Source organism: Stutzerimonas stutzeri, from assembly GCF_002890915.1.
In the GTDB taxonomy this organism is placed as follows: domain Bacteria; phylum Pseudomonadota; class Gammaproteobacteria; order Pseudomonadales; family Pseudomonadaceae; genus Stutzerimonas; species Stutzerimonas stutzeri_AF.
This window is the reverse complement of sequence record NZ_POUT01000015.1, coordinates 1-57,671: the sequence shown is the minus strand read 5'-3', so window position 1 is coordinate 57,671 and position 57,671 is coordinate 1. Positions and strand designations below refer to the sequence as shown.

The 57,671-nt window shown below is 63.6% G+C and carries 47 protein-coding genes, 1 pseudogene and 1 riboswitch (1 of these 49 running past the window's edge); of the genes and pseudogenes, 12 read left to right on the top strand and 36 right to left on the bottom strand.

Annotated features, from left to right (window positions below):
• The 8 genes from parC to CXK94_RS19865 form a co-directional block, all read right to left on the bottom strand.
• Positions 1–511: the beginning of a DNA topoisomerase IV subunit A gene (parC, locus tag CXK94_RS19900; RefSeq protein ID WP_102895599.1), read on the bottom strand. Its footprint begins 1,745 nt before the window's first position; 511 of the gene's 2,256 nt are visible here — the first part of the coding sequence; it begins with the start codon at positions 509–511; the stop codon falls past the left edge of the window.
• Positions 508–1,035, bottom strand: coding sequence for a retropepsin-like aspartic protease family protein (locus CXK94_RS19895; protein ID WP_102895598.1), 528 nt, complete (start codon positions 1,033–1,035; stop codon positions 508–510). Before CXK94_RS19895 ends, parC begins: the two co-directional genes overlap by 4 nt.
• Complete coding sequence (locus CXK94_RS19890) at positions 1,032–2,015, bottom strand: esterase-like activity of phytase family protein (RefSeq protein ID WP_102895597.1); 984 nt, start codon at positions 2,013–2,015, stop codon at positions 1,032–1,034. The genes CXK94_RS19895 and CXK94_RS19890 overlap by 4 nt, the downstream gene beginning before the upstream one ends.
• On the bottom strand, positions 2,012–3,898 hold the full coding sequence (parE, locus tag CXK94_RS19885) for a DNA topoisomerase IV subunit B (protein WP_102895596.1): 1,887 nt from the start codon (positions 3,896–3,898) through the stop codon (positions 2,012–2,014). The genes CXK94_RS19890 and parE overlap by 4 nt, the downstream gene beginning before the upstream one ends.
• A gap of 144 nt (positions 3,899–4,042) precedes the next feature.
• Positions 4,043–4,648 (bottom strand): YqiA/YcfP family alpha/beta fold hydrolase, encoded by a 606-nt coding sequence (locus CXK94_RS19880; RefSeq protein WP_102895595.1) that lies wholly within the window; start codon positions 4,646–4,648, stop codon positions 4,043–4,045.
• 223 nt (positions 4,649–4,871) lie between these two features.
• The gene (gene cpdA, locus CXK94_RS19875; RefSeq protein ID WP_102895594.1) at positions 4,872–5,687 is read right to left on the bottom strand and encodes a 3',5'-cyclic-AMP phosphodiesterase; all 816 of its coding nucleotides are present in this window, start codon (positions 5,685–5,687) and stop codon (positions 4,872–4,874) included.
• 152 nt (positions 5,688–5,839) lie between these two features.
• Entirely contained in the window at positions 5,840–6,286 is a 447-nt protein-coding gene (locus tag CXK94_RS19870) for a DUF1249 domain-containing protein (RefSeq protein ID WP_102895593.1), read from the bottom strand.
• Complete coding sequence (locus tag CXK94_RS19865) at positions 6,283–6,900, bottom strand: NUDIX domain-containing protein (RefSeq protein WP_102895592.1); 618 nt, start codon at positions 6,898–6,900, stop codon at positions 6,283–6,285. The genes CXK94_RS19870 and CXK94_RS19865 overlap by 4 nt, the downstream gene beginning before the upstream one ends.
• A 331-nt stretch (positions 6,901–7,231) precedes the next feature.
• Between CXK94_RS19865 and CXK94_RS19860 the strand changes: the two genes are divergently transcribed.
• Positions 7,232–7,966, top strand: a complete 735-nt coding sequence (locus CXK94_RS19860; protein ID WP_102895591.1) for an RsiV family protein — start codon at positions 7,232–7,234, stop codon at positions 7,964–7,966.
• A 51-nt stretch (positions 7,967–8,017) separates the two neighbouring features.
• Here CXK94_RS19860 and thiC read toward each other — a convergent pair whose 3' ends face one another.
• Entirely contained in the window at positions 8,018–9,901 is a 1,884-nt protein-coding gene (thiC, locus tag CXK94_RS19855) for a phosphomethylpyrimidine synthase ThiC (protein WP_102895590.1), read from the bottom strand.
• Between the two features lie 98 nt (positions 9,902–9,999).
• A riboswitch (TPP riboswitch) is annotated at positions 10,000–10,106 on the bottom strand.
• A gap of 185 nt (positions 10,107–10,291) precedes the next feature.
• Here thiC and CXK94_RS19850 point away from each other — a divergent pair.
• Positions 10,292–11,746 carry a TolC family outer membrane protein gene (locus CXK94_RS19850; RefSeq protein ID WP_102895589.1) on the top strand — a complete coding sequence of 485 codons (1,455 nt, stop codon included), beginning with the start codon at positions 10,292–10,294 and terminating at the stop codon, positions 11,744–11,746.
• A 499-nt stretch (positions 11,747–12,245) separates the two neighbouring features.
• On the opposite strand, the gene waaA is transcribed toward CXK94_RS19850, so the two are convergent.
• Entirely contained in the window at positions 12,246–13,514 is a 1,269-nt protein-coding gene (waaA, locus tag CXK94_RS19840) for a lipid IV(A) 3-deoxy-D-manno-octulosonic acid transferase (RefSeq protein WP_102895587.1), read from the bottom strand.
• A 376-nt stretch (positions 13,515–13,890) separates the two neighbouring features.
• Between waaA and CXK94_RS19835 the strand changes: the two genes are divergently transcribed.
• From CXK94_RS19835 to CXK94_RS19815, 5 genes and pseudogenes are all read left to right on the top strand, one after another.
• A complete protein-coding gene (locus CXK94_RS19835; RefSeq protein ID WP_102895586.1) occupies positions 13,891–15,066 on the top strand; it encodes an NAD(P)/FAD-dependent oxidoreductase in 1,176 nt (391 codons plus the stop codon).
• Positions 15,063–15,872: an aldo/keto reductase gene (locus tag CXK94_RS19830; protein WP_102895585.1), complete on the top strand. Its 810-nt coding sequence runs from the start codon at positions 15,063–15,065 to the stop codon at positions 15,870–15,872. Before CXK94_RS19835 ends, CXK94_RS19830 begins: the two co-directional genes overlap by 4 nt.
• An 89-nt stretch (positions 15,873–15,961) precedes the next feature.
• Positions 15,962–16,849, top strand: a complete 888-nt coding sequence (locus CXK94_RS19825) for a metal ABC transporter ATPase (protein ID WP_102895584.1) — start codon at positions 15,962–15,964, stop codon at positions 16,847–16,849.
• A 321-nt stretch (positions 16,850–17,170) separates the two neighbouring features.
• Positions 17,171–17,716, top strand: a pseudogene (locus CXK94_RS19820) (HipA domain-containing protein); the annotation flags it as partial.
• Positions 17,717–17,983: a helix-turn-helix domain-containing protein gene (locus CXK94_RS19815; RefSeq protein ID WP_020305806.1), complete on the top strand. Its 267-nt coding sequence runs from the start codon at positions 17,717–17,719 to the stop codon at positions 17,981–17,983. It abuts the pseudogene before it with no gap.
• Between the two features lie 387 nt (positions 17,984–18,370).
• On the opposite strand, the gene hldE is transcribed toward CXK94_RS19815, so the two are convergent.
• The 5 genes from hldE to msbA form a co-directional block, all read right to left on the bottom strand.
• The gene (gene hldE, locus CXK94_RS19810) at positions 18,371–19,792 is read right to left on the bottom strand and encodes a bifunctional D-glycero-beta-D-manno-heptose-7-phosphate kinase/D-glycero-beta-D-manno-heptose 1-phosphate adenylyltransferase HldE (protein ID WP_102895583.1); all 1,422 of its coding nucleotides are present in this window, start codon (positions 19,790–19,792) and stop codon (positions 18,371–18,373) included.
• A gap of 87 nt (positions 19,793–19,879) precedes the next feature.
• Complete coding sequence (locus CXK94_RS19805) at positions 19,880–21,310, bottom strand: PIG-L deacetylase family protein (RefSeq protein WP_180984455.1); 1,431 nt, start codon at positions 21,308–21,310, stop codon at positions 19,880–19,882.
• A 10-nt stretch (positions 21,311–21,320) separates the two neighbouring features.
• Positions 21,321–22,220, bottom strand: a complete 900-nt coding sequence (locus CXK94_RS19800) for a GNAT family N-acetyltransferase (RefSeq protein WP_102895581.1) — start codon at positions 22,218–22,220, stop codon at positions 21,321–21,323.
• Positions 22,217–22,897 (bottom strand): lipopolysaccharide kinase InaA family protein, encoded by a 681-nt coding sequence (locus tag CXK94_RS19795; protein WP_102895621.1) that lies wholly within the window; start codon positions 22,895–22,897, stop codon positions 22,217–22,219. The genes CXK94_RS19800 and CXK94_RS19795 overlap by 4 nt, the downstream gene beginning before the upstream one ends.
• 24 nt (positions 22,898–22,921) lie before the next feature.
• Entirely contained in the window at positions 22,922–24,721 is a 1,800-nt protein-coding gene (gene msbA, locus CXK94_RS19790; RefSeq protein ID WP_102895580.1) for a lipid A export permease/ATP-binding protein MsbA, read from the bottom strand.
• Between the two features lie 33 nt (positions 24,722–24,754).
• Between msbA and CXK94_RS19785 the strand changes: the two genes are divergently transcribed.
• Positions 24,755–25,378, top strand: coding sequence for a lipopolysaccharide kinase InaA family protein (locus tag CXK94_RS19785; RefSeq protein WP_020305800.1), 624 nt, complete (start codon positions 24,755–24,757; stop codon positions 25,376–25,378).
• On the opposite strand, the gene CXK94_RS19780 is transcribed toward CXK94_RS19785, so the two are convergent.
• The 20 genes from CXK94_RS19780 to glnE form a co-directional block, all read right to left on the bottom strand.
• Positions 25,342–26,514 (bottom strand): hypothetical protein, encoded by a 1,173-nt coding sequence (locus tag CXK94_RS19780; protein WP_020305799.1) that lies wholly within the window; start codon positions 26,512–26,514, stop codon positions 25,342–25,344. The two genes, CXK94_RS19785 and CXK94_RS19780, sit on opposite strands and share 37 nt — an antisense overlap.
• A 9-nt stretch (positions 26,515–26,523) precedes the next feature.
• Positions 26,524–27,324 carry a polysaccharide pyruvyl transferase family protein gene (locus CXK94_RS19775; RefSeq protein ID WP_102895579.1) on the bottom strand — a complete coding sequence of 267 codons (801 nt, stop codon included), beginning with the start codon at positions 27,322–27,324 and terminating at the stop codon, positions 26,524–26,526.
• 1 nt (position 27,325) lies between these two features.
• Entirely contained in the window at positions 27,326–28,297 is a 972-nt protein-coding gene (locus CXK94_RS19770; protein WP_180984454.1) for a glycosyltransferase, read from the bottom strand.
• A gap of 150 nt (positions 28,298–28,447) precedes the next feature.
• Positions 28,448–29,497 carry a pseudaminic acid synthase gene (pseI, locus tag CXK94_RS19765; RefSeq protein WP_102895577.1) on the bottom strand — a complete coding sequence of 350 codons (1,050 nt, stop codon included), beginning with the start codon at positions 29,495–29,497 and terminating at the stop codon, positions 28,448–28,450.
• Between the two features lie 10 nt (positions 29,498–29,507).
• Complete coding sequence (pseH, locus tag CXK94_RS19760; RefSeq protein WP_102895576.1) at positions 29,508–30,071, bottom strand: UDP-4-amino-4,6-dideoxy-N-acetyl-beta-L-altrosamine N-acetyltransferase; 564 nt, start codon at positions 30,069–30,071, stop codon at positions 29,508–29,510.
• Complete coding sequence (gene pseG / locus CXK94_RS19755; RefSeq protein ID WP_256046207.1) at positions 30,071–31,240, bottom strand: UDP-2,4-diacetamido-2,4,6-trideoxy-beta-L-altropyranose hydrolase; 1,170 nt, start codon at positions 31,238–31,240, stop codon at positions 30,071–30,073. The genes pseH and pseG overlap by 1 nt, the downstream gene beginning before the upstream one ends.
• A complete protein-coding gene (gene pseF, locus CXK94_RS19750) occupies positions 31,201–31,899 on the bottom strand; it encodes a pseudaminic acid cytidylyltransferase (RefSeq protein ID WP_102895574.1) in 699 nt (232 codons plus the stop codon). Before pseF ends, pseG begins: the two co-directional genes overlap by 40 nt.
• Positions 31,896–33,056 carry a UDP-4-amino-4,6-dideoxy-N-acetyl-beta-L-altrosamine transaminase gene (gene pseC, locus CXK94_RS19745; protein WP_102895573.1) on the bottom strand — a complete coding sequence of 387 codons (1,161 nt, stop codon included), beginning with the start codon at positions 33,054–33,056 and terminating at the stop codon, positions 31,896–31,898. The genes pseF and pseC overlap by 4 nt, the downstream gene beginning before the upstream one ends.
• A gap of 4 nt (positions 33,057–33,060) precedes the next feature.
• A complete protein-coding gene (gene pseB / locus CXK94_RS19740) occupies positions 33,061–34,059 on the bottom strand; it encodes a UDP-N-acetylglucosamine 4,6-dehydratase (inverting) (RefSeq protein WP_102895572.1) in 999 nt (332 codons plus the stop codon).
• Positions 34,060–34,064: 5 nt separating this feature from the next.
• On the bottom strand, positions 34,065–35,165 hold the full coding sequence (locus CXK94_RS19735) for a hypothetical protein (protein ID WP_102895571.1): 1,101 nt from the start codon (positions 35,163–35,165) through the stop codon (positions 34,065–34,067).
• 79 nt (positions 35,166–35,244) lie between these two features.
• The gene (locus tag CXK94_RS19730) at positions 35,245–36,984 is read right to left on the bottom strand and encodes a carbamoyltransferase family protein (protein ID WP_037004329.1); all 1,740 of its coding nucleotides are present in this window, start codon (positions 36,982–36,984) and stop codon (positions 35,245–35,247) included.
• Positions 36,985–37,066: 82 nt separating this feature from the next.
• Positions 37,067–38,518, bottom strand: a complete 1,452-nt coding sequence (locus CXK94_RS19725) for a lipopolysaccharide kinase InaA family protein (protein WP_102895570.1) — start codon at positions 38,516–38,518, stop codon at positions 37,067–37,069.
• Complete coding sequence (locus tag CXK94_RS19720) at positions 38,515–39,270, bottom strand: lipopolysaccharide kinase InaA family protein (protein ID WP_020305786.1); 756 nt, start codon at positions 39,268–39,270, stop codon at positions 38,515–38,517. The genes CXK94_RS19725 and CXK94_RS19720 overlap by 4 nt, the downstream gene beginning before the upstream one ends.
• A complete protein-coding gene (locus CXK94_RS19715; protein WP_102895569.1) occupies positions 39,267–40,004 on the bottom strand; it encodes a lipopolysaccharide kinase InaA family protein in 738 nt (245 codons plus the stop codon). The genes CXK94_RS19720 and CXK94_RS19715 overlap by 4 nt, the downstream gene beginning before the upstream one ends.
• The gene (gene rfaP / locus CXK94_RS19710) at positions 40,001–40,816 is read right to left on the bottom strand and encodes a lipopolysaccharide core heptose(I) kinase RfaP (RefSeq protein ID WP_102895568.1); all 816 of its coding nucleotides are present in this window, start codon (positions 40,814–40,816) and stop codon (positions 40,001–40,003) included. The genes CXK94_RS19715 and rfaP overlap by 4 nt, the downstream gene beginning before the upstream one ends.
• A 256-nt stretch (positions 40,817–41,072) precedes the next feature.
• Positions 41,073–42,194 carry a glycosyltransferase family 4 protein gene (locus CXK94_RS19705; RefSeq protein ID WP_102895567.1) on the bottom strand — a complete coding sequence of 374 codons (1,122 nt, stop codon included), beginning with the start codon at positions 42,192–42,194 and terminating at the stop codon, positions 41,073–41,075.
• Positions 42,194–43,195, bottom strand: a complete 1,002-nt coding sequence (gene waaC, locus CXK94_RS19700; RefSeq protein WP_102895566.1) for a lipopolysaccharide heptosyltransferase I — start codon at positions 43,193–43,195, stop codon at positions 42,194–42,196. The genes CXK94_RS19705 and waaC overlap by 1 nt, the downstream gene beginning before the upstream one ends.
• Entirely contained in the window at positions 43,196–44,230 is a 1,035-nt protein-coding gene (gene waaF / locus CXK94_RS19695) for a lipopolysaccharide heptosyltransferase II (RefSeq protein WP_102895565.1), read from the bottom strand.
• 81 nt (positions 44,231–44,311) lie between these two features.
• A complete protein-coding gene (gene ilvE, locus CXK94_RS19690; RefSeq protein ID WP_102895564.1) occupies positions 44,312–45,235 on the bottom strand; it encodes a branched-chain-amino-acid transaminase in 924 nt (307 codons plus the stop codon).
• Positions 45,236–45,285: 50 nt separating this feature from the next.
• Positions 45,286–48,231, bottom strand: coding sequence for a bifunctional [glutamate--ammonia ligase]-adenylyl-L-tyrosine phosphorylase/[glutamate--ammonia-ligase] adenylyltransferase (gene glnE / locus CXK94_RS19685; protein WP_102895563.1), 2,946 nt, complete (start codon positions 48,229–48,231; stop codon positions 45,286–45,288).
• 272 nt (positions 48,232–48,503) lie between these two features.
• Between glnE and aceE the strand changes: the two genes are divergently transcribed.
• Positions 48,504–51,149 carry a pyruvate dehydrogenase (acetyl-transferring), homodimeric type gene (gene aceE, locus CXK94_RS19680; RefSeq protein WP_102895562.1) on the top strand — a complete coding sequence of 882 codons (2,646 nt, stop codon included), beginning with the start codon at positions 48,504–48,506 and terminating at the stop codon, positions 51,147–51,149.
• 27 nt (positions 51,150–51,176) lie between these two features.
• The gene (gene aceF, locus CXK94_RS19675) at positions 51,177–53,186 is read left to right on the top strand and encodes a dihydrolipoyllysine-residue acetyltransferase (protein WP_102895561.1); all 2,010 of its coding nucleotides are present in this window, start codon (positions 51,177–51,179) and stop codon (positions 53,184–53,186) included.
• Positions 53,187–53,404: 218 nt separating this feature from the next.
• Here aceF and CXK94_RS19670 read toward each other — a convergent pair whose 3' ends face one another.
• A complete protein-coding gene (locus tag CXK94_RS19670; protein ID WP_102895560.1) occupies positions 53,405–53,893 on the bottom strand; it encodes a hypothetical protein in 489 nt (162 codons plus the stop codon).
• Positions 53,894–54,041: 148 nt separating this feature from the next.
• Here CXK94_RS19670 and CXK94_RS19665 point away from each other — a divergent pair, with 148 nt between their 5' ends.
• Positions 54,042–56,714, top strand: a complete 2,673-nt coding sequence (locus CXK94_RS19665; protein ID WP_102895559.1) for a putative bifunctional diguanylate cyclase/phosphodiesterase — start codon at positions 54,042–54,044, stop codon at positions 56,712–56,714.
• 100 nt (positions 56,715–56,814) lie between these two features.
• Positions 56,815–57,462, top strand: a complete 648-nt coding sequence (msrA, locus tag CXK94_RS19660) for a peptide-methionine (S)-S-oxide reductase MsrA (protein WP_102895558.1) — start codon at positions 56,815–56,817, stop codon at positions 57,460–57,462.
• Positions 57,463–57,671 lie beyond the last annotated feature (209 nt).

Here is a 57,671-nt window from a genome sequence, read left to right as displayed (position 1 = left end):
GGTTGGGCAGGCGCGCCGGCAGGGTCGCCGGCTCGTCCAGGGTGCCGTCGAAGTTCGGCACCCAGTCCACCGTGCCCTGGCCGAGCTCGGAGAGCAGCACCTCGGAATAGCGCGACAGCCGCGCCTCGGTGTAGCGCATCGCGGCGAAGGACTTGGGATCGTCCGGCGCACCCCAGTTGCCCTGGCCGTCGACCAGCGGGTAGCGGTAGCTGAACGGCTGCGCCATCAGCACCATGGCTTCGTAGCAGGCGCTGTCGCCGTGCGGGTGGAACTTGCCGAGCACGTCGCCGACGGTGCGCGCCGACTTCTTGTGCTTGGCGTCGGCGTTCAGGCCGAGTTCGCTCATGGCATAGACGATGCGCCGCTGCACGGGCTTCAAGCCGTCGCCGATGTGCGGCAGCGCGCGATCCATGATCACGTACATGGAATAGTTGAGGTAGGCCTGCTCGGTGAAGTCGGCGAGGGAGCGCCGCTCCACGCCGTCCAGGCTCAGGTCGAGGGGTTCGCTCATGGTCGATCCGTTACATGCTGGCGCAGCACCAGGGTGCCGGCGCGCTGGGTGAATTCAAGTTGTTTCAGGGCGCTCATGCCGAGCAGCACCTGTTCGCTGCGAAAACCGGGGGCGACGATGGCGCGCACGTCACGCAGGACGATGTCGCCGAGCGTGAGGCGGTTCAGCACCGTGCGGTAGCCGGTGGTCTGGCCGTTGGCGGTGTGCAGCATCACCGGCGCGCCACGCTGCAGGCCCAGCCGCTCGGCCAGCTCAGCCGGTACCGCGACGTCGGTAGCGCCGGTGTCGAGCAGGAAGGTGACCGGCTCGCCGTTGATCTTGCCGCTGGCGACGAAGTGCCCCTGGACGTTGCCGGCCAGCTGCACCTCGATCTGCCCGCCCTGCATCTGCGAGACCGGCTCGCGATTGGGATTCAGGCGCCCCTCCTCCCATTCGGCGAAGAAGCGCGTGGCCAGGAACAGGCCGGCGCCCCAGGCCAGCACCAGCATCACGCGCCCGGCGCGGCGGCCCGCCGGCTGGTTCACCGCTGGGCGCTCCAGCCGCCCGCGGGCGCGGCGAAGCGCCAGACGACCGGGCGCTTCTCGCCGTCGCCACGCCGCATGCCATTGTTGTCGACGCCGATCCAGGCGCCCTCGGCATCGACCCAGAGGGCTTCGACGTTGCCGTAGGGCGCCGAGTAGCGGCGTTCCTCGGTCAGCGCCTCGGCGGCGAACGACCAGCAGCGCTCGACCGCTCCACTGGCAGGGTCGCGCCGGCAGAGCCGGTAGGCAGACGGTTCCAGGACGAACAGCTTGCCGTCGAAGAACGACAGCGCCGAGAAACTGCGCGACACCGGCGTGTCCCCCAGTGCCGCCGGCGGCAGTTCGCTGCCACCTTCGGACATCAGCACGCAGCTGCCGGTGCATTGCCAGCTGCTCTGCTGACGATGCAGCACCAGTAACCCGCGGCGCTCGCGCTCGGCGGCCAGCCACAGGCGTTCGGCATTCGGGTCGACGGCAATACCTTCGAGCATCGCGTTGAAGTGCAGCAGCATGCCGCTGGCGCGCGCCTGGCGCACCAGCGAATCGGGCAACGGCAGCCATTGCGCGGTACCGGCCGGACTTACCTGAAGCACCGCGGCATGGGCCTCGCTGACCAGATAGCGGTTGCCCAGGGCGTCGCAGCTGAGCCCTTCGAAGTCCATCTGCCCGCCGCGCACCTGGCCGCTGGCCCAGGCGCGCATGCGCATGCCCCAGGGCAAGCCGCTGTTCGCTGGCGGCGGCAACTCGAAGCGCTCCGCCTCGGCCTGCCAGGGCGTGGTGCTGGTATCCAGACGGAACAGCTGGTCGTCCTGGCGATCGGACACGGCCCACAGCGCATCGCCGCACCAGGCCAGGCCAGAGAGGTTGCCGGCGGGCATGCCTTCCAACGGATGCTCGCTGAGCAGCTTCAGTTCCACCGGTGCGTCGCTGGCGTACAGCGGCGCCGCAGCGAGGCACAAAAGCGCAAGCCAGCGGCGGATCAAACCAGCACCTCGGCCAGGTTGCCCTTGGATTCGAGCCAGCTCTTGCGGTCGCCGGCGCGCTTCTTGGCCAGCAGCATGTCCATGATCTCGCGGGTATTGTCGACGTCGTCCAGGGTCAACTGCACCAGCCGGCGGGTGTTGGGGTCCATGGTGGTCTCGCGCAGCTGCGGCGGGTTCATCTCGCCGAGGCCCTTGAAGCGCGTCACCTGCGGCTTGCCGCGACGCTTCTCGGCCACCAGGCGCTCGAGGATGCCGTCGCGCTCGGCTTCGTCGAGCGCATAGAAGATGTCCTTGCCCAGGTCGATGCGATACAGCGGCGGCATGGCGACGTAGACGTGCCCGGCCTCCACCAGCGGGCGGAAGTGCTGGACGAACAGCGCGCAGAGCAGCGTGGCGATGTGCAGGCCATCGGAGTCGGCGTCGGCGAGGATGCAGATCTTGCCGTAGCGCAGTTGCGCGAGGTCGGCGGCACCGGGGTCGACGCCGATGGCCACGGCGATGTCGTGGACCTCCTGGCTGGCGAGCACCTCGCCGCCGTCCACTTCCCAGGTGTTGAGGATCTTCCCGCGCAGCGGCATGATCGCCTGGAATTCCTTGTCCCGCGCCTGCTTGGCCGAGCCGCCGGCCGAATCGCCCTCGACCAGGAACAGCTCGGCACGCATCGGGTCCTGCCCGGCGCAGTCGGCCAGCTTGCCCGGCAGCGCCGGGCCCTGGGTGATCTTCTTGCGCTCGACCTTCTTGCCCGCCTTGAGGCGGCGCCCGGCGTTGCTGATCGCCAGTTCGGCCAACTGCAGGCCGAGCTCCGGATGGGCGTTGAGCCAGAGGCTGAAGGCGTCCTTGACCACGCCGGATACGAACGCCGCGGCCTCGCGTGAGGACAGCCGCTCCTTGGTCTGCCCGGAGAACTGCGGTTCCTGCATCTTCATCGAGAGGACGAAGGCGATACGCTCCCAGATGTCCTCGGGCGCCAGCTTCACGCCGCGCGGCAGCAGGTTGCGGAACTCGCAGAATTCGCGCATGGCATCCAGCAGCCCCTGGCGCAGGCCGTTGACATGGGTACCGCCCTGGGCGGTGGGGATCAGGTTGACATAGCTTTCCTGGACGCTGTCGCCACCCTCGGGTAGCCACAGCAGCGCCCAGTCCACGGCCTCGGTGTTGCCGGCCAGCGCGCCGACGAAGGGCTCGTCGGGCAGGCGGACGAAGTCGCTGACCGAATCGACCAGGTACGAGCGCAGGCCATCCTCGTAATGCCACTCGACCTTCTCGCCGGTGCTCTTGTCCTCGAAGCTGACGCTCAGCCCCGGGCACAGCACGGCCTTGGCCTTGAGCACGTGCTTGAGGCGGCTGATGGAGAACTTCGGCGAGTCGAAATATTTCGGGTCGGCCCAGAACTGCACGCTGGTGCCGGTGTTGCGCTTGCCAACGCTGCCGACGATTTCCAGATCGCTGGCCTTGAAGCCGTCGGCGAAGCTCATGCGGTACTCGTTGCCGTCGCGCTTGACGGTTACCACCACCCGCGTCGACAGCGCGTTGACCACCGAGATACCGACCCCGTGCAGGCCGCCGGAGAACTGGTAGTTCTTGTTGGAGAACTTGCCGCCGGCATGCAGCTTGGTGAGGATCAGCTCGACGCCCGGCACGCCCTCTTCCGGGTGGATGTCCACCGGCATGCCGCGGCCATCGTCGATCACTTCCAGCGAATTGTCCTGGTGCAGGATCACCTGGACCGAACGGGCATGCCCGGCGAGGGCCTCGTCGACACTGTTGTCGATGACTTCCTGGGCCAGGTGGTTGGGCCGCGTGGTGTCGGTGTACATGCCCGGGCGCTTGCGCACCGGATCGAGGCCGGAGAGGACCTCGATGGCTTCTGCGGTATACGACATCTGTCTGGCACTGTCCTTATGTTCTGAACGATCGGCCCGTGCGGGCCGCGAAAAAATCGGCGCACCGGCCAGGAGTGGCGCCTGCCGGGCAGGCTCGCCGAGCCGCGGACGTCTGCATACGCCCAGTGGTCGAGGCCATTGCGCTCAGAGCCGCCCCAGCCACGTCTGCGGGTCGAAGCCGGCAAAGGCCAGCAGCGCCGGCAGGCGCTCGTCGAAGCCCTGGAAGCCATGGTCGCCACCGGCCTGGATGCGCAGCGCACAGCCACGATAGAAACGCTCCGCATCGCGGTAGTCGAGCGTTTCGTCACCGGTCTGCAGCCACACCTGGTAGCGCCCGGCATCCTGCGGCGGTGCGGTTTCCAGCTCGGCCAGCGCCGCCACGTGATCCTTGGTGAGTTCCCAGACTTCGCCACTGTAGAGATTGGTCTGCGGCCCGAGATAGCCGTCGAATCGCCGGTGCGGCGTCACCGCCGGATTGATCAACAGGGCCTTCAGGCCATGACGCTCGGCGAGGTGCGTCGCATAGTAGCCGCCAAGCGAGCTGCCGACCAGCACGGGGCGCCCGAGCTCGGCGATGCAGGCCTCGAGCTGTGCGATGGCCTGCCGGGGATGGTGATGCAAGGCCGGAACCCGCAGGTGATCGGCCAGGCCGAGACCCTCCAGCGCGACGCTCAGCCGGCTGGCCTTCTGCGAGAGTGGCGAGCTGTTGAGGCCGTGGATATAGAGGATCGAGGGCGGGCAACTGGACATGGATACAGTTCGATGGGAAAAGGGCAAGGCTACAAGGCAGCCGATACCTCCTGCAACCCGTGAAGCCCATGGGAGACAACGCATTCACATTCGCAACCCTACGCCGACTACCCCTGTAGGAGCAGGCCTTCAGCACATCCGCGGGAGCGAGCCATGCCTGCGAGGCATACCCATCCGCGGGCGTAACACCCCTTCGTGAATCTGCCCCGCCCCCCTACGGCCTTCAATACCCCTTGACGCTGTAATCCACCTCGAAATCGATACCGCTGACGCGCGAGACCCCGGTCTCCAGGCGGCCATCGGCATGCAGGCGCAGCCAACGATAGCCTGGTGCCTGGCTGTCGATCTGGAAAGCCTCGCTGCGCGGCGCGAACTGCACGCCGGTGGAGGGCGACGCCAGCAGGCGCACGCCGTTGCGCCACTGGTCGAATTCCTGGTGGATATGCCCCCAGAGCAGGGCGCGGGCATTGCAATGGCGATCCAGTACCTCGAACAGCGCCTCGGGGTTGCGCAGCCCGATGGTGTCCATCCAGCGGCTGCCGATGGACACCGGATGATGGTGCAGACAGACCAGGTGATGCTGATCGGGGGCCTCGCGCAGCGCCTGCTCGAGCAGTTCGAGCTGATCGCCGCGCAGCATGCCGTACACCGAACCGGCCACCAGGGTATCGAGCATGACCACCCGCCAGCCGCCGAGCTCGAGCACCGGCTCCATCAGCGCGGTGCCGCGGGTCGCCTCGCGCATCGCACACAATTCGTCGTGATTGCCGGGGCACCAGCGGGCCGGCGCCTCGATGCGTTCGGCCATGCGGCGAAAACGCTGATAGGACGCCACCGAACCATCCTGCGACAAGTCGCCGGTGGCGAGCACCAGGTCGATACGCGGTTGCTCGTCGATGGCCAGCTCGATCACCTGTCGCAGACTGTCGCAGGTATCCATGCCCAGCAGCTTGCCGTCCGCTTCGGCGAACAGGTGGCTGTCGGTAAGCTGCACCAGCAGTACCGAATCTTCAACAGCAGTCAGGGACGCACCAGGCAAGGCCCTTCTCCTCGAGCGAAATCGCAACGGAATTATGGTAGGAGCCAATCGGAGGGGTAAACCTCGGGATGTGGGCCTGGATCACAGAACCGCGCGACCACTCCCTGGGCCTAGACATTCGCACCCTCCTGGTGCTCCGTGCTTCTAACGGATCAGACCACCGGCTCCAGTTCGTGCCCGCAGGCCAGGCAATGCCCCAGCCATTCGCCGAGAAACAGGTTGAGCTGGTTCTTCTCGTCCGGCTGATGCATCTGCGCGTTGGGGTAGTGGTAGATGCCGCGGAAGCGCCGCGTGTTCTCCGCGCGAACGACCTCGGCCATGCGCGCATCGTGGTACACCCGCACCTCCATCTGCGGCACCGGCAGCCAGCTCAGGCAGTGCTCCTGGCTGACCCGCAGGGTGGTGGTGTAGGGGCAGCTTTCCAGCACCTCGAGCACCAGCACGCCGAGCAGCAGGTCGCCCTGGCTGATGGCGATGCGGCGTGCCTCGCACGGTTGGCGCATCTGCGGCAGCAAGCGCATCAGCCGCAGGTAGTTGGCCTCGCAGGCTGCCTGCAGTTCGAGCAGGTCGACTCGGTAACGTTCACGCACCGTTCTCATGTCCACTCCCCCCGCACCCGCTCGCGATTCAAGGCCAGCCATTGCAGGGCGATGATGCTCGCAGCATTGTCGATACGCCCATCAGCCACGGCCTGCAGCGCCTGCTGCAGGGGCCAGACGTGCACGCGGATGTCCTCCCCCTCCTCGGCCAGGCCGAAGATGCCGTCGACGCCTTCGCTGTCGCAGCGGCCGACGTACAGGTATACACGCTCGTCGCTGCCGCCAGGCGAAGGAAAATACTGGCTGACCGGCCACAGCGCCCCCAACTCGAGCCCGGCCTCCTCGACCGCCTCGCGCCGTGCGACTTCCTCGGGCTGCTCGTCCTTGTCGATCAACCCGGCCACCAGTTCGATCAGCCACGGATTGTCGACCTTGCCCAGCGCCCCGACACGGAACTGCTCGATCAGCACGACCCGGTCCAGACGCGGGTCATAGGGCAGTACGCAGACGGCATCGTGGCGCACGAACAGCTCGCGGCTCAGCTCCGCGCCCATCAGCCCGCTGAACTGGCGATGACGCAGGTGCAGGCGTTCCAGCCGGTAGAAACCGCTGAAGCATTGCTCTCGACGAAGGATCTCGACATCATCCGGGCCGGGCTTGAAGGTCTCGCTCATGGGGCACTACTCACATATCGGTTGATCCGCCGCCGGCCTCTTCGAGGCAGCATCGGACTGACTACAGCCGTCACTTCGTGAGCGGTCTCCGTGGTCATCGTAGGGTCTGTTCCCGCTTCGTCGCAAGCCGCGTCGCTGCGCCACATGTCGCCCTGTCCGGACGGCAGGACGCGGACGATGATCCCTTGCCAAGCCCCGCAACGTCGCATGCCGACATTTGCCGCGCAGTCCTTTGCAGACCACCGCGCGCAGAGAAAACTCCGCCGACCGCGTGTCGCGAACTTCGCGCCCCCTCGGCAATCGAAAGCGCACCGTCACGTATGGACGAACCATGACCCCATCTACCACCCGCAACGCCATCACCCTGGTCATCCTCACCCTGCTGCTGAGCGCCTGCCAGCACCTTGTCCCGGAGCGCTCCGTCGAGGTCCGGCGGAACCTCAGCGAGCAGCGCCCGGCCGGTTGCCACGAGGAAAGCTGCCCGCTGGTGAACATCGACAGCCTGCAGTTCGCCGACGAACCAGCACTGGACCGGCTCATCGACGAGCGCCTGCGGCGGATGACCGTCAACGCTCCGGACGACCGGCTGCCCGAGTCGCTGCAGGGCTACCAGGAGCGCTTCCTCAGCACTGCCGAGCCGAACTGGAGCAGCTACCTGCAGGCCAAGTTGCGCGAACAGCATGGCGATCTCCTGGTCGTCGAGCTGTCCAGCTACCTCTATACCGGCGGCGCCCACGGCATGCCGGGGCGCGGCTTCATCAACTACGACCGGAAGCGGGACCGCGAACTGCGCCTGGAGGACGTCCTGATCCCGGGGCAGGAAGGCAACTTCTGGCGCGTCGCACGCCAGGCCCACCAGCGCTGGCTGGCGGAGAACGGGCATGCCCAGGATGCCGAATTCATCGACTTCTGGCCGTTCCAGCAGACCGCGCATATCGCGCTGCTGAAGGATCGGGTGCTGCTCAAGTACGACGTCTACAGCATCGCGCCCTACTCCAGCGGCCACCCCGAGCTGTTCATTCCCCATGACCAGCTCAAGGGCATCCTGAAAGCGGAATACCTCTGAGGACAGGAAGCGGACCGGACTCCACCGGCCCGCTTCGCCACGCCTCGCCGGTCACACCTGCTTGTAGATCACCGAGCCTTCGTCCTTGAAGCGCGAGGACTGCTCGGCGAAGCCGGCCTCGATGGCCTTCTGCTCGTCGGTCAGGCCGTGTTCGGCGGCGTACTCGCGCACTTCCTGGGTGATCTTCATCGAGCAGAACTTCGGCCCGCACATGGAGCAGAAGTGCGCCACCTTGGCCGATTCCTTCGGCAGTGTCTCGTCGTGGAAGGCGCGGGCGGTGTCCGGATCGAGGCCGAGGTTGAACTGGTCTTCCCAGCGGAACTCGAAGCGCGCCTTGGACAGGGCGTTGTCGCGAATCTGCGCGCCCGGGTGACCTTTTGCGAGGTCGGCGGCGTGGGCGGCGATTTTGTAGGTGATGATGCCGGTCTTGACGTCATCCTTGTTCGGCAGGCCGAGGTGCTCCTTGGGCGTGACGTAGCAGAGCATGGCGCAGCCGAACCAGCCGATCATCGCCGCGCCGATGCCGCTGGTGATGTGGTCGTAGCCCGGCGCGATATCGGTGGTCAGCGGGCCGAGGGTGTAGAACGGCGCCTCGTCGCAGCATTCGAGCTGCTTGTCCATGTTCTCCTTGATCATCTGCATCGGCACGTGGCCGGGGCCCTCGATCATGCACTGCACGTCGTGCTTCCAGGCGATCTTGGTCAATTCGCCGAGGGTTTCCAGCTCGCCGAATTGCGCGGCGTCGTTGGCATCGGCGATGGAGCCCGGGCGCAGGCCGTCGCCCAGCGAGAAGCTGACGTCGTAGGCCTTCATGATCTCGCAGATTTCCTCGAAGTTCGTGTAGAGGAAATTCTCCTTATGGTGCGCCAGGCACCACTTGGCCATGATCGAACCGCCGCGCGAGACGATGCCGGTGACGCGCTTGGCGGTCAGCGGCACGTAGCGCAGCAGCACGCCGGCATGGATGGTGAAGTAGTCCACGCCCTGCTCGGCCTGCTCGATCAGGGTGTCGCGGAACAGCTCCCAGGTCAGGTCCTCGGCGATGCCATTGACCTTCTCCAGCGCCTGGTAGATCGGCACCGTGCCGATCGGCACCGGCGAGTTGCGGATGATCCACTCGCGGGTCTCGTGGATGTGCTTGCCGGTGGACAGGTCCATCACGGTGTCCGAGCCCCAGCGGATGCCCCAGGTCAGCTTGGCCACTTCTTCTTCGATGGAAGAACCGAGGGCCGAGTTACCGATATTGCCGTTGATCTTCACCAGGAAGTTGCGGCCGATGATCATCGGCTCCAGCTCGGTGTGGTTGATGTTGGCCGGGATGATGGCGCGGCCGCGGGCGACTTCCTGGCGGACGAACTCGGGGGTGATTTCCTGCGGAATCGACGCGCCGAAGCTGTGGCCGGCGTGCTGTTCCTCGAGCAACCCGGCCTCGCGGGCCTCGGCCAGCTTCATGTTCTCGCGAATGGCGACGAATTCCATCTCGGGGGTGATGATGCCTTTCTTGGCATAGTGCATCTGGCTGACGTTGTGCCCGGCCTTGGCCCGGCGCGGGTTGCGCACGTGGGCGAAGCGCATGGCGGTCAGTTCGGCGTCGTTCAGGCGGCGCTGGCCGAATTCGGAGGACAGCCCCGGCAGCTTCTCGGTGTCGCCGCGGTCCTCGATCCAGGCGCTGCGCACGTCGGCCAGGCCCTTGCGCACGTCGATCTGCACATTCGGGTCGGTATAGGGGCCGGAGGTGTCGTAGACGGTGACCGGCGCGTTGACCTCGCCACCGAAGTCGGTGGGGGTGACGTCCAGGCTGATCTCGCGCATCGGCACGCGGATGTCCGGGCGCGAGCCCTGCACATAGACCTTCTGCGAACGCGGGAAGGGCTGGATGGACTGCTGGTCGACCTGGGCGGACTCGCTCAGATTCTTATTGGTTTGCACGCTCATCGGCTTCTCCTGGGGAAATGTCGGAGCGAACCTGAGCAACACGGCGGATCAAGGGCATCGGGGGCGCCGCAGCGGCGGCTAGAGACTCGCCAAGAGGCGGGCGAGGACATCTTGTTCCCTACGCAGGCCTTAACCTGATCAGGTTCAACGGGATCCGGAACTGTCCGATCTCAGCCTTCGCTTCAAGGCACCCCGACAAGAACGGGAGTGAGTCTAATCAAGAGCCGCAGGGAAAACCATCGCGCCGGAGCAAATCGCCGACCGTTCGGTCATTTTCGCGCCCCGATGCCACGCGCGTCGAAACCCGGCGGACGGCGCATACGCCCGCCTTGACCCTCCGCCACGTGCCGCTTAGCCTTGCCCATCAGCTTTGTTCAGGATGAATCCAAAATGCTGCGCAGACTTCCCCTGGCTCTTGCCGTGGCCGCCCTCTCCAGTGGAGCGGCCTGGGCGGAAAGCCCCGCTCCGCTCGCCAGCAAGACCGACCTGGTCAGCGTCTATCAGCAAGCCGTCAACAACAACGCCGACCTGGCCGCGGCCCGCGCGCAGTTCCGCGCCCGCCAGGAAGTCGTGCCCCAGGCGCGAGCGGGCTTGCTGCCCAACCTCAGCGCCGGTGCCGAACTGAGCGATACCGAGACCGACGTGGACACCAGCATGGGCTCGAGCTCGCTGTCACGCAGCGGCACCGCCTACCAGGCTACCCTGAGCCAGCCGATCTTCCGCGCCGACCGCTGGTTCCAGCTCAAGGCCGCCGAAGCCGTCGGCGAGCAGGCGGCACTGGAATATTCGGTCGCCGAACAGGACCTGATCCTGCAGAGCGCCCAGGCCTACTTCGCGGTGCTGCGCGCGCAGGACAACCTGGCCGCGCTGAAGGCCGAGGAAGCCGCATTCAAGCGCCAGCTGGACCAGGCCAACGAGCGCTTCGAGGTCGGCCTGTCCGACCGTACCGATGTGCTCGAGGCCCAGGCCGGCTTCGATACCGCACGTGCCAACCGCCTCATCGCCCAACGCCAGGTGGATGATGCCTTCCAGGCGCTGTTCACCCTGACCAACCGCGAATACATCGCCCTGGAAGGCATCCGCCACACCCTGCCGGTGCTGGCGCCGACGCCGAACGACGCCAAGGCCTGGGTCGATACCGCCACGCAGCAGAACCTCAACCTGCTGGCGGTGAACTACGCGGTGACCGCCGCCGAGGAGACCCTGCGCCAGCGCCGCGCCGGCCATGCGCCGACGCTCGATGCGGTGGCGTCCTACCGCAAGGGCGACAATGACTTGCTGGGGTTCAGCAATACCCAAAGCATTCCGGGTTTCGACCTGCCGCGCTACACCGGCGATGCCGAGCAGCGCAGCATCGGCCTGCAACTGAACATCCCTATCTACAGCGGCGGCCTGACCAGCTCGCAGAGCCGCGAGGCCTATCACCTGCTCAGCCAGAGCGAACAGCAGCGCGAAAGCCTGCGCCGGCAGGTGGTCGAAACCACGCGCAACCTGCACCGGGCGGTGAACACCGATATCGAACAGGTACAGGCGCGCCGGCAGTCGATCATCTCCAACCAGAGCGCCCTGGAAGCCACCGAGATCGGCTACCAGGTGGGTACCCGCAATATCGTCGACGTGCTCGACACCCAGCGCCGGCTGTACGCGGCCGTGCGCGACTACAACGACGCACGCTACGACTACATCCTCGACAACCTGCGCCTGAAACAGGCCGCCGGCACGCTCAACCCGGACGACCTGCAGGAGCTAGCCGCCTACCTCAAGCCCGACTACGACCCGGATAGCGACTTCCTGCCGCCGGACCTGCCACAGACCATCGGCCAGCCGGTGCGGATGGATTATTAGGGGGCACCCTCGCAGGCCTGCCATCTTGAAAGCATCGCCCCGGGGCGGGCCTCCCACCCAAAGCAGCCGGTGCACATCGAACCCTGTGGGAGGCGCGACCTCGCGGCGATGCAGGCCGAAGGGCTGCCCAGCTTGAAGCTTGAAAGCATCGCCCCGAGGCGGGCCCCCACCCAAAGCAGCCGGTGCACACCGAACCCTGTGGGAGGCGCGACCTCGCGGCGATGCAGGCCGAAGGACTGCCCAGCTTGAAGCTTGAAAGCATCGCCCCGGGGCAGCCCCCACCCAAAGCAGCCGGTGCACACCGAACCCTGTGGGAGGCGCGACCTCGCGGCGATGCAGGCCGAAGGGCTGCCCAGCTTGAAGCTTGAAAGCATCTTCCCGGGGGCGGGCCTTACACCCAAAGCAGCCGGTGCACATCGAACCCTGTGGGAGGCGCGACCTCGCGGCGATGCAGGCCGAAGGACTGCCAAAAGAAATGTGAAGGCTGGGTCGGCGCGCGCTATCGAACCAGCCGCTCCAGCCCCGCCAGTAACCGCTGCAGCGCGCCCTGATTGTTCCGCAACACCATCAGTCCCGCCGTACGCATCCGCTCGGCATGGGTCGGATCGTTCCAGAGCGCATCGACCGCACTCGCCAGTTCGGCCGCACTGGCCACTTCCCGCAACGCACCGGCGTCACGCAGCTGCGTGGCGATCTCGAAGAAATTGAACAGGTGCGGGCCACTGAGCACCGGTTTGCCCAGTGCCGCCGGCTCCAGCAGGTTATGCCCGCCATTGGGCACCAGGCTGCCGCCGACGAAGGCGACATCCGCCAGCGCATAGAGAAACAGCAGCTCGCCCATGGTGTCGCCGACCAGCACTTCGATCTCGGCGCCGACCGCCTCGCCCTGGGAGCGCCGCACGCTGGCAAAACCCTCCTTGCGGCACAGCTCGGCCACCGCGGCGAAGCGCTCCGGGTGCCGTGGCACCAGCACCAGCAGGGCCTGCGGATGCTGCGCCAGCAACTGCCGGTGCGCCGCCAGGACGATCTCGTCCTCGCCGACATGGGTGCTGGCGGCGATCCACAGCGGCCGCTGCCGGGCATCCCACTGCGTGCGCAACGCCGCCGCCCGCTCCAGCAGTGCCGGATCGATGCTCAGGTCGAACTTGATCGAACCGGTCACCTCGACGCTTGCCGGGCGCGCACCCAGCTGGCGAAAGCGCTCGGCCTCGGCCGCAGTCTGCACCGCTATCAGGCTCAGCTCGGCCAGCATCGGCGCGGTCAGCCGGGCGAAGCGCGCATAGCCGCGGGCCGAGCGCTCGGACAACCGCGCATTGGCCAGCGCCACCGGAATGCCGCGGCGTGCGCACTGGTGGATATGGTTGGGCCAGAGCTCGGTTTCCATCACCACCGCCAGCTTCGGCCGCACGCGATCGAGAAAACGCGCCGCGGCCCACGGCAGGTCGTAGGGCAGGTAGCAGTGCTGTACCCGATCGCCGAACAGCGCCTGGATGCGCTCCGAGCCGGTCGGCGTCATGCAGGTGACGGTGATCGGCAGCCCGGGGTGACGCGCCATCAGTTCGCGGATCAGCGGCGCTGCGGCGATGCTCTCGCCCACCGATACCGCATGTACCCAGATACCGCCCGGCGCGAGCGGCGGCAAGCCGATGGCAAAGCGCTCGCCGATGCGCCGCGCGTAAGCCGGCGCGCGCCAGGCACGCCAGAGCAGACGCAGGAAGATCAGGGGCAGGCCGAGATGGAACAGCAGGGTATAGAGGGTACGGTTCATGGAGGCGGAGTTTACTCGAAAGCTGGAAGCTGGAAGCTGGAAGCTGGAAGCTGGAAGCTGGTCAGTGTATGCGCGCCAAATGGGGAACGGCGGCCTTAGGGCCTTCATACCTGCCCGCGAGCCTGGCGAGTCTCAAAGCATCGCCCCGGGGCGACCCTCCCACAAAAAGCAGCCAGCACAACCGTCCCCTGTGGGAGGCGCGACCTCGCGGCGATGCAGGCCGCAGGCCTGCCCGAGAATCAAAAGCATCGCCCCGGGGCGGGCCTCCCACAACAGCAACAAAGCAGCCAGTGCACACCGGCCCCATGACGGCGCTGGCCGGGCTCCGGGTTATACTGCCGCCCCGTATTTACAGCTTTACAGGCGAGGTCTGCCCATGCCCGAATCCCTCAGCACCGACGTCCTCATCGTTGGCGGCGGTGTCGCCGGCCTCTGGCTCAATGCACGCCTGCGCCAGCAGGGTTTCGCCACGCTGCTGGTGGAGAAAGGTGCACTGGGCGGCGGGCAGAGCGTGAAATCCCAGGGCATCATCCACGGCGGCACCAAGTACGCACTGCACGGCGCGCTGACCGGCGCCTCCGAAGCCATCGCCGACATGCCGCGGCGCTGGCGCGAGGCGCTCGAGGGCAGCGGCGAGCTGGACCTCAGCGGTGTCCGCCTGCTGTCCGATGCGCATTACCTGTGGTCGCCGGGCACCCTGGCCGGCAACCTCACCAGCTTTTTCGCCAGCAAGGCCGTGCGCTCGCGGGTCGGCCAGGTCAAGGGCGACGAGCTGCCACCGGCGCTGCAGCACCCACGGTTCAAGGGCAAGGTCTACCGCCTCAGCGAGCTGGTGCTGGACGTGCCGACCCTGATTGCCCGGCTGGCGGAACTGGCCGGCGACAGCCTGCTGGCCGGCGAGCGGATCGAGCCGCTGCGTGAAGGCGACGAATTGGTCGGCCTGCGCGTCGATGACCGGGACATCCGCGCGCAACGGATCGTGCTCAGCGCCGGCGGCGGCACCGCCGAACTGCTCGCTGCGCTGGGCCTGCAGCAACCGGCCATGCAACGCCGGCCACTGCACATGGTGATGCTCAAGGCGCCGACGCTCAAACCGCTCTATGCCCATTGCCTGGGTGGCGGAACCAAGCCGCGGGTCACGGTTACCAGCCACCCGGCAGCGGACGGCCAGTGGGTCTGGTATCTCGGCGGCGACCTGGCCGAAGCCGAGGGCGTGGCGCGCGACGAGGCCCGCCAGATCGCCGCGGCGAAGCAGGAACTGGCCGAACTGGTGCCCTGGATCGACCTTTCCGCCGCGCACTGGGCCACCCTGCGCGTCGACCGCGCCGAGCCGGCGCAATCCAGCCTGGCCCGCCCGGACAATGCCTTCCTGGCCGAGCAGGGTCGCCTGCTGGTCGGCTGGCCGACCAAGCTGGCGCTGTCGCCGGACTTTTCCGACCGCGTCGAAGCCGCCCTCGCCCGCGACGGCATTCGTCCCGGCGAGCATCCCGCACTACCGCAACTGCCGCGCCCAGCGCTGAGCAAACCATTCTGGGAGGGCCTGCTGCCATGAACAAGACCCTGCATGGCCTGCATCGTCCGCTCGGCAGCACCGGCCTGACGATCTCCCCACTGGGCCTGGGCACGGTCAAGCTGGGCCGCGACCAGGGCGTGAAGTACCCCAACGGCTTCGCCATTCCCGACGATGTGCAGGCACGCCAGTTGCTGGCGCTCGCCCGCGAGCTGGGAATCAACCTGATCGACACCGCACCGGCCTACGGTGTCAGCGAGGAGCGCCTTGGGCCGCTACTGGCCGGCCAGCGCGATGAATGGGTGATCGTCAGCAAAGTGGGCGAGGAGTTCGAGAACGGCCAGTCACGCTTCGACTTCTCCGCTGCACACACGCGCTTCTCCGTCGAACGCAGCCTCAAGCGCCTGCGCACCGACCGGATCGAACTGGTACTGGTGCATTCGAACGGCAACGATGTGGAAATCCTGCAACATAGCGAGGTCTACCCGACCCTCGCCGAGCTCAAGCGCGAAGGCAAGATCCTGGCCTTCGGCCTCTCCGGCAAGACCGTCGAAGGCGGGCTGCTGGCACTTGAGCAAGGCGATTGCGCGATGGTCACCTACAACCTCAACGAACAGGCCGAACGCCCGGTGATCGACTATGCCGCGACCCACGGCAAGGGCATTCTGATCAAGAAAGCCCTGGCCAGCGGCCACGCCTGCCTCGGGTCGGGCGAAGATCCGGTACGACGCAGCTTCGAGCTGCTGTTCCGGCAACCCGGCGTGAGCGGCGCCATCATCGGCACCATCAACCCGCGCCACCTCACCGACAACGTGCATGCTGCGGCCACCGTCCTGATGGGCAATTGAGCGGCAACTGGGCTAGGCTTTCCCTCCCGCCCCAGGGGGCGATACCACCCGATGCCGCCCAGCGGCCGAGCGACGCAAGGAGGAGCCGGATGCCGAGAGTTCTGCTGCGCAAGAGCCCTGCCGCATTCAAGACCCTGCCACTATACGTCGAAGCCAGCCCGGACAGCCTGAGCTACCAGAGCCTGGGCCGGCCCCTGAACTTCAGCGAGGTGATCGAGCGGCGCCGCCCGGTGGACGTGCCCGCCCCCGGCCATTTCGCCATTGAGCTGGCCAACCTCGGCGTCTCGGTACGCCTGACCCTCAGCTGGCAGGGCCGCGAATTCTGGGTCCTGGTCCGCCAGCAGCGCCTGGACCGGGGCGACGTGGTGCTCAAGCTGATTTCCGGCTACGTCCCGGCACACGAGCTGAACCTGCCGCTGCTCACCGCCATCCAGGAAATCGCCGAGGAGTGCCTGCTGGAAACCCCGGAAGGCTGGCTCGCCGGGCGCTTCGGCGATACCTGGCTGCCCACGCCATACGAAAGCAGCCTCCAGTATCGCGAAGCGGTGCACTTCAAGCTCGCCTCGCAGTCGGGTGCCACGCGCCCGGTGCAATGCGGCAACATGGTGCTGATGGAGCGCCCGCGCGCCTATGTACACCTGCCGACCGCCTCGCTGCAGCTGGTCTACGACATGCGCCTGGAACTGCCGAAGGAAGCGCGCCGACTGAGCCTGTTCCACGTCGACGAACGCCTCGAGGACGGCCGGCTGGTGGCCCGCCTGGACCGCAGCCGGCCGGACCTCTACCTGATCCCGCTGCATCAGGGGCAGCCCCAGGATCAGTTGCTGCAACTGCGCAACGGCCAGTTCAGCCCGGTGGGCACGCGGGGGCTGTGGCTCTCGGAAAGCTTCGCCCGGCAGGACGGCTGGGTGGTACGTGACGAACGCGTTCGCTGGAGGGACTGGTGGGCCGCCAAGCCGGTCGCCGTGGCGCGCTGAACCGCTTGGCCCCCCGCCAGCGGACGGACGGGGCCATGCTCGCGAAACCCGGACCTGCAGAGCTATCGCGGGCATGGCGCCTCCTACAAACAGACTCCATACGCTGGAAATAAGCACTAAAATGCCTATTTAATCACTCAGCAGCGCAAAAAAGGTAATTTATTGCCTTTTAGCGAGATGAAGGCTACTTTTAAGGCAGTAAAATGCCGGTAGCAGACATGTACCCGCTCACCCTACAGATTCATACAGGCCACGCATGGCACGACGCCATGCAACTGACCTTCGAGCAACCCACGTTGGGGCTGGAGGGCACCTGTCGATGGGGTCGTCCGGACTGCTGTCGAGTCCATGTATTCACTGGCGGGCGTGACCGAGCCCGGTAGCTATATGTCGCACACCAATGTACTGCGACACCTCGTCGAGCTATGGCAAAGCGTGGGTCAAGATCAGCAGGTCGGCGATCTGGTGTTCGAATACCTGCGGCGCGACCTGCTGAACCTGATCTTGGGCAACTCGGACAACCATGGTCGCAATACATCGATTCTACGCATGGACAAAGGCGTGAAGCTGGCCCCTATATATGACCTAGCCCCCATGGTCATGGACGATGAAGGCGTAACACGCACAACCAAGTGGCCGCAGCCCATTGAGCTGGCTGGCGAGGTAGACTGGCGGAAGGCCTGCGAAGAGGTAGGCATATGGGCCGATGCCGAAGAATTGTTCGAGCGGCTCAGAACAGCCGCACGTGACTTCATGGCCTTGCCCGACCTGTTGACCGACGAAGGCCTGCCTCTGGCGACCATGAATCATCCACGTATCGCGCTACGCAGCCTTCCTCAACGACTCGCCAGATGGAGGCTTACCTGAATGGATATCACAGAGCGCGACCGCATCCTGACGGAGATACGGACTCAACTGGCATCCGGCGATATCACCATCGGACAAGCCGTCCGCAGGCTCCGCAAGGAAATCACCGGCCTGCAGCAGGCCAGGTTCGCCCAGATGTGCAAACTCTCCCTGCGCGCTCTGCGTCAGTTGGAGCACGATGAAGCCAATCCGACCGTGCACACCCTGAACAGCGTATTCGGCCCCTTCGGCATGCAGGTCGGCATCGTGCCGAAGCCTCAGCGCTGATACCTATGCTGGGACTGCTGCAATACGAGGCACGCGGCGAGTGCAGGCCACGGGACTGCCAGACGCTTGAAGCTTGAAGCTTGAAGCTTGAAGCTTGAAGCTCAAAAGCATCGCCCCGAGGCCGGGCAATCCACGGGGATGTGATGAATGCCGCAGACCCGCCGGGAGCGGGCGCGGCCTCCCACAAAAGCAGCGAGCACCACCGAACCCAGTGGGCGCGCCCTCTCGGCGATACAGGTCGCAGGACTGCCAAAGGCCTGAAGCCTGAAGCCTGAAGCCTGAAGTCTGAAGTCTGAAGTCTGAAGTCTGAAGTCTGAAGTCTGAAGAGCATCGCCCCGGGGCGGGCCCTTTCACAAAGCAGTAGCCGTAGTACGGGTTTCACCCGCCCTACGCCTTGCGAATCTTCTCGACGATGGCCGTGGTCGAGCTGTTCTCCACCAGCCCCAGCACCTTCACCACGCCGCCATAGGCCTTGACCAGCTCGGCCCCGACCACCTGGTCGACGCCGTAGTCGCCACCCTTGACCAACACATCGGGGCGGACCTGGGCCAACAGGTTTTCCGGCGTGTCCTCGGCGAAGCACACCACCCAGTCCACCGCTTCCAGACCGGCCAGCACCGCCATGCGGCGATCCACCGAATTGATCGGTCGCCCCGGGCCCTTCAGGCGGCTGACCGAGCCATCGTCGTTGACCGCGACGATCAGCCGGTCGCCCTGGGCGTGCGCCTGTTCGAGATAGGTCACGTGCCCCGCATGCAGGATGTCGAAGCAGCCGTTGGTGAAGACGATCTTCTCGCCCTGCGCGCGGGCGTCCCCGACGACGGTCAGCAACTGCTCGACGGTCATCACGCCGCGCTCGGAGCCCTCCTCGCGCTGTACCGCACGGCGCAACTCCGGTGCGCTGATAGCGGCAGTGCCGAGCTTGCCGACCACGATGCCGGCGGCCAGATTGGCCAGCGCCACCGCCTGCGGCAGTTCCTCGCCGGCGGCCAGGGAGGCGGCGAGCGTGGAAATCACCGTGTCGCCGGCACCGGTCACGTCGAAGACCTCGCGCGCCCGCGCCGGCAGGTGCAGCGGTGCATGCCCGGGGCGCAGCAGGGTCATGCCATGCTCACCGCGGGTCACCAGCAATGCGCCCAGCTCCAGCTGGCGCATCAGCTCGGCGCCCTTGGTCACCAGCTCGGCCTCGTCGGTACAATGCCCGACGATCGCCTCGAATTCGCCAAGGTTGGGTGTGATCAGCGAGGCACCACGGTAAATCTCGAAATCCTTGCCCTTGGGATCGGCCAGCACCGGAATGCCACGGCGGCGAGCCGCCTGGATCAGTGCCTGGTGATTCTTCAGCGCACCCTTGCCATAGTCGGACAGCACCAGCACCTTGACCCCGGCCAGCAGGCTTTCCACCTCAGCGAGCAAGGCATCCGGATCGGTATCGAATGGCTCTTCGAAATCCATGCGCAGCAGTTGCTGGTGACGGCTCATCACCCGTAGCTTGACGATGGTCGGCTGGTGCTCGAGGCACTGGAAATGTGCCCGCACACCCGCCGCAGCGAGGCTGTCGGCCAGGCTCTGGCGCGCCTCATCCTCACCAGCCACCCCCACCAGCGAAGCGGGAGCGCCCAGCGCAGCGATGTTCAACGCCACGTTGGCCGCGCCACCGGGACGATCCTCGATCTGCTCGACCTTGACCACCGGCACCGGCGCCTCCGGCGAAATCCGCGACGTACCGCCATGCCAGTAGCGATCGAGCATGACATCGCCCACCACCAGAACGGGGGCTTGGTCGAAACGGGGCATGGTCAGCTTCATGGGGGCTCCGGAGAGGAAGAGAAACGGCAGCGATCATAACATGCGAGAGCCGAGCGCCAGGCAGCAGGGACACGCGGCCAACTACGGCTACAGCTTGCGCACCCAGAACAGCTCGTGCCGACGCACGGCCTTGCGGAAGAACTCATCGTTGCCCGTGGTAGGCCAGCGGCGGCCAATCAGAATGCGCTGGATATGCCGGCGGATGCGCTTCTTCAAAGGCAAGGGAACCTGCAGATCATGCTGCATGGCCAGCGCCATGGCTTTGTCCAGGCAGGTTTCCGGCGAAAGCTGCGGGCTCCAGAGAGCATGCGACGGCAACGTACCGAACACAGGCGGGAGTGCCACGCCATGATCGGCCGGCCCCATGGGCCAGCGATCGTTGTCATACAGATGGTTAGCGTAGAGGAGCTGGACGGCCGGCTTCCAATTGGAGCACCCGATGGCTTCATCGACGGCGATCGTCGCATGCACATGGTCCGCGTGGGGATCGAGCTCGGGATGGGGGACCAGTAATACCTCCGGGCGGTAGTGTTCCAGCAGGCAGACCAGATCGGCAATCAGGTTCTTCCAGCTGGAAGCACCGTCGCGATCGCCCGGCAAGGGGCGCTCATTGAGCCGGCGTACATTGCGGATATCCCGCTCCCCCGACTCCAGCGAGCCGAAAGCCTGATCCGGGCTGGCCCGCATTTCCGCCAGGCGCAGGCAGTAGTAACCGAGCTGCAGGCAGTCGTGTCCATGCACGCCACCCCACAAGGGTACGGCCAGGCTGTTCCAGGCGCGCAGGCGACCTTTCAAACGGGCGGCACCCTCCTTATCGAGCCCCAATCTGCGGTAGTACCTGGCCTCGATCTCTCCTTGGGTGAGCGTCACGATGGAAACTTCACGGCAGCGACTGTAGAAACCGAACGCCGCGAGCTCCGCATCGTCGGCATGGGGGGCGATGATCATCGCTCGACGCTGTGCATAGTCCGGATTGCTGAAGCAATAGAGTTCTGCCTCTGGCGCCATACGCAGGAAACGTCCCCGCAGCCGGATCGTCCCGGCGTTCAGTGCAGCTTCGCAGCCAGAAAGGTTCAGGTAACGCCAGCCACTGCAGCGCCGTTCGAAATCCTGCCGGTCAGCCAGACCCGGCCCGTCTATGTGGATGCGCGGATCGAACAAACAACCAAGCCAGGTGCTGCGCACCCTCACCTTCAGGATCAGGGTTTCACTGCCGGCAGGCAGAGCAGTCCCGGTCGCTGACCTCGGCACGCCCGCCACGATTTCGATCGGCAGGCTGGGAGTCCCCGGCGGGAAGGCGTACTCATAGGATTCCGTGGGTGAATAGAACAAGTGATCGGCGAACCAGGCCTCGTGGATCAGCCAGAATGCCAGCGCCAGCAAGGGCGCCACCCACCAGGGGCCGATATTGACGACGCTGTTGTCCAAGAACGCCGCCATGACAAGGACAGCAAGAGAAAGCACTAGACGCTTGTTACGACGGTGACGCTTCAACAACTCTTGCTTGCGATTGGACATAGGAGCCTGATCATGACTGGTATACCGGCACACGATGGCACCAGCGGTCCTTGTATTCGCAATCGGCTCGGCCGAAGGAATAACGCAGGGGTTTGCCCAGGCTCCGCGCATCCGCCCAGGCGGCCTGGGTATTGATGAAGCTGAGAACGCTGCCGGGGCTGAAATGATGGGTGCGGGGGTCGACACCACCATTGATGTACTCATAGCTGATCCAGCCTAACGACTCGACCCTGTACAGCACCTGAACGGCCACGGGAAAACCGTCCAGCATCAGCAACGAGCCACGCAGGAAATCCTGCAACAGGCCGAATACCTCGATCAGGTGGGACTTGCCTGGCACCTCGAAGCCCCAGCGGCGCTCGAACAGGTCGGTATAGATGGCGGCCAGCTCGACGGGGGTGAACTCCGCCAGCGGACGCACCTCGCCGCCCGCCTCTTCGAACAGACGCTGCTCGCGACGCAGGTTGTAGCGGAATTTCTTCGAATAATCCTCAGGCTGGCGCGCCAGCGCCAGGCCCTCGGGCTGCTTGCGCAGAATGGCGATGCGCCCGGCATTGAGCTCGGAAACATAGCGCAGACGCTGGCGTACCGGCACGCGGGCCTCCTCGGCCAGCGGCAGGATGATCTCGGCATTGCCCAGGTCGAACAATCCGCGCTTGCCACGCTTCTTCAGCACTTCCTTGGACAGGGCCAGATGCCGCCCCCAGCACGGCACCGCTGCAACCAGCCCGCCATTTTGCTCCCACCCCAGGTATCGCACCGGAATTTGCGCCAGCCCGGCCAGCCGCTCGATCACATCAGGATGGGTCGCCACGCTGCCGCCGAAACGTTGCCACACCTGCCGATAGGTGGTCGCATCGATAACCTGCCAACCGCGTTCGCGCCAGGCACGCCATGGATGCAATGTCATTCGCGCCCCCTGAAGCGAGGTAAGGGTCGTGCGAAACTTTGACGATATCCCTCGATAAAGGCCGCCCAGCGTTCACTCTTCCAGCCGGAGCGGCGAGCGATCTGACTCAGATCATGACGTGCAGCCTGGAACCGGCTCAGGCGGATACGGCTCTTTTCCAGATCTATCAGCGCAACCTGGAAGGCTCCCTCACTGACGTTGACGAAAACGTGCTTCAGATAAAGGCAGCCATGCTGGCGGCATGCTGCGTTCAAGAGCCCGATCACCCGGCCAACTTCGCGAATAATCTGCAGATGCAGCACCTCCCCCCAACACTGTTCGGCCTTTCGCCGATAGCAATCCTCCAGACTCTCAAAGCCTTCAAGCCCCTCCGTGAGCAAGACCGCCTGCCAGACGCCCTCCCGCTTACGGCAGCCGGCAAAGACCAGAGCAGGCACCGGCACCCCCAGCCGTCGACAGTGCATCAGCGCATCCTGCTCACGCATCACGGTGGGATAGCCCAAGGGTCTACTCAGACTACGGTAGACATGGCCGGTCTGCTGTTTGCGATAGAGTAGCTGGCCATCGTGGCCGTATATGCGTTGAACACCGCTGAGCCCACCCCGCCGCTCATTCGGCGGCTCGACCCATTCGCCCGGAACGGCAAGCCAGCGTTCGAGTTCTTTCTCCCGGCTCATGACGGTACTCTCCATTTCGTGAGCTCAGGGCTCATCCTTGAACTGCGTTTCGTGCAATTTGGCGTAGGCACCATTGGCTGCGAGCAATTCGGCGTGCGTACCGCGTTCGACGATACGCCCCTGCTCCATGACCAGGATGAGATCAGCCTTCTCGATGGTGCTCAGACGATGAGCGATGACCAGCGTGGTGCGCCCCGTCATCACATGATCCAGCGCGCCCTGGATATGCCGTTCGGACTCGGTATCCAGCGCCGAAGTCGCCTCATCCAGAATCAGCACCGGCGCATCCTTCAACAGCGCGCGGGCGATCGCCAGACGCTGACGCTGGCCGCCGGAAAGCAGCACACCATTCTCACCGACCTGGGTCTGGTAACCCTGTGGCATTTGCTCGATGAACTCATCGGCATAGGCTGCCTGGGCTGCCCGGCGGATATCCTCGATCGGCGCGCCTGCGAGATCGCCATAGGCGATATTGTTGGCGACCGTATCGTTGAACAACGTGACCTGCTGAGTAACCAGCGCAATATGCCGGCGCAGATTACGCAGCCTGTAGTCTTCGATCTCCGCGCCATCCAGCAATATCTGCCCCCGATCATGGTGGTAGAAACGCGGAATGAGGTTGGCCAGGGTCGACTTGCCCGAGCCCGAGCGCCCGACCAACGCTACCATCTGGCCTGGCTCGGCGGTGAAGCTGATATCGTGCAGCACCTGCTTGTCGGTACCGGGGTAAACGAAACTCAAGCCATTGATTTCCAGGCGCCCGGCAACGCGCTCACGCTCAAGCGTCCCGCTGTCGATCTCGGGCGTCTCATCCAGTTGCTCGAAGATGCTCTCGGCCCCAGAAACGCCTTTCTGGATCGTGGAACTCACCTCCGAAAGCTGCCTGATCGGCTTGGGTAGCAGCCCCGCCAATGTGATGTACGCCACCAGATCGCCGGCTGACGCATCACCACGCATGAACAGCACCAGGAACATCAGCACGGCCATGGCGCTGTAGATCACCAGTTGCAGCGTCGGCGTATAGACCGCGTTGGTCTTGACCATACGCAGCTGCTTACCGGTATTGTCCAGGCTGGCGTCGAGAAAGCGAGCCTGCTCGTAAGCCTCGCCGCCGAAGCTGCGCACCACCCGATAACCCTGAATGGTCTCGGAGGCGACATGAGTGACATCGCCCATCGCGACCTGGATCTTCTTGCTCTGCTTGCGGAACTTCTTGCTGGCGCTGGTCACCATCACCCCGATGACCGGCAGGATTGCCACCATCACCATGGTCAGCTTCCAATTCATCCAAAGCAACGTGGCGAACAGGAAGATCACTGTCATCCCTTCGCGCACCACCACCTTGATCGCATCGGTGGCCGCCCCCGTCACCATCGTCACGTTGTAGGTGATGCGCGAAATCAGGTGGCCGGAGTTGTGGCTGTCGAAGTAGCGATTGGGCAGTGTCAGCATGTTGTTGAACAGCGCGACACGCAGGTCATGCACCAAACCTAGTGAGACCCTGGCCAGAAAATAGTTGCCGAGAAACGAGCCGATGCCCTGCATCAGAGCGATGAGCACGATCAGCAGCGGCACCGCCTGCAGCAGCTTCAGCTCCGCCAACCAGGCCTGGTCTTGAAGATAAGGGACCTGCGCGAAAAAACTGGCGTCCGGGTTGTTCAGGCCATCGACGAAAAACTTGAGGATGTAACCGAGCATCGGTTGAGTAGAGGCGAAGATCAGGAAGCCAAGCAGGCTGATGGCGAACAGGCCCCAGTAGGGAATGACGTAACGCAGCAACCGTAAATACACTTTCACACTGGATTGCTGGGTAGAATTGGCCATGCGGCGGCCCCATGAAATGGCTAGAGGAACAAGATGCGGATTGTAACAGCGCGGGAATTGGAAAGCTGGCTGGCCAGCGGCAAGGTGCTGGAGAAAGATGCCCGGGGGCCAAAGGTAGTCGCACTGGAGAATGGGCTGTTTTTGAAGATTTTTCATACCCGGCGGCAACCTTGGTTAGCACGTTTGCGTCCCGCAGCTACACGTTTCGCCTGCAATGCCGAGCGTCTACGCTTAGCCGGCGTACCAGTCCCCGAGGTACTGGAGCAGCTCTGGTTGAATCGCCAAACAGGACTCAGTGCCTGCCTCTATCGGCCGCTTCCCGGGCAATCCATCGAACAGCTGTATCTTCAAGCCCCACAACATGCAGAACAGCTACTGCCCTCGCTTGCCAGTTTTATTTATCAACTTCATCGTAGCGGCATCTATTTTCGCTCCCTCCACTTGGGCAATATCTTGCTGTTACCCGATGGCGGCCACGGCTTGATCGATATCCTGGATTTGCAATGTAAACGCCGGCCACTCAGCCCCTGGCTGGTGCAGCGCAACTTCCGGCATCTGAAACATTATCTGAGCCGGCGCAAGTTGACGGATTTCCCCATCGACAGCCTGATCGCGCACTATCAACTCTGCGCCGGGCGCCGAGTACGGCGTGACTGAAGATATTCCTGTACCGCGCTGCGCTGACCATCCAGCACAGCCATAAACACAGGCAGCCAGAAATAAATCCATAACGGTTGCGGCGAAGTCAACACGCCATTACTGGTTGTCAGCAAACTGCCCCAGCCAAGCAGTGCCAGCAATAGCCAACGCGAGCGGGCACGCCATGCGTAATTTAGCCACAGCAATGCAAACAGGCTGAACAACACGCCACCTAATAGCCCATTGCGGTAGAGCATGGCGAAGTAGCCACTATGTGGATGTTCGAACCGACCCAAGAATCGATACTCATCGGCACCACAGCCGAGCCAGATGCCACATTGATTGACCAGGCGCGACCCAGCATCCTGCCAGATGTCCAAGCGATAACTGAAGCCACGACGCAGCAGCAGCTCATCACCGCCCAAACCATACAACAGCCCCCCCAGCAACAGCAGCACCGCCAGCCCTAGTAGAAACATGCGCCGATACAGCAAATAACCCAAAAAGAACAAGACGAAGCCTGCCACTGTCGAGCGGGATTGAAATATCGTGGCGCACAACAGAATGGCACCACCCAGCAACAACAACCCTGCCGCCAGGGTCAGCGGTGAGCGCCGTTCAAGCCCATCCGCCACCCGAAAAAGCCAGAGAAAAATCAGTGCATTGCTGATCAGCAATGAGAAATGCACCGGGTTAATAGGCTCGCCAAGAAAGCGGCCATAGCGCACCAATTTTCCGGTCTGTAACCAGATCCATAGCCAGTCGAGGGCAATGAACACGAGAATGCCCAAACTGATCCAGGCGCATAGATCGTACACCGCCTTCACATCCCAACGACGGTCCTGCAACAGCAGGCAGCTGGCGCAAAAAAGCAGCAGGTACAGCGCTTTCTTCAGCCCGGCCGCATCCCCCGCATCCAACGCAACTAATGCCACCAGCAGAATCACCAGCCAGCCAAAAGGGCGAACCAGCACGGTCAAGGCGGCCGGCCGCAATAGCAACCACCCAAGGCAAGGTAAGGCCAAGCCTGCATAGAAGATATTATTGATTGTCTTGGAAGACAGCGGCAGATAGAACGCCAGGCAGAACAATCCAAACAGTACGGCGAACAACCAAGGACCGTAGCGCAGCCACTCCTTGCCAAACCACGTCATTGGAAAACCTCAAAAACAAGGAAAAGAACGCAACAGGCCAGCCTGCAAGTCAGATAATCCCGGACGCTCATACTCGCCAATCAACTCAGCCACATCCTCTCGTACAAGACGCTCAAGTGCAGAGGAGCACAAAGGCTCGGGCTCGCTCAGCGAGAAGGCCGAGTAGTAGTCAACGAATTTGAAATCAGAAATCAGCCCGCTCGACAGACGCAGACGCCGATTGGGCACCTCAAATGCATCCGCCACGATCAGTCCGTGCATGCTTGAAGAGAGCACGAAATCACAAGCCTGTATCGAACGTAGCACTTCCTCCACCGGCCAGAAAACATCAATTAGCAACACTCCAGGCTGCTTCGATGCAGCAATTATGGCGGGATGCTGGCGATCGACATAATGCGGAATGATGCCTACCTTGTGCGTCTTGGCCGGCTTGGCCTTGCCGCCCCACCAGTGACTGGCCAGCAACCCCGGATCGCCCAGGGCTGGGCTGCCACGCAAACCAACTACCTGCTCGCAGCTTTTGACACCCCGTAGCGCATGATAATGGTGTCGCGCGGAGAAACTTAGCCCTGGCGCATCCGTGCCCGCCCCCCAGATATGCAAGCGATGCGGTAAGAAAAAGCGCTTGGCCTTACGTTCTCTCGGCAAGATTGAGCCGATAGCCATCATTTCAGCCCGATTTATCGGAGCATAAACCACCGGCTTGCCCGCCAGCATTTCAACCAGCAGCGGAGACAGATAATCACCAAAATTTTGCTGGTTGGGATCGCTACGTCCCTTGCCACGACACCAATAAAGTTTAATTGTCATTCTAGACTCTCAATCCATATCGAATGCGCACCCAGGCTCGCTGCCAGAAGGTCAACCCTGGCCAAGGCCGCATGGGCTCGACAATTTCTCGTGCCAGATCTCGTCCGACCCGAGCAAAGGTATAGTGCTGACGGGCAAACGCCTGTCCCGCTCTGGCGATGCGTTCTACAAGAGCGGGGTCCTCCTTGAGGCGTTCAAGCTTCGCTATTCCTTCCTCGACAGAGCGATAGAGCATGACATTTTCGCCATCCTTAAAGCCCATAGCGGCATCCTCTTCCTCACCCTGACTCCAGGCAAGCAGCGCACAACCGCAAGCCATGGCCTCGAAATTCTTAACCATATACTCGCCCATACCGACATCGGCACTGACAAAGATACGGATACGATTGAGCAATTCCACATACCGCTGGCCTGAGTCGGTACGCGTTATCAACAGCTCGCTCCTTGCGGCGATAGACTCCAGCATCTTCCTGCGCCCCTCATAAGAGTGACCATTCACGCTACCGAGGAAAGCCGCCGCAATATCGCGCTCAGCGCCTTTATTCAGCACTAATTGCTCGTCGTAGCCTTTAGAAACGAAACGTGCATCCACACCTTCGCTTCGCAGGCGTCTAGCAACCCCCGCACCAGAGCTAAGGACCCTTGCCCAAGGCAACTTTCGATAAAAGAGAGAATAAAGGCGATAGTATTTGCTTCCTGGCATGTAATTCTGGCAGGCGTCATGCTCCAGAAATACTAGGCCAGGAACGCACCGCAGCACATCAACCTGACGTCGCAGGCGCTTCAAGCGGGAGAAAACCACTACACGGTCATAGGTCGAACTGTTGTGCTGGCGAAGCACCCATCCTATTTTCTTTTGCTGCGACTTACTCAAGCGTATGAGGTCGCAATCACCAAGAGCCAGGCAAATTGAGTCATACAGGTAATCGAGATTGATGCGCTGTTCATCCATCACAAGCATCAAAACTTTCACAAACTTTCCATCTCCAGAAAACCTAATGCGCAAAACGCCCTTGCGCCAAGTTACACAATAATGCACGAGCCTCGAGAAACATCGCTCAACCTCTATACTTCAGATATCACTGACACTTCATATTGCTCATACATCTAGATACATAAACCATCATTTCAATAAATCCAGCCTGACCGGCGTATTGGCCTTGACATCCTGCTGTAAAATTTTTCCCAACAACTGGTCAAGCAGCTTGGGAGGTACGCCATAGCCGGGACGAACACTCCTTACAGCATCGTGCTCGAGCCTATCGCCGGCATGCAAGTTCTTCACAAAATACAATGACCGTCGAAATTTCAAGTTTCCCTGTTCGCTCGACTTACGCCCATAATCCACCTTACCTAGCGCAGCCCACGCAGTCTTGCTGTCACGGCACAGCGCAGCGAGTTCTGCTGGCTCCAGCGAAAAGCTGTCATCGGGACCGCCGCCGTTGCGGTCGAGAGTGAAGTGTTTCTCGATGACAGAAGCGCCAAGCGCCACGCTGGCGAGAGCGGTAGTATTGTCCAACGTATGGTCTGATAGACCGGTGACCAGGCCAAAACGTTGCATCATGTCGGGGATGGTACGCAGGTTGTAGTCTTCGGCCGGCGCTGGATAGCCACTGACGCAGTGGAGAATAGCCAACTCCTTGCAGCCGCCGTCGCGGGCCGCCTCTACAGCTTCCTGGATTTCCTCGGCGTCAGCCATGCCGGTGGAGATGATCATCGGCTTGCCGGTACCAGCCACATAGCGGATCAGCGGCAGGTCGACAGCTTCGAAGGAAGCGATCTTGTAGGCCGGAGCGTCGAGATCTTCCAGTAGGTCAACGGCAGTATTGTCGAAGGGCGAACTGAAGATGGTGATGCCCAACTGGCGAGCACGGTCGAACAGCGGCTCATGCCACTCCCATGGCATGTAGGCTTCTTGATAAAGCTGATAGAGGGTCTTTCCATCCCACAGACCACCGTGAATCTGGAACTCCTCGGAGTCGCAGTTCAGGGTGATGGTATCGGCAGTATAGGTCTGAAGTTTGATCGCATCGGCACCAGCCTTCTTCGCCTCCTCGATTATTTTCAGTGCTGTTTCCAATCGACCATTATGGTTGGCGGACAATTCAGCGATGATGTACGGAGGATAACCGAGGCCGATATCTCGACCCGCGACAGAAATTCTCGGGCTCATAATTTCTTTCTCAACCATTGGAAAGTTTAAGGAGCTTTTGCAACATAGCTTCGCGCCGCAACCCCCACTGATTTGCCAATATACCTAAACGATAAACATCGACAAAAACTCCATCTACTCTATGCTGCTCGCGAAACACACCTTCAATATTGAAGCCAAATTTCTGATGAAGCTTTATGACAGGCGTATTGAATTCCAAAACCTCGCAACACAGCTTATGAAGCTGCATATGGTTAAAGGCGTACTCAAGCGCCAAATACTCCATCTTGCTGCCAGTCCCCTTCGGCGCCTGCGGGGAAGCATAAAATGCCCATGACGAATTCAAGCTTGCATTATCAATTCCAGTAAAAGCGACAATACCCAAGGGAGTCGATTGACACTCATACATAAAATAACTCTGATCACTTCGCATCTGAATTCGCGCCCACCATTCAAGATGCTCAGCAAGGGTGATTTCGTGCCGGGTGTACATATTAGCTCGTACGCTTGGCGCATTGCGCCACGAAAGCATTAACTCTAACTCTTCCGCCTTGAGAGATCGCAGCTCGCCAAGCTTCAAAATAACTGCCTTCATTATTCTATCCTCGCAGAAATTAGCCAGCTAGCGACGCGCTGACAACCTCTGCCATCGGTTATGGCACTTGCACTCTCGCCAATACTCTTCAAATACTCATTGGAATTAGTGGCTTCGCGAATAAAGTCTGCTAATTCGCTTGTTAGCTGCGTATCTAAATGCAGCAACCGTACAGCCCGTGCCCTATTCAGCAGCCAAGCGGCGTATCTCTGATTTTCCGCTAGTACTAGCATCCCTGTCGGCAGCCCCAGGCAACAGCGTTCCCAAGAAGTAGCACCTGCCGCACCAATCGCCAAATCGCTATCGGCCATCAGCCGGGCCATATCGCTCACACCGACAAGAACCCGGGTCTTCCAAGGCATGCTCTGCGCCTGGCTGGTGACTTCGGACAGCCAAGGCGCGCCAGCCCCCATGACTACGGTGATCTGGCAGCCTGTCGGAAGCGAAGAGATGCGCAATGCCTCCAGCACCTTCCCGGTGGCGTTGTCCTTGTCGACCCCGCCCATACTGATCAACAGCTGACGCACCCGTGGCTCGGCACGGCGCTGCAGACTGTAGGAGCGCAGCGCTGCGAATTCGGGGCGCAGTAACGCGTATTGCGAGCCGCAGAGCACTTGGCAATCGTTGGGCAGCCATGCTCGATAATCCTTCACAGTGCGGCCAAAGGTCTGGTCGAGCAGCAGGTCACAATAATGCGGCCGATCGGCCAGATCATCGATGACCATCAGCTTGTGGCAGCAAGGTCTCAGAGCAAGCTCCCAGCGTGCGTCCAAGGCGTAGTGATCGACAATCAGCCAGTCGGGTTGCAGCTCAGCGAGGATGGGTGCGCAGGCCTCAACATCTTCTGCCTGAGTGGTGCCAAGCCAGTGGCCGTGGGCTGTAGCTTTCTCGCCGCTTGCCGCTCTGATCGTAGGCAAATCCGCGGTCCCAGGCTCTGCGCAAGCTGGCAAGGCATGGACGATATACCCCTTGTTGCGGATGAATTCGATCAGGTTGCCATGGTGCTCGCGGCAGAGAAACTGGCAGTCGGCACCATGGGCAGCAAGCGCGTCAGCCAAGGTCAAGCAACGCATGACATGACCGGTGCCCATCTGCAGCGAGGCATCGGCACGAAAGGCGGCTTTTATCATCACCGCTTCGCCTGCGCCTGCATCGCCTTGAACAGCCATTCGGCGCGCTCCCAGTCTTCTCTCGTGTCGATATCCTGGACCCGGTGGCGCGGCAGCGGGACCGGAGCTGAATGCAGCCCGAACAGAGGCTTGCCCTCCAGCCAGGCACTGGCTCCTCCCCAGTAGAACTGTCCCGCATCGTGATAGGTCTCTTCGAGATCTTGTGAGCGGGTGTTGAAGTGCTCGGGCTGGAGCATCTCCACACGCCCTTCACGTGTGATGCGAATCGCACGCTGGATCGGAAAGGCATAGCTGGTAACCGAGAAAGCGTAATCGCAGTCGCTCCGGAGCAGCACTTCCAGCCCTCGACGGATATCTTCCCCACTCACAAAGGGCGCGGTAGCGTAGATGCAGCACACCTGCTGCGGGCATTCTCCATTGGAGATAAACCATTCGATCGCATGCCGGACGACCGGGATGGTGCCAGTATGGTCATCGGACAATTCGGCCGGGCGCATGAAAGGTACAGTTGCCCCGTACTGATGGGCTATTTCGGCTATTTCCGCATCATCGGTGGAAACGATGACACGATCGAAGCAGCCACTTCCCAAGGCTGCTTCAATGGACCAAGCGATCATCGGCTTTCCACAGAACGACTTGATGTTCTTGCGCGGGATGCGCTTGCTGCCGCCGCGGGCGGGAATCACCGCCATTCTCACGATGCAACCACCTTACACAATGCTGCGGTGACCTGGTCCTGCTGCTCCTCGCTCATGGCCGGGAACATCGGCAGGCTGATAGCTTCACGGTAGTACTGCTCAGCCTGTGGAAAATCCCCGGCCCGAAACCCCATATGCTGGTAGTACGGCTGTGTATGCACCGGGATGTAGTGCAGGTTGACGCCAACGCCCTGCTCCCGCAGCGACTCGAATACCTGGCGATGAGTCTTGTCGATCTTTTCTAGCTGCAGCCGAATGACGTAGAGATGCAGGCCGGAGTAGCTGTCCGGGTGCTGCCAGGGCGTGGTGACCGGCAAACCGGCCAGCAGCTCGTCATAACGCTGGGCCAACTGATGGCGGCGCGCAACATAGTGGTCCAGACGCTCCACCTGGGTAACGCCCAGAGCGGCCTGCAGCTCCGTCATGCGGTAGTTGAAGCCGAGATCGATCTGCTGGTAATACCAGGGCCCATCGGCCTCATGAGTCATCTGGGCCGGATCGCGAGTAATCCCATGGCTGCGTAGCAGCGCCATCTTACCGGCCAGTCCCGCATCGTTGGTCAGCGCCATCCCGCCTTCGGCAGTGGTGATGATTTTTACCGGATGGAAGCTGAACACCGTGATGTCGCTATAACGACAGTTGCCGATGAATTCGCCGCGGTATTTGCCTCCGATAGCATGCGAAGCATCCTCGATGATCTTGAAGCCGTAGCGCTGGGCCAATTCGTGGATTGCATGCATATCGCAGGGCTGCCCACATAGATGCACGGCGACCACTACCTTGGGCAGCTTGCCGTCGCGCTCGGCCTTCTCCAACTTATGCGCCAGGGCTTGGGGGCAGAGGTTGTAGGTGCGCGGATCGATATCGACGAAGCCGACCTGAGCGCCACAGTAAAGGCCGCAGTTGGCCGAGGCAACGAAAGTGATCGGTGTTGTCCATAGCCAATCCCCCGGCCCCAAATCCAGTGCCAGGCAGGCGATATGCAATGCCGAGGTGGCACTGTTCACGGCCAGCGCATGACAGGCGCCGACATGCTGCGCCACGGCATTCTCGAAGCGCGGCACCATCGGTCCCTGGGTGAGGAAATCCGATTGCAGCACACCCACCACCGCGTCGATATCGGTCTGGGTAATGTCCTGACGGCCGTAGGGAATCATCGGCTTAAATGCTCCCGATCTTTTCGCGATTGGCGTCGATCCAGGCCTGCAATTCGCTGTCGCTCATCCACTCGCTGTTGTTGTCGCTGGCATAGACGAAGCCTTCCGGGACCTTCTTGCCGTCCTTGATGCGCTTCGGACAGGTGGCCCAGCTGTGAATGGTCGGCAGGATCTTGAAATGCTCGGGATACTCGTAGGTGTAGTAAGCATCCTCGGCACTGATCATCTGCTCGTGCAACTTCTCACCGGGGCGGATACCGATAATCTCCTGGCGAGCCTCGGGGGCAACGACGCGGGCCAGGTCGGTGACCTTCATCGACGGAATCTTCTTCACATAGATCTCGCCACCTTCCATGTCTTCGAAGGCGTGCCAGACCAATTCCACACCCTCCTCCAAGGAAATCATGAAGCGAGTCATACGCTCGTCAGTGATCGGCAGTACGCCCTTGGCCTTGATGGACATGAAGAACGGAATCACCGAACCGCGCGACCCCATGACGTTGCCATAGCGCACCACGGAAAAGCGGGTACCATGCTCGCCGGAATATGAGTTGCCAGCGACGAACAGCTTGTCAGAAGCCAGTTTGGTGGCGCCATACAGGTTGATCGGACTGCTGGCCTTGTCGGTGGACAGCGCAACCACGCCCTTGACGCCCTTGTCGATACAGGCATCGATCAGGTTCATGGCACCGTCAATGTTGGTCTTGACGCACTCGAAGGGGTTGTATTCGGCGGTCGGCACGATTTTGGTGGCGGCGGCATGCACCACATAATCGACCCCATCCAAGGCTCGGTAGAGGCGATCCTTGTCACGCACATCGCCAATGAAGAAGCGCACGCGCTTGTCGCCCTCGAACTTCTTGGCCATGTCCCACTGTTTCATCTCGTCACGGGAAAAGATGATGATTTTCTTTGGGTTGTACTTGGCCAGGGTCATCGGCACGAAGGTGTTGCCAAACGAGCCGGTGCCACCGGTAACAAGGATGACCTTATCTCTCAACATACTGTTCACCTAACAAGAAAACTGGTGGATATAGCTTCGGCGACCCGTTGGTCGGCCAAACGATCCCGCTTGCCAAAAACCCATGAAAAATAATCCTGCCGCCGCTGCGCACGATCGTCTCGCTCCAGCAAAGCTCTTTCGATAGGGACGGAAAGATCCACCCCTTCTTCTTTTACAAATACCGAGGGCCCACACTCGTAAAGCGTCAACAGCTGAGCCATATCGTCAGGGTGCATACCCTCATCACGCCCCATTTGGGCCATTACGTCCCGCGAAAGTTGAGGGGTCTCGATTAGCAGTTGCGGCACATCGTAGAACAGAGACTCCTCGGCCGGAGAGTTGGCATCTGACACCACCAAATCGGCCACGGATAGCAGCGCTGAGAGAGGATAGGACGTCAGATCCAGCAGCGTATGCGGGCGCCGCTGAACCAAGGCAGCCACTCGCCGAAAGCTATCGCGATCCTTGGCGCGCGAGGTCAGCGCCTGGCTGGGATGGGGGCGCAAGATGAGATTGAAATGCGAAGGGATTTTCTGCACCAGGCTTTCTGCGAGCAGATCCCACGAACCAACGCCACGCCGACTCGGTGTAAAAAGTATGGTTTGCCGGTCCGCTGCCAAACCCAGACCAACCAGCACTGATTCGCGCTGCGCCGGAGACTGTTCGGGAAACTCGCAAAAAGGGAGAAACCCTGTCGCAGCGGTATTGACCTGAACCTGGTCGGCAAACCGGTCGATCATCTGCTGCATGCGCGGCCCAATCACACAGAGCAGATCGAAATGTGCATTGCTGAGCAACGCATCCTTGCTCAGCAGCATGTAGGTGCCATGAAAAACCGTACACTTCTTTGCCGCGTAGGGCTCCAGGAAACTGCGATAAGGAGAGCCAGTAACGATCACATCGGCGTCGTTCAATATCCGGTTACCCACTGCCAGCCGCCCCAGCCACCTCGAATAGCGAGCCTGCTCAAGCTGAGGGTAAAGCTTGCGTGCAGCCATCAACGTAGAGCGGCGACTGGAAACAAAGGTGCCAGGCAGCAATGCAGCTACCTGCGCCAGGTGAGGAACGGCCTGGAACATCTTTGAGAAATAAACGATACGGCTCATCTCACCTGTCCCTGGTGCATCTCAAAATAGCGGAAGCCGACAGGTGCCAAACGCCCCCATTCGTCTATTGCAGGCCATATCAATCCTTGCCTTCCTTCACCACCAACACATCCTCCATGATCAGATACTGCAGATCCGACCCATAGAACATGTTCAACGCATCCGTCGGCGAGCAGATCATCGGTTCGCCGCGGCGGTTGAGCGAGGTGTTCAGCGATACGCCATTGCCGGTCAATTTTTCCAGCTCGACCATCAGGTCGTACCAGCGCGGGTTGTGGCGGCGCTCGAGGACCTGGGCGCGAGATGTGCCGTCTTCGTGGACGACTTCGCCGACGCGCTCCTTCCAGCCCTCATTGACCTCGAAGGTGAAGGTCATGAACGGGCTCGGATGATCGACCTTGAGCATCTGCGGTGCCACGGTGTCGAGCATCGACGGGCAGAACGGGCGCCAGCGTTCGCGGAACTTGATCTGCTCGTTGATGCGGTCGGCCACCCCCGGCACGCTCGGGCAGCCGATGATGGAGCGCCCGCCGAGGGCACGCGGGCCGAACTCCATGCGGCCTTGGAACCAGGCGACTGGGTTGCCGTCGACCATGATTTTCGCGATGTACTCGGGGACGTTTTCGATCTTCTGCCAAACCGGTTTGCTCGGATGGCGTGCACAGGCGGCGATGACGTCCTCGTTACTAAAGGCCGGACCGAGATAAACGTGCTCCATCTTCTCCACCGGCACGCCGCGCTGCACCGACACATAGGCCGCTGCGCCGACGGCGGTACCGGCATCGCCCGAGGCCGGCTGGACGAACAGTTCCTTGACCTCGGGGCGGGCAATGATCTTCTGGTTGAGCTTGACGTTCAACGCGCAACCACCGGCGAAGGCAATCTTGCCGGTCTCGCGGATGATGTCGCCCAGGTAGTAGTCCATCATTTCCAGCGCCAGCTTCTCGAACAGCGCCTGCATGCTGGCGGCGTAGTGGATGTAGGGATCGTCGGCGATATCGCCTTCGCGCTTGGGCCCCAGCCATTCGATCAGCTTGGGCGAGAAATAGTAGCCCTTGCCCTTTTCCTTGTAGCGACGGAAGCCAATGACATTGGCGTAGTCGGTATTGATGATCAGCTCACCGTTCTCGAACTTGGCCAGGCGCGAGAAGTCGTACTTGGCCGCGTCGCCGTAGGGCGCCATGCCCATGACCTTGAACTCGCCGTCGAGCATCTCGAAGCCGAGGTATTCGGTGATCGCGCCATACAGGCCGCCGAGCGAGTCCGGATCGTAGAACTCCTTGATCTTGTGGATCTTGCCATTCTCGCCCCAGCCGAAGAAGGTGGTGGCGTACTCGCCCTTGCCGTCGATACCGAGGATGGCGGTCTTCTCGGTGAAACCGGAGCAGTGATAAGCACTGGAGGCATGGGCCAGGTGGTGCTCGACCGCTTCGATCTTCACTTTTTTCAGGTCGAAGCCGAGCTGCTGCAGGCACCACTGGATGCGCTTCTTGTAGCGGTGGTAGCGGCGATTGCCCATGAGGATGGCATCGAGTGCACGATCCGGCGCGTACCAGTAGCGCTTGGCGTAATGCCAGCGGGCCTTCTCGAAGATGCTGATCGGCGCGAAGGGAATCGCCACCACGTCGACGTCGGACGGCTTGATGCCGGCCTGTTCCAGGCAGAACTTGGCCGACTCGTAGGGCATACGGTTCTTGGCATGCTTGTCGCGCACGAAGCGCTCTTCTTCGACGGCGGCGATCAGCTTGCCGTCGATGTACAAAGCGGCGGAGGGATCATGACTGAGGGAGCCGGAAAGGCCGAGAATCGTCAATGCCACGGGTAATGCCTCTTGAAAGCAGCTACAAGCTTCAAGCAACAAGCTTCAAGCAACAGCGGTTATTGTCCTGCCCCATGGGGCTTTACGTGCAGCTTGAAGCTTGCCGCTTGAAGCTGCTTTTAGGTATTCGTTCGTCCAGCAGCCGATACAGCGCCGAATCGACTGGCCAGTTGCGTAGAAAGCGCGCCCGATCCTTGGCGTAGGCTCGGGCGAAACTGGCATTGCTGCTGTGCTGCTGCGCAGCATCGAGATCGATCAACGCCCAGCGGTCCTGCTCCCAGAACAGGTTGGTACCCTTCATATCGCCGTGGCTGATACGCTCACGCAGCAATGCTTCGAACAGCCGGTCCAGCGCCGACAGCTCGGGTTCGGGCGGCGTGCTGGAGAGATACGGCTGAAAACGGGTGATTATATCCTCGCCGGCGGTGTATTCGGTAATCAGATAACTGCGCCGGCGCAGGCCGAGCCAACGCAGCTCCAGCATCGCCAACGGCCGGGGCGTGGCGATGCCGAGAAAGCCCAGGCGATTGCCTTCGATCCAGCTGTGCCAGGCGCGACTCGGCCGCCAGCAGCGCTTGAGCCAGTGAAGAACACCCTTGATGTTGTAGCGCTTGATGACCAGCCGCCGAGCGGGCTGCTCGACCAGCGCCACGGTGGCACTGCCGCCCAGTTTCAAGGCACGGCCCGCCTCGATAGCCGCATCCGGGGCAGCCAGCAGTTCGTATAGTGCCGGTTCGTCCTCGCGCCGAATCACGCGCAGCCCGCCGAGGCCGCGGCGCACACTGAATAACGAGCAGTCGCGCCCGAGCTTGCTCAGGTAATCGCGCAACCGCCACTTTCGGACGGTGGCGATTTCCCGCAGCAATGCCTCCAGGGGGAGCGCATGCTCGCCATTGACCAGAAGGTAATGCACGAGCAGCTCCTCGATATGGGGCTCGAGGCCAGTGGGCAGTTGAGCGAAGAAAACGCCCAGGTTCTCCAGTACCTTGTCGCGCGCCAGCGGCTTGCCCGGGATCTGCGCCTGCACGCCGCCGCCATCGATGAGATACAGCCGCCCGTCATGGCGCAGCAGATTGTCCAGATGCAGGTCGCCCTGCCACAGTCCTCGGGCATGCAATTGAGCGATCGCACCCAGCGCCTCGCCGAGCACAGCCTGCTGCGCATCGGACAATAATGGCTGCCGCGCCACCTCGTGCCAGGCTTGCTCCAGACTTTGCGCGCCGGCAAGGTAGTCGAACAGCAGCCAGCCGCCCTGGCCTGCGGAAAAGCCCTCGGCGATCAGTGCGGGCGTATTCATTCCCTGCTCGGCCAGCAGCCGTGCACCACCGCGCTCACGGTCGAAATGGCGTTCGGCCTTGTTGCCCACCAGCAGTTTCGCCAGCACCTCACGGCCCTGCCATTCGGCCTTGGCGACATAGCGCTGCCCGGGCAGCACACGCAACCATTGGCGCAATATCAGTTCTCCGCCGGGCAGCGTCACGCTCAGCGGCAATGTCGGCGAGCGCCCGGCACGTGCAAGTTCCATCAATGTCATGTCCGTGCCACCTTGCTCCGCCGCCGACCAGCCATTTTCTCCAGCCAGGAATCGATGTCCGGGTCATTGGCGCCATGATCGAGATAGGCTTCGATCAACCGTCGCTGTTCGCCTTCGCTCCAGACGCCCGCGTGGCGGGTCAGTGCCTCCAGATCCACGATCCGGTCAGCGCGGCCGAACAGCAGCGGACGGGTCTTTTCGAGATCGATGAGACAGGCCTCGAACCGCTCACCAGCCTGACGGAGAAAAATATGCTTGGGGTAGAAACAGCCATGGCGCAGCCCGGCCTGGTGAAGGGTCCGTGCCAGTTTTGCGCACGCTTGCAACAACTGGTCGCGCGTCGCTGCCTCCAGCTCATGCCAACGGCCCAGCCAGCCGTATAGATCCCGCCAATCATCCAGCGCGCAAGTCAGCAGAATGGCCCGGCGCTCACCATCGACACGGCGCTCGCCGAAGTACGCCGCACGCAAGGCCGGGATGCCCAGGCGTCGATAGCGCTGGATATTGCGAAACTCGCAGGCGAATGTCGGCTCGCCGAGTGGATGACGCAAGGTATGCGTCAGGTAATTGCTCTGCCGCTTCAGGTAGTAGGCCGCCTCGTCCAATTCCAGGCGGAATACGCTGCTCCAGCCACCTCGGCCGACATTTGGCGCATCCACCGAATCGAGCTGCAACGCCCAGAGCGCATCGAAGCTATCCAGCCCATGCGCCTGAAGAATTCCCCTGTCGGTCACTGAAAAATGATCGCTCATTCCCGCCCCACGAAATACTTGAGCACCTGATCGATGAGGGCTCGGTCGGCCGAAGTCAGACGCGGGCGCCGTTGGTACTGCAGATAGAAACGCAGCCGCTGCGTGCGGCTCAAGTAGTACTTGGCCACCTTATCCAGACAGGCCAGGTCCTTGACGATGCGCCGCCGCAGGAATGGCCCCCACCAGAAGTCCCCGGAGGGGCAATCGATCAGGAAAAGCTCGCCAGCGTCGTTGACCAGCAGGTTCCGCCATTTCAGATCGTTATGGGCAAAGTGATTATCGTGCAGGGTCCGCGTCGCCTGCGCCACTTGCCGGCTGACGTGCTCGACCCAGCACCGATCGGCCAGCCGTGGATCGCTGTTCTTCGCCATTGCCGCCATGTCGACGGTATTCGGCACCTCCAGCGTGATCAACGCACCACGCACGAAAAGCCCCGCACGACGCTCCAGGCCCCACGCCACCAACGGTGCCACGGGTATACCCCAGCGCTCGAAATGCTTGAGATTCTGCCACTCGGCCTTGACCCGGGGGCGCCCCAGGTAGCGACGCAATCCCTTCCCCGCGGCCCAGTAGCGCTTGATGTAATAGCGCTGCCCGCCGCGTTCGACGCGGATTACCTCCGATAGCGGATCCTGCGCTATCGGCTCGCCTTCGAGCGCGAACACCGAGTCCAGGTTGGCAAAGGCCCGGGCTGCATCGGCACTGATCCCATCGACGACCGTCCAGGTGCTCACCCTTGTGCTCCCGGCGCGTACTTGCGGCCATAGCGGGCCAGCAACCGTTGCGCCTTGCGCTGCAACCAGGCGAGCAGGGCCGCCTCTTCGCGCAGAATCTCCCGCAACGGCCGCTGGAAGTAGCCGCGCAGGAAACGCAACCTGTCACGCCGGGTCAGGCCTATCTCCAGTGCCGAGAAATACAATCCGGCCAGGTCCTTGTCGCGCCAGCGGCGCGGGGTCTGGCTACGAGCCTGGGCGCGGTGAAGATCGATCAGCGACAGCTGCAGATCACCCGCCGTCACCGGCCTGTCCGTGTGCAGCAGGAAGTGGCAGATATAGAGATCGCGGTGGTTGACCCCGGCGCGGTGCATGGTGCCGGCCATGCGCGCGACTTCGGCGATCAGTGCGCGCTTGAGCGCTGGTGGCGGCGGCTGTTCGCGCCAGTTGGCCGAGAAGTCCTCGAGGCTGATGGTCGGCGCCAGCTCTTCGGTGATGATGAACGAATGCTGCGCCGCCGGATTGCCGCCACGCTCGCCATAGGCCACCGCAGTCATGGTCGGCACGCCGGCTTCGTGCAGGCGCTGGATCGCCCGCCATTCCTGGCCGGCGCCGAGCACCGGGGCCTTGGCCGTCAGCAGGTTCTTGGCGATCTCACCCCAGCCGATGCCCCGGTGGATCTTGACGAAGTAGCCACGCCCGTCGACCTCGGTACGCAGCGTGCGGCGGCCCTCCAGCTCGCGGTAGACCTGGCCCTCGAGGCGCTCGACCTCGACGAAGGGGTCCTTGCCCTGCCAGAGGGTCTTGAAGGGTTCCGCCAGCATCAGGCGCATATGGCCTCCGCGAGTAGGAGATACTTCAACACTTCGCGCAGGCCTACGGTCTGCAATCGCCGTGAGGGCGCGCCTCCCACTGGCCCGGTGTGCGCTCGCCGCTTTTGTGGGAGGCCCGACCTCGGGGCGATACTTTTGAGCCCCTTGGGCAGGCCTGCGGCCTGTACCGCCGCGGGGGCGCCCCTCCCGCAGGAGCTGCTTTCGTAGGAGGTCCGAGCCGAGGTCATCCGCCGCGTAGGCGTGCCGGCCATGGGCTTCATGCCTGCTCTCCCAGAATCACGTCGGCAGCCTTCTGCGGCATGGAATAGAGGTCGGCCGTGGCGGCGAAGGCCAGCGCGTTGCGGCGCCAGGCGGCGCGCTGCTGGTCGTCGGCGAGCATCTGCGCCAGCAGGCGGTCGAAGGGGCCCTGCTCGAAGGGGCTGGGCACCACGCAGCCGCAATCGGCATCGGCGATGTAGTGGGCATAGCCACAGACGTCGCTGACCAGCACCGGCAGCCCGGCGACCAGCGCCTCCAGCAGCACGGTACCGGTATTCTCGTTGTAGGCCGGATGGATCAGCAGGTCGGCGCCCAGCAGGAAGCGCGGGATGTCGCTGCGGCCCTTGAGGAACTCCACCATGCCCGAGACGCCCAGCGCCTTGGCCTGCAGCTTGAACGGCTTGGGATCGTCCTGGCCGATCACCAACAGGCGGGTGCGCTGGCTCAGTTCGCGCGGCAGCGCGGCCAGCGCCTTGAGGCTACGGTCGACCCCCTTGGTCTTGAAGCCGGAGCCGATCTGCACCAGCAGCAGCTCGTCGGGCCGCACCTCGAACTCCTCGCGGAACTCGGCGCGGATCTCGGCGGCATTGACCGGCGCCCGGCGGTCCTGGGCGATGCCCGGCGGCAGCAGGTGAAAACGCGCGGCCGGCGTGCCGTAGTGCTTGACGAACAGCGGCTGCTGCACCTCGGAGATCATCAGGATCTCGGTGCTCGCCTCGGGTGCGAACACCGCGCGCTCGTATTCGGCGAAGTGCTTGTAGCGGCCCCAGCGCCGGTAGATCGGGTTGCGCAGGGTCTGCGCCTTGTCCTCGAAGCAAGGGTCGGCGGCGTAGTAGACGTCCAGCCCCGGCATCTTGTTGAAGCCGATCACCCGGTCGACCGGCCGCTTGGCCAGGTCGGCCTCGACCCAGGCGGTGAAGCGCTCGTTGCGGGTGTGGTTGAACAGCGCCTTGACCGGCGCGATCAACACCTCGAAGCCGTCCGGCACCTCGCCTTCCCAGATCATCGCGTAGACGCGGATGGCGTGGCCGCGGCGCTGGCATTCCAGGGCGATGCGCATGAAGTCGCGCTGCAGCCCGCCGAAGGGAAAATACTTGTAGAGGATGAAGGCCAGTTGCATCAGACGGACTCCGGGGCCCGCAGCAGGGCTTTCAATTCGGCGACGACGCGCTCGGGGCGCAGATCGTCGAAACAGGGCTTGTGGCGGTCGCCGCCACCGGCATTCGGGCCGCTGGCGCACAGGTGCACCTGCGAACGGCCATAGGCGCCGACCCGCCCGGGCAGGGTCGGACCATAGAGCGAAATGCTCGGCACATCCAGCGCCGCGGCCAGGTGGCCGAGGCCGGTATCCACCGCGACGCAGGCGCGCGCGCCGGCGATCACCCGGGCGATGCCGGCGAGGTTCAGCTTCGGCAGCACCGCGGCATTGGCCACGCCGCTGGCGATGCGCTCGGCGCGCGCCTTTTCCTCGGCATTGCCCCAGGGCAGGCGGATCGCCCAGCCGAAATCGCTCATGCGCTCGGCCAGCTCGCGCCAGTAGGCTTCCGGCCAGTGCTTGCTCGGCCAGGTGGTGCCGTGCAGGAACAGCAGGTAGGGCTGGTCGCCCGGCGCGGCCATCTGTGCGCGATCGAGCCCATAGTCGGCGAAGCCGTCCGGCAGCGGATAGCCGAGGGCCTGGGCGAACAACTGGCGCACCCTCTCCAGCGCATGCTGGTCGCGCGGCACGGCGTAGCGACGGTCGTAGAAGCGCGCCGCCAGCGGCTCGCGGGCCGACTCACGATTCAGTCCGGCCACCGGCGCCTTGACGTAGCGGGTCAGCCAGGCGCTCTTGAGCAGCCCCTGGGCATCGATCACCAAGTCATACTGGCCTTCGCGCAGGCGTGCCTTGAAACGCCGCCATTCGCCGGAGCGCAGGGTCTGGAGCGGATGCTTGCGCCAGCGGCGGATCGCCACCGGGATCACCTGGGCCACCGCCGGGTGCCAGGCGGGAATCTCGGCGAAGCCCTCCTCCACCACCCAGTCGAAGCGGATGCCGGGGATCGCCCGCTGCGCATCGGTCAGCGCCGGCAGGGTGTGCACGACGTCGCCCAGCGAGGATGTCTTGACCAGCAGGACCTTCAATCAGCGTACCTCGACCGGCTGCGGGACCAAGCGCTCCAGCGCCTCGATCACCGCCTGCGGTTGCAATTCGCGCATGCAGTTGTTGTGGCCGAAGCGGCAGGTGCGCTCGAAGCAGGGGCTGCAATCGAGCCCCAGGCGCACCACTTCCACCTGCTCGGACAGCGGCGGGGTGAACGCCGGCGAGGTGGAACCGTACACCGCTACCAGCGGCCGGCCGAGCGCGGCGGCCACGTGCATCAGCCCGGAGTCGTTGGAGACCACCGCCTCGGCGCAGGAGAGCAGGTCGATCGCCTCGGCCAGGCTGGTCTCGCCGGCCAGGTTCAGCGCCTCCTCGCGCAGGCCCGGGATCAGCCGCTCGCGGATGTCCTCGCCGACCGCATGGTCGTTCTTCGAACCGAACAGCCAGACCTGCCAGCCCTCGCGGATCTTCGCCTCGGCGACCCTGGCGAAGTGCTCCGCCGGCCAGCGCTTGGACTCGCCGAACTCGGCGCCGGGACAGAGCGCCAGCACCGGCCGGTCCAGGCTCAGGTCGAAACGCGCCAGGGCCGCAGCGCGGGTCTGGGCATCGATGCGCAGCGACGGATTCGGATAGGGCCTGGGCAACTCGGCGCCCGGCTCGAAGGCCAGCGCCATGAAGCGTTCGATCATCAGCGGGTAGCGCTGCTTGTCGAGCTTGCGCATGTCGTTGAGCAGGCCGAAGCGCATCTCGCCGCGCCAGCCGGTGCGTTTGGGAATGCCGGCGAAGAACGGCACCAGCGCCGATTTCAGCGAGTTGGGCAGCAGGATCGCCTGGTCGTACTGGCCGCGCAGGCCCTGTGCGACCTTGCGCCGGGTCGCCATGTCGAGCACGCCATGGCCGAGCGGAAAGCTCAGCGCCTGGCGCACCTCGGGCATGCGCTCGAGGATCGGCCGGCTCCATTCCGGCGCCAGCACGTCGATCTGGCAGCCGGGATGGCGCTGCTTCAGACAGACGAACAGTGTCTGCGCCATCACCATGTCGCCGACCCAGCTGGGTCCGATGATCAATATGTTCATAAGCTGGAAGCCATAAGCTTGAAGCTGGAAGCGCGTGCCGGAGAGCTTTTCACTTCCAGCTTCCGGCTTCCAGCCTCTGGCTTATTTGACCAACGTCCGCCATTCGGCGTGGGCCTCGGTCTTGCCGCTGACCAGGTCGAAATAGGCCTTCTGCAGCTTCTCGGTGATCGGACCACGACGACCGATGCCGATGGCGCGACCGTCGACTTCGCGGATCGGCGTGACTTCGGCGGCGGTGCCGGTGAAGAAGGCCTCGTCGGCGATGTACACCTCGTCGCGGGTGATGCGCTTCTCGACCACCTTCAACCCCAGCTCGCCGGCCAGGGTCAGCACCGTGCCGCGGGTGATGCCGTTCAGGCAGGCGGTGACTTCCGGGGTGTAGATCACGCCGTCCTTGATGATGAAGATGTTCTCGCCCGAGCCTTCGGCCACGTAGCCTTCCGGATCCAGCATCAGCGCCTCGTCGGCACCGCCGGAGATGGCTTCCTGCAGGGCCAGCATCGAGTTGATGTAGGCACCGTTGGACTTGGCGCGGGTCATGGTGATGTTGACGTGATGGCGGGTGAAGGAGCTGGTGCGCACCTTGATGCCCAGTTCCAGCGCCTCGTCGCCCATGTAGGCGCCCCAGTGCCAGGCGGCGACGATCACGTGCACCTTCAGGCCGGCGGCGCGCAGGCCCATGCCTTCGCTTCCGTAGAACACCATCGGGCGGATGTAGGCGCTTTCCAGCTCGTTCTCGCGCACCGCGGCGCGGGTCGCCTCGTTGATCTCGTCCCTGGAGTACGGGATCTGCATGTTCATGATGTGCGCGGAATCGAACAGGCGGTCGGTGTGCGCCTGCAGGCGGAAGATCGCCGTGCCGGCCGGGGTGTTGTAGGCGCGCACGCCTTCGAACACGCCCATCCCGTAGTGCAGGGTGTGGGTCAGCACGTGGGTGGTCGCGTCGCGCCACTGCACCAGTTCGCCGTCATACCAGATCACGCCATCACGATCGGCCATCGACATCTTTGCCAGCTCCTCAGAATTCGATATTGCTCGGTAGCCCGACGAGGGGCTCAGCTCAGCCCCAGCTCGCGCCAGATGCGCATGACCGCGCGGCGCTCGTCGTGGAATTGATCCCCACTCACCACTCCGGGCTGCTTCTGCAGTGATTGCCGGTGGGCTGCCGCACGGTAGGCCTTGTAGGCGTCCTGCAGCAGCCGGACCTCATCGCCGGTCATCAACCCGGCCTGCTCCAACCCATCGAGAATGCGGATGTTATCGGTATAGCGCAGCAGTTCCGGATGCTGGTGCGACCACGCCAAAGCCGCGTATTGCACCATAAATTCGATATCCACGATACCACCGGCGTCCTGCTTGAGATTGAACTCGGCCCCAGCCTCGAAGGCCTGCTCGGCGGTACCGGCCAAGGTCGCGCGGGTGCCGAGGTTGTCGCGCATCTTCGCGCGCATCTCGCTGACCTCGCGGCGCAGCGCCTGCAGATCGCGCGCACGGCCCAGCACGCTGGCCCGCACCCGTTCGAAATCCGCCGTCAGCCGCGGGCAGCCGACCAGCACCCGGGCGCGTACCAGCGCCTGGTGTTCCCAGGTCCAGGCTTCCTGGCCCTGGTAGCGTTCGAAGGCGCCGAGCGAACTGACCAGCAGCCCGGCCGCACCGGACGGACGCAGGCGCATATCCACTTCGTAGAGCTGGCCCGAGGTGGTCTGGGTGGTCAGCAGGTGGATGATGCGCTGGCCCAGGCGGGTGAAGAACTGCGCCGTGTCGATGGGCTTGGCGCCGTTGGTTTCGCCAGCCGGATCGCCGTCGTGGATGAACACCAGGTCCAGGTCCGAACCATGCCCCAGCTCGATGCCGCCAACCTTGCCGTAACCGACGATGACGAAGGCCGGATCGCACAGCGAGCCATCGCTGCGCGGCGGCTGGCCGTGGCGCGCCACGCTGTAGCGCCAGGCCAGGGCCAGCACTTCCTGCAGGATCGCCTCGGCCAGCCAGGTCAGATAGTCACTGACCTTCATCAGCGGCAGCGTGCCGGCGATCTCGGAGGCCGCCACGCGCAGGCGGTGCGCCAACTTGAAATGCCGCAGCGCCTCCATCTGCTGCTCCAGGTCGTCCTCGGGGATGCGCATCAGCCGTTCGCGCAGCTCGGCCGCGAGTTCCGGCGCCTGTGGCGGGCTGTACAGGCGCCCGGCATTGAGCAATTCATCGAGCAGCAGCGGGAAGCGTGCGATCTGCTCGGCGACCCACGGGCTGGCGGCGCAGAGTTCCAGCAGCCGCTGCAACGCGCCGGGATTCTCGCTGAGCAGCACCAGGTAGGCCGAGCGCCGTGCGACCGCCTCCACCAGCGGCAGCACGCGTTCGAGCACCAGATCCGGATCATCCTGTTCGACGATCTGCGCCAGCAGACGCGGAATGAAGGCATCCAGCCGCTCGCGGCCGAGGCGCTGCATGGTACGCACCTGGCTGGTGTTGCGCAGCGCCGCCAGACGCTGACAGGCGCCCTGGCCGTCGCGGAAGCCCGCCTCGGACAGCTGCCGGCAGGCGAACTCCTCGTCCCAGTCCTGCTCCCACAGCGGCAGCCACTCGCCGCCCACCAGCGCTTCGCCCTCGGCGCTCTCGTCCTCATCGGGGTCGGCGATGACCTGGCGGAAATGCCAGTCGATCCGCCCGCGCCAGTGCAGCAGCTGCTCGTGGAACGCCGGCCAGCCATCGAAACCGAGCATGAACGCGACCCGCGCGCAGTCCGTCTCGCTCTCGGGCAGCATCTGCGTCTGCCGGTCGGCGATGGCCTGCAGCGCATGCTCGGTATAGCGCAGGAATTCGTAGCCCTCGCGCAGCTCGGCGACCGCCGCGGCCGGCAGGTAGCCCTGCCCTTCCAGTGTCGCCAGCACGCCGAGCAGCGCCCGCTGCTGCAGGCTGAGGTCGCGGCCGCCATGGATCAGCTGGAAGGCCTGGGCGATGAATTCCACTTCGCGGATGCCGCCGGCACCGAGCTTGATGTTGGCGGCCATGCCCTTGCGCCGGACTTCCTGCTGGATCAGCTGCTTCATGGTGCGCAGCGCCTCGATGGCGGAGAAATCCAGGTAGCGTCGGTAGACGAAGGGCCGCAACATCTCCAGCAGTTCCTTGCCCGCCTGCTGGTCGCCGCCGATGACCCGCGCCTTGATCATCGCGTAGCGTTCCCAGTCGCGGCCCTGATCCTGGTAGTACTGCTCCAGCGCATTGAAGCTGTAGACCAGCGGGCCGGACGAGCCGTACGGGCGCAGGCGCATGTCCACGCGGAACACGAAACCGTCGACGGTGATCGCATCCAGCGCCTTGATCAGCCGCTGCCCCAGGCGCACGAAGAATTCCTGATTGTCCAGCGAGCGCCGGGCACCGACGGTTTCGCCGCCTTCCGGGTAGCCGAAGATCAGGTCGATGTCCGAGGACAGGTTCAGCTCGTGGGCACCCAGCTTGCCCATGCCGAGGATCACCATGTGCTGCGCGGCACCGCTGCGCCGCCCGGTGGGCACGCCGAACTGCTCGCAGTGGCGGCCGTAGAGCCAGAGATAGGCCAGGTCGACGCAGGCATCGGCCAGCTCGGAGAGGTCGCGGCAGGTCTCGGCCAGGTCGGCCTGGCGGGTCAGGTCGCGCCAGATGATGCGCACCTGCTGGCGGTTGCGAAAGCGCCGCAGGGTCAATGCCAGCGCGTCCTCGCCGTCGCACGCGGCGAGCAGCTCGGCCAGCGCCGCGCGCATCTCGCCGGCTTCCAACGAGCGCTGCAGCCAGCCCAGCTCGGCCAGCTGCAGCAACATCTGCGAATCTCGGCTAACCTGATCGCTGACGAAATCGCTGGCCGCGCAGACCCGTGCGAACGCCTCGCGGTGGCTATCCAGCCAAGCGCGGCAACGTGCCGCGTCGGCCTCCGACAGGCTGCCGGCGGCGGCGAGGAACGACTCTTCGGCACGACTGACAAAAGGCAAGAGCGAGGGAGGCAATGCAACCAGCGATGGCAGACTCATTGAAGGTTTCCTTTCACGGCAGCGAAAACAGTGACACCGTGCGATTCAGAGCCCCGCCCATGCCTTCGCGGAAACATGACAGCGCCACTGATCTGTAGTTTTACTACTAAAGAGTATTTCGGGGGGCTGATCCTGACGCCATTTTGTAGTAAAACTACAGACGCCCGGTCCTACCTCCGGCACTCATCCAAGAACATTACACGCCCCGGCCCACAAAGCCGGTAGCGAAGCAGGCAACCGATTCTGGAAGCCTTTCCGCCATGGAGCAAGCCATGCAAGATCTCGATCCCGTCGAAACCCAGGAATGGCTGGACGCCCTCGAGTCCGTCCTCGACCGCGAGGGTGAAGACCGCGCTCATTACCTGTTGACCCGGATGGGCGAACTGGCCACCCGCAGCGGCACCCCGCTGCCCTACGGCATCACCACCCCCTACCGCAACACCATCCCCGTCACCCGCGAAGCGAAGATGCCCGGCGACCTTTTCATGGAGCGGCGCATCCGCTCCCTGGTCCGCTGGAACGCACTGGCGATGGTAATGCGCGCGAACCTCAAGGATCCGGATCTGGGCGGGCACATCTCCACCTTCGCCTCGAGCGCGACGCTGTACGACATCGGCTTCAACTACTTCTTCCAGGCGCCCAACGAAGAGCATGGCGGCGACCTGATCTACTACCAGGGCCACGCCTCGCCCGGCATCTATTCGCGCGCCTTCCTCGAGGGCCGGCTGACCGAGGAGCAGATGAACAACTTCCGCCAGGAAGTGGACGGCGGCGGGCTCTCGTCCTATCCGCACCCGCACCTGATGCCGGAGTTCTGGCAGTTCCCCACCGTCTCCATGGGTCTCGGTCCGATCCAGGCGATCTACCAGGCGCGCTTCATGAAGTACCTGGAGAACCGTGGCTTCATCCCGGCCGGCAAGCAGCGCGTCTGGTGCTTCATCGGCGACGGCGAGTGCGATGAGCCGGAAACCCTCGGCGCCATCTCACTGGCCGGGCGCGAGAACCTGGACAACCTGATCTTCGTCATCAACTGCAACCTGCAGCGCCTCGACGGCCCGGTGCGCGGCAACGGCAAGATCATCCAGGAGCTGGAAGGCGTGTTCAAAGGCGCCAACTGGAACGTCAACAAGGTCATCTGGGGCCGTCTGTGGGACCCGCTGTTCGCCCAGGACGAAGACGGCCGCATGCAGCGCCGCATGGACGAAGCCATCGACGGCGAGTACCAGAACTACAAGGCCAAGGACGGCGCCTACGTGCGCAAGCACTTCTTCGGCGCCGATCCGGAGCTGCTCAAGCGCGTCGAGAACATGTCCGACGAGGAAGTCTGGAAGCTCAACCGCGGCGGCCACGACCCCTACAAGGTCTATGCGGCCTACCACCAGGCGGTCAACCACAAGGGCCAGCCGACCGTCATCCTGGCCAAGACCATCAAGGGCTACGGTACCGGCGCCGGTGAGGCGAAGAACATCGCCCACAACACCAAGAAGGTCGATATCGAGAGCCTGAAGCTGTTCCGCGACCGCTTCGACATCCCGGTCAACGACTCGCAACTCGAAGAGCTGCCCTTCTACCGTCCGGCCGAAGACAGCGCCGAGATGCGCTACCTGCGCAAGTGCCGCGAGCGCCTCGGCGGCTCCCTGCCGCAGCGCCGGACCAAGAGCATCAGCATCCCGACGCCGCCGTTGGAAACCCTCAAGGCGGTGCTCGACGGCTCCGGCGATCGTGAAATCTCCACCACCATGGCCTTCGGCCGCATCCTCGCCTCGCTGGTCAAGGACAAGGACCTGGGCAAGCGCATCGTGCCGATCCTCGCCGACGAAGCGCGTACCTTCGGCATGGAAGGCATGTTCCGCCAGCTGGGCATCTACTCCCCGGTCGGCCAGTTGTACGAGCCGGTCGACCGTGACCAGGTGATGTACTACCGCGAGGCCCAGGACGGGCAGATCCTGCAGGAAGGCCTGAACGAGGCCGGCGCCATGTCCAGCTGGATCGCCGCCGGTACCGCCTACAGCAACTACAACACGCCGATGCTGCCGGTCTACATCTTCTATTCGATGTTCGGCTTCCAGCGCATCGGCGACCTCGCCTGGGCCGCCGGCGATGCTCATGCCCGCGGCTTCCTGCTCGGCGGCACCTCCGGACGCACCACGCTCAACGGCGAAGGCCTGCAGCACGAGGACGGCCACAGCCATATCCTGGCCAGCACCATCCCCAACTGCCGCAGCTACGACCCGACCTACGGCTACGAGCTGGCGGTGATCATGCGCCAGGGCATCCACGAGATGATGGAGCTGCAGAAAGGCGTCTACTACTACATCACCGTGATGAACGAGAACTACCCGCAGCCGGCCATGCCGCAAGGCGTGGAAGACGGCATCATCAAGGGCATGTACCTGCTCGAGGAAGCCAAGGGCGACTTCAAGCACCGCGTGCAACTGCTCGGCTCCGGCACCATCCTGCGCGAAGTTCGCGCCGCGGTGGACATCCTCGCCAAGTTCGGCGTGGGCGCCGATGTCTGGAGCGTCACCAGCTTCAACGAGCTGCGCCGCGACGGCTTGGCGGTGGATCGTTGGAACCGTCTGCATCCGGCCGAGGAAATGCGCAAGAGCTACGTCACGCAGTGCCTCGAAGGCCGCGATGGCCCGGTGATCGCCTCGACCGACTACATGAAGCTGTTCGCCGACCAGATCCGCCAGTGGGTTCCGAGCGACGAATACCAGGTGCTGGGCACCGACGGCTTCGGCCGCAGCGACAGCCGCCGCAAGCTGCGCGACTTCTTCGAAGTGGATCGCCGCTGGGTCGCGCTCGCCTCGCTGCAGGCTCTCGCCAACAAGGGCGCCCTCGAACGCAAGGTCGTGGCCGAGGCCATCGCCGAGTTCGGGATCGACCCCGAGAAGCGCAACCCCCTGGATTGCTGATGCCGAGAGCGAAGAGGAGTATCTACAGTGAGTGAGACCATTCGCGTACCCGACATCGGCAGCGGTGAGGGTGAAGTGATCGAAATCTTCGTGAAGGTCGGTGACCGGATCGAAGCGGACCAGAGCATCCTGACGCTCGAATCCGACAAGGCCAGCATGGAGATCCCGGCGCCCCGCGCCGGTGTCGTGAAGAGCCTGAAGGTAAAACTGGGCGATCGCCTGAAGGAAGGCGACGAACTGCTCGAAATCGATGCCGAAGGCGGCGAGCAAGCGCCCGCGGCCGACGCCGGCAAGGCGGCCGCCGAACCGGCCGGCGCTGCTGCCGGCGGCCCCGTCGATGAAACCGAAGCCACGACGTCGCCCGGCGACGCCGATGCCTCAGCCCCGGCCGGGGAAGGCCAGGCGCAGGAAGTGCGCGTGCCGGATATCGGCTCGGCGGGCAAGGCCAACGTCATCGAGGTATCCGTCAAGCCGGGCGACACCATCGCCGCCGAGCAGTCGCTGATCACCCTCGAGTCCGACAAGGCCAGCATGGAGATTCCCTCGCCGGCCGCCGGCGTGGTGGAAAGCCTGTCGGTCAAGGTCGGCGACGAAGTGGGCACCGGCGACCTGATCCTGGTCCTCAAGGGCGCCGCAGCGCCCAAGGCCGCCAAATCGCAGGCACCGGCCCAGGCCGCTGCCGCTCCGGCGGCGAAGCAGCAGCCGCAAGAGGCGCCCGCGGCCGAACCGGCCGGCGAGAGCATCGAAGAGGTCCAGGTGCCGGACATCGGCTCGGCCGGCAGTGCCAACGTCATCGAAGTGATGGTCCAGGCCGGCGACCGGGTCGAGGCGGATCAGTCGCTGATCACCCTCGAATCCGACAAGGCCAGCATGGAAATCCCGGCGCCCAAGGCCGGCGTGATCGAATCCGTGTCGATGAAAGTAGGCGACCAGGCCAAGACCGGCGATCTGATCCTGACCCTCAAGGTGGCCGGCGCCGCACCGGCGAAGCAACCCGCCCAGGCCAAACCGGCCGAGGCGGTTTCGCAGCAACAGGCCGTGGCACCCAACAAGCAGGGCGTCCCCGAAGCCCAGGCCAGCACACTGGCGGCACCGGCCGTCAGCGGGCCGAGCAAGGCCGGGGCCAAGGTCCATGCCGGCCCCGCGGTGCGCATGACCGCACGCGAGTTCGGCGTCGATCTCGCCGAGGTTTCCGGTACCGGGCCGCGCGGGCGCATTCTCAAGGAAGACGTGCAGGCCTACGTCAAGAACATGATGAACAAGGCCAGGCAGGCGCCCGCCGAGGGAGCGGCCGGCGGTGCCGGCATTCCGCCGATCCCGGCGGTGGACTTCAGCAAGTTCGGCGAGATCGAGGAAGTCGCGATGTCGCGCCTGATGCAGATCGGCGCGGCGAACCTGCACCGCAGCTGGCTGAACGTGCCACACGTGACGCAGTTCGAATCGGCCGACATCACCGAGCTGGAAGCCTTCCGGGTGGCGCAGAAGGCAGTCGCCGAGAAGGCCGGGGTCAAGCTCACCGTGCTGCCGCTGCTGCTCAAGGCTTGCGCGCACCTGCTCCAGGAGCTGCCGGACTTCAACAGCTCACTGGCGCCCAGCGGCAAGGCACTGATCCGCAAGAAGTACGTGCACATCGGCTTCGCCGTGGATACCCCGGACGGCCTGATGGTTCCGGTGATCCGCGACGTGGACAGGAAGAGCCTGCTGCAACTGGCGGGCGAAGCCGCGGAGCTGGCGGACAAGGCGCGCAACAAGAAGCTCTCGCCGGACGCCATGCAAGGCGCCTGCTTCACCATTTCCAGCCTCGGCCATATCGGCGGCACCGGCTTCACGCCGATCGTCAATGCGCCGGAAGTGGCGATTCTCGGCGTATCCAAGGCCACCATGCAGCCGGTATGGGACGGCAAGGCCTTCCAGCCGCGCCTGATGCTGCCGTTGTCGCTGTCCTACGATCACCGCGTGATCAACGGCGCCGCGGCAGCGCGCTTCACCAAGCGCCTGTCGGAGCTGCTGGCGGACATCCGCACGCTGCTGCTGTAAGCGCCCGAGCCGGGCAAGAACGCCGCATTTCCCTCAGGGGATGCGGCGTTTTAGCTTCTGCCTCGCTCCAGTTCACATCCCGAGGTCAGGTCCGGGCAGGTTTGGCGTTGGGCGTAGCGAAGCCCAACAGGGATGGGGCTGAACGTGCTGGGCTTCGTCGCTGCGCTTCTCAACCCAACCTACCAACCTGCGCGTCCCGCCCCCGCCTACGCAACGCCTCAGCCTTTCTGCAGGTTGCGGATCAGGAACGACAGCGCCTTGGCCAGCTCTTCGGCTCCCTTGGGGTCACGCAGGATGACCACCAGGGGCAAGCCGTCGACGGGACTGCTGATGGAGCAGCTGGGGCCCTGGGGGGGACACTGGTAGTGCAGATACGGGTCCAGCCCGAACACCGAGAGGCTGCGATTGCGCACGGCGACACCGCTGCCAGGACCACGGACTTCCTCGCGAATGCGCAATTCGCCCGGGGTGGCCACGCTCAATTCATAGAGGAAATCCTGTGGATTGGCCTGGCCAACCTGATAGCCCGCACGCAGCGCATAGGTATCGAGCAACCCGTTGCTATGTGCCAGCAGCGCTTCGCGATCGCTCGACGCCAGGTACAGCTTGCGCAACTCGGAGAGGTAGCGCGCCGATTCATCGGAGCCGAACTCGACCGTTTCCGCCGCCATCAGTGGAGTTCCGATGGCGCAGAAAAGCGAGACCATCACTAACTTTGCCAGCCGACTTGTCAGTCCCTGTCGCATGATGCACCCTTGCCTGAATTAATATTATTTAGCCATCGTCCTTCGCTGGAACGGTGCCTGGAGCACAAGCCAGCCCGACTCGGTGAGCATACTGGAAGCAAACCGCTCGATGAAAATACATACCGATGCCGCCAGCCGCCTGGCGACCGAGGTTGTGACGCAGTTGCCAGTGCCATCACGGCTCGGCATGCTGCGTTTCGAGCGTTTGAACGAGGCCAGCTGGACACTGCTGTTCCTCGATCCCGCCTGCGAACGCTACTTCGGCGCTCCGGCCAGCGACCTGTGCTCCCTGGTCGACTCGCCCTACGCCAGCCTGATGGAGCCAAGCGCCCGTCACCAACTGCACGACGAAATCCAGCTGCAACTGGCCAGCCTCGGTCATTACGCGGTCAGCTACCGACTGCACACGCCCGAGGGCGTCCTGGAGATAAGCGAGCTGGGCGAAGCCTGCCAGCAATACGGCCGCGAACTGCTCAGGGGGTACCTAATGGCCGGCCGGCATAGCGAGCTCGACCAGGAGCTCCGGGCCCAGAATGCCAAGTTGCGCGCTGCACTCGAACGCTACCAGCAGACCCAGGACGAGCACGTCGAACATCTGCTGCGTTCGCGCACCCAGCAGGGCCTGATCGTCAGACTGGCGCGACACCGCTACGGTTCCGCAGCCCCGCAACAGGAAGCGGCACAACTGATCACCCAGGCCGCCAGCGAGGTCTATGAGCTCAACCGCGCCGTGATCTGGCACCTGCGCGGCAGCCGCCTCGAGCCGATCGCCTGCTACCGGCGCGACAGCGACAGCTATGAGCCCTTGGCCGCGCTCGAACTGGCGGCATTTCCGCATTACCTGCAGGCCCTGCACAGCGGCCGCACCCTCGATGTCCAGGACGTCCTGCACGATCCGCGCACCAGCGAACTGGGCGATTGCTTCTACCGCCCCCATGGCATCCATTCGATACTCGATGCCAGCATTCGCGTCGGCGGGGAAGTCATCGGTGTGCTGAGCCTGCAGCACACCGGCAATCCGCGTACCTGGCAGGCCGATGAAGTGGCCTTCGCCGGCGAGTTGGCCGACCAGTACGCCCAGGTCCTGAGCAACCAGCAGCGCCTGAGCGCAACACACATGCTCAACCTGTTCCAGCGGGCGGTGGAACAGAGCGCCAGCGCCTTCATCCTGGTCGATCGCGACGGCCAGGTGGAATACGTCAATCCGGCTTTCACCACCATCACCCAGTTCTCCGCAGCGGAGGTACGCGGCCAGCGCCTGGCCGACCTGACGGCCCTGGAGAACCTCAGCGAACTGCTCTTCGATACGTCCTCGACCCTGGCCCAGAGCAACAGCTGGCAGGGCGAATTCCGCTCGCGACGCAAGAACCTCGAGCCGTACTGGGGCCAGCTGTCGATCTCCAAGGTCTACAACGAAGAGGGTGAGCTGACCCACTACATCGGCATCTACGAAGACGTCACCCGCAGTAAGCTGGCGCAGCAGCATATCGAACGGCTCGCCTACACCGACAACCTGACCAACCTGGGCAACCGGCCCTTCTTCATCCACAGCCTCGAGGAGCGCTTCGGCGCCGGCCAGGAACCCAAGCTCTGCCTGTTGCTGGTGGACATCGACAACTTCAAGCGGATCAATGACAGCCTCGGCCACCAGACCGGCGACAAACTGCTGACCAGCCTCGCCCGCCGCCTGCGCAACGGCCTCAGCCAGCAGAGCGTGTTGGCGCGCTTCGCCAGCAACGAGTTCGCTCTGCTGTTCGACGACATGAGCCTCGAGGAAGGCCAGCGCCTGGCCAACCAAGTGCTGCGCATCCTCGACAAGCCACTGTTCGTCGACAAGCAGCTGATCAGTGTCAGCGGCTCGCTGGGCCTGGCCTGCTCGCCGCTGCACGGGCGCGATCCCGAGACGCTGATGAAGCATGCCGGCCAGGCCCTGCACAAGGCCAAGGCCAACGGCAAGAACCAGGTGCAGGTCTTCACCGAAGCGCTGCACGCCGAGGCCAATTACAAGCTGTTCGTCGAGAACAACCTGCGCCGCGCGCTCACCCAGAACGAGCTGGAAGTGTTCTACCAGCCCAAGCTCTGCCTGCGCAGCGGCCGGCTGCAGGGGCTCGAAGCGCTGTTGCGCTGGAACCATCCGGAAAAAGGCATGATCCGCCCGGACCAGTTCATCAGCGTCGCCGAAGAAACCGGGTTGATCATCCCGATCGGCAAATGGGTGGCCCGCGAGGCCTGCCGTATGGGCGTACGGCTCTCCGCCCTGGGGCTGGGCGCGCCGCAGATGGCGATCAACCTGTCGCCCAAGCAGTTCTCCGACCCCGACCTGCTCGGCTCGATCGCCGCGATCCTGCGCGAAGAACAGCTGCCACCCGGGCAGCTGGAGCTGGAACTGACCGAGAGCCTGCTGCTCGATGCCACCGAGGAAACCCGCCAGCAACTGATCGGCCTGAAGGCACTCGGCCTGACCCTGGCCATGGACGACTTCGGCACCGGCTATTCATCGCTCAGCTACCTGAAGAAATTCCCCATCGATGTGATCAAGATCGATCGCAGCTTCATCAAGGACATCCCCGACAACCAGGACGACATGGAGATCACCTCGGCGGTGATCGCCATGGCGCGCAACCTGCACCTCAAGGTCGTCGCCGAAGGCATCGAAACCCCGGCACAGCTCGCCTTCCTGCGCCGCCAGCGCTGCGATATCGGCCAGGGCTACCTGTTCGACAAACCAATCCCCGGCAACCACCTGAGCGACGCGCTACGGCGCTATCCGCGCTGGAGCTGAGCACCGGCAGGCCAGGCGACGTGTGGCGCCTGACGAGCTTTCGCCAGCGCCCGGGCTTTTGTAGCCTATTCTTCCAAGACACTCCCAGCCCGAGGCTCGCATGCCGTTACGCTCGCAGATTCTGCTCGACAAACAGGCCTTGCCCACCGCCGAACAGGCACTCCCCGGCCGCTCGACCCCGATGCCGGTGCCCGAAGCGCACCATGTCAACGGCCATCCGCTGCAACCGCCGTTCCCCGCCGGGCTCAAGCAGGCGGTGTTCGCCATGGGCTGCTTCTGGGGCGCCGAACGCCGCTTCTGGGAACAGCCGGGCGTCTGGACGACGGCTGTCGGCTATGCCGGCGGCCTGACGCCCAACCCGACCTACGAGGAGGTCTGCTCCGGCCTGACCGGGCATACCGAAGCCGTGCGGGTGGTGTTCGACCCGCAGCTGATCGACTACGCCACGCTGCTGCGGATCTTCTGGGAGGCACATGATCCGACCCAGGGCATGCGCCAGGGCAACGATGTCGGCAGCCAGTACCGTTCGGCGATCTACTGCACGGAGCCGGCCCAGCGCGCCGAAGCCGAGGCCAGCCGCGAGCGCTTCCAGAAGCACCTGAACGATGCCGGGTTCACCGCCATCACCACCGAAATCGCCGATGCGCCGCCGTTCTACTATGCCGAGGCCTATCACCAGCAGTACCTGGCGAAGAATCCCGGCGGCTATTGTGGGTTGGGCGGCACGGGCGTGTGCCTGCCCGACTGAGGGGCGAGGCAGGGCAGGTGTAAGCCAGGGGTCGCTGCCCCCGGTTGCGCGCGGCCCGCTCCCGGAAAGTATTAAGCAGAAAAATCGGGATAGGGGACGGCTACCGCCGTTCCCCTCCCACACCACCCGGCATGCGGGTCCGCACCGGGCGGTTCGAGATGTTGAGGTCAGGAGAGTCTTGGCATGCCCAGACGATCGAAATAGCTGAT

Bases quoted from the DNA above. Each gene is read 5' to 3' on its own strand.
- CXK94_RS19830 (WP_102895585.1), top strand. From the start codon at position 15,063: ATGAACAAGACCCTGCATGGCCTGCATCGTCCGCTCGGCAGCACCGGC.
- CXK94_RS19735 (WP_102895571.1), bottom strand. From the start codon at position 35,165: ATGAGCCGTATCGTTTATTTCTCAAAGATGTTCCAGGCCGTTCCTCAC.
- waaF (WP_102895565.1), bottom strand. From the start codon at position 44,230: ATGAACATATTGATCATCGGACCCAGCTGGGTCGGCGACATGGTGATG.
- CXK94_RS19795 (WP_102895621.1), bottom strand. From the start codon at position 22,897: ATGAGCCGGGAGAAAGAACTCGAACGCTGGCTTGCCGTTCCGGGCGAA.
- CXK94_RS19800 (WP_102895581.1), bottom strand. From the start codon at position 22,220: ATGACATTGCATCCATGGCGTGCCTGGCGCGAACGCGGTTGGCAGGTT.
- CXK94_RS19850 (WP_102895589.1), top strand. From the start codon at position 10,292: ATGCTGCGCAGACTTCCCCTGGCTCTTGCCGTGGCCGCCCTCTCCAGT.
- CXK94_RS19705 (WP_102895567.1), bottom strand. From the start codon at position 42,194: ATGCAACTGGCCTTCATCCTCTACAAGTATTTTCCCTTCGGCGGGCTG.
- pseH (WP_102895576.1), bottom strand. From the start codon at position 30,071: ATGAAGGCAGTTATTTTGAAGCTTGGCGAGCTGCGATCTCTCAAGGCG.
- CXK94_RS19665 (WP_102895559.1), top strand. From the start codon at position 54,042: ATGAAAATACATACCGATGCCGCCAGCCGCCTGGCGACCGAGGTTGTG.
- msbA (WP_102895580.1), bottom strand. From the start codon at position 24,721: ATGGCCAATTCTACCCAGCAATCCAGTGTGAAAGTGTATTTACGGTTG.
- CXK94_RS19785 (WP_020305800.1), top strand. From the start codon at position 24,755: ATGCGGATTGTAACAGCGCGGGAATTGGAAAGCTGGCTGGCCAGCGGC.
- hldE (WP_102895583.1), bottom strand. From the start codon at position 19,792: ATGAAGCTGACCATGCCCCGTTTCGACCAAGCCCCCGTTCTGGTGGTG.
- waaA (WP_102895587.1), bottom strand. From the start codon at position 13,514: ATGAACCGTACCCTCTATACCCTGCTGTTCCATCTCGGCCTGCCCCTG.
- pseI (WP_102895577.1), bottom strand. From the start codon at position 29,497: ATGAGCCCGAGAATTTCTGTCGCGGGTCGAGATATCGGCCTCGGTTAT.
- glnE (WP_102895563.1), bottom strand. From the start codon at position 48,231: ATGAGTCTGCCATCGCTGGTTGCATTGCCTCCCTCGCTCTTGCCTTTT.
- CXK94_RS19670 (WP_102895560.1), bottom strand. From the start codon at position 53,893: ATGGTCTCGCTTTTCTGCGCCATCGGAACTCCACTGATGGCGGCGGAA.
- CXK94_RS19725 (WP_102895570.1), bottom strand. From the start codon at position 38,518: ATGACATTGATGGAACTTGCACGTGCCGGGCGCTCGCCGACATTGCCG.
- CXK94_RS19835 (WP_102895586.1), top strand. From the start codon at position 13,891: ATGCCCGAATCCCTCAGCACCGACGTCCTCATCGTTGGCGGCGGTGTC.
- CXK94_RS19860 (WP_102895591.1), top strand. From the start codon at position 7,232: ATGACCCCATCTACCACCCGCAACGCCATCACCCTGGTCATCCTCACC.
- CXK94_RS19815 (WP_020305806.1), top strand. From the start codon at position 17,717: ATGGATATCACAGAGCGCGACCGCATCCTGACGGAGATACGGACTCAA.
- CXK94_RS19880 (WP_102895595.1), bottom strand. From the start codon at position 4,648: ATGTCCAGTTGCCCGCCCTCGATCCTCTATATCCACGGCCTCAACAGC.
- aceE (WP_102895562.1), top strand. From the start codon at position 48,504: ATGCAAGATCTCGATCCCGTCGAAACCCAGGAATGGCTGGACGCCCTC.
- CXK94_RS19775 (WP_102895579.1), bottom strand. From the start codon at position 27,324: ATGACAATTAAACTTTATTGGTGTCGTGGCAAGGGACGTAGCGATCCC.
- pseG (WP_256046207.1), bottom strand. From the start codon at position 31,240: ATGGCTGTTCAAGGCGATGCAGGCGCAGGCGAAGCGGTGATGATAAAA.
- parE (WP_102895596.1), bottom strand. From the start codon at position 3,898: ATGTCGTATACCGCAGAAGCCATCGAGGTCCTCTCCGGCCTCGATCCG.
- msrA (WP_102895558.1), top strand. From the start codon at position 56,815: ATGCCGTTACGCTCGCAGATTCTGCTCGACAAACAGGCCTTGCCCACC.
- CXK94_RS19805 (WP_180984455.1), bottom strand. From the start codon at position 21,310: ATGTCCAATCGCAAGCAAGAGTTGTTGAAGCGTCACCGTCGTAACAAG.
- ilvE (WP_102895564.1), bottom strand. From the start codon at position 45,235: ATGTCGATGGCCGATCGTGATGGCGTGATCTGGTATGACGGCGAACTG.
- CXK94_RS19825 (WP_102895584.1), top strand. From the start codon at position 15,962: ATGCCGAGAGTTCTGCTGCGCAAGAGCCCTGCCGCATTCAAGACCCTG.
- pseC (WP_102895573.1), bottom strand. From the start codon at position 33,056: ATGATTCCCTACGGCCGTCAGGACATTACCCAGACCGATATCGACGCG.
- rfaP (WP_102895568.1), bottom strand. From the start codon at position 40,816: ATGCGCCTGATGCTGGCGGAACCCTTCAAGACCCTCTGGCAGGGCAAG.
- CXK94_RS19720 (WP_020305786.1), bottom strand. From the start codon at position 39,270: ATGAGCGATCATTTTTCAGTGACCGACAGGGGAATTCTTCAGGCGCAT.
- CXK94_RS19870 (WP_102895593.1), bottom strand. From the start codon at position 6,286: ATGAGAACGGTGCGTGAACGTTACCGAGTCGACCTGCTCGAACTGCAG.
- CXK94_RS19865 (WP_102895592.1), bottom strand. From the start codon at position 6,900: ATGAGCGAGACCTTCAAGCCCGGCCCGGATGATGTCGAGATCCTTCGT.
- pseB (WP_102895572.1), bottom strand. From the start codon at position 34,059: ATGTTGAGAGATAAGGTCATCCTTGTTACCGGTGGCACCGGCTCGTTT.
- CXK94_RS19780 (WP_020305799.1), bottom strand. From the start codon at position 26,514: ATGACGTGGTTTGGCAAGGAGTGGCTGCGCTACGGTCCTTGGTTGTTC.
- thiC (WP_102895590.1), bottom strand. From the start codon at position 9,901: ATGAGCGTGCAAACCAATAAGAATCTGAGCGAGTCCGCCCAGGTCGAC.